The 48,592-nt window shown below is 69.0% G+C and carries 41 protein-coding genes; 22 read left to right on the forward strand and 19 right to left on the reverse strand.

The window, feature by feature from the left end; all coding sequences use genetic code 11:
• The 3 genes from Pth03_RS10700 to Pth03_RS10710 all read left to right on the forward strand — a co-directional run.
• Positions 1-2,721: hybrid sensor histidine kinase/response regulator (locus Pth03_RS10700; protein ID WP_203944031.1), on the forward strand; the 2,721-nt coding region annotated here is incomplete at its 5' end.
• Between the two features lie 3 nt (positions 2,722-2,724).
• On the forward strand, positions 2,725-3,354 hold the full coding sequence (locus Pth03_RS10705; RefSeq protein ID WP_203944032.1) for a response regulator: 630 nt from the start codon (positions 2,725-2,727) through the stop codon (positions 3,352-3,354).
• A 72-nt stretch (positions 3,355-3,426) separates the two neighbouring features.
• Positions 3,427-4,167, forward strand: a complete 741-nt coding sequence (locus tag Pth03_RS10710) for an SAM-dependent methyltransferase (RefSeq protein ID WP_203944033.1) — start codon at positions 3,427-3,429, stop codon at positions 4,165-4,167.
• A gap of 200 nt (positions 4,168-4,367) precedes the next feature.
• Here Pth03_RS10710 and Pth03_RS10715 read toward each other — a convergent pair whose 3' ends face one another.
• Both Pth03_RS10715 and Pth03_RS10720 read right to left on the reverse strand, forming a co-directional pair.
• A complete protein-coding gene (locus tag Pth03_RS10715) occupies positions 4,368-5,753 on the reverse strand; it encodes an NYN domain-containing protein (RefSeq protein WP_203944034.1) in 1,386 nt (461 codons plus the stop codon).
• Between the two features lie 180 nt (positions 5,754-5,933).
• On the reverse strand, positions 5,934-8,285 hold the full coding sequence (locus Pth03_RS10720) for a sigma-70 family RNA polymerase sigma factor (RefSeq protein WP_203944035.1): 2,352 nt from the start codon (positions 8,283-8,285) through the stop codon (positions 5,934-5,936).
• 165 nt (positions 8,286-8,450) lie between these two features.
• Between Pth03_RS10720 and pyrE the strand changes: the two genes are divergently transcribed.
• Positions 8,451-8,987, forward strand: coding sequence for an orotate phosphoribosyltransferase (gene pyrE, locus Pth03_RS10725; protein ID WP_203944036.1), 537 nt, complete (start codon positions 8,451-8,453; stop codon positions 8,985-8,987).
• On the opposite strand, the gene Pth03_RS10730 is transcribed toward pyrE, so the two are convergent.
• Both Pth03_RS10730 and Pth03_RS10735 read right to left on the reverse strand, forming a co-directional pair.
• Positions 8,965-9,408, reverse strand: coding sequence for a hypothetical protein (locus tag Pth03_RS10730; protein WP_203944037.1), 444 nt, complete (start codon positions 9,406-9,408; stop codon positions 8,965-8,967). The two genes, pyrE and Pth03_RS10730, sit on opposite strands and share 23 nt — an antisense overlap.
• 86 nt (positions 9,409-9,494) lie before the next feature.
• The gene (locus Pth03_RS10735) at positions 9,495-10,175 is read right to left on the reverse strand and encodes a DedA family protein (RefSeq protein WP_239118923.1); all 681 of its coding nucleotides are present in this window, start codon (positions 10,173-10,175) and stop codon (positions 9,495-9,497) included.
• Between the two features lie 158 nt (positions 10,176-10,333).
• On the opposite strand from Pth03_RS10735, the gene fbaA reads away from it, so the two are divergent.
• The 4 genes from fbaA to Pth03_RS10755 all read left to right on the forward strand — a co-directional run bounded on the left by fbaA (position 10,334) and on the right by Pth03_RS10755 (position 14,391).
• Positions 10,334-11,356 (forward strand): class II fructose-bisphosphate aldolase, encoded by a 1,023-nt coding sequence (gene fbaA / locus Pth03_RS10740; RefSeq protein ID WP_203944038.1) that lies wholly within the window; start codon positions 10,334-10,336, stop codon positions 11,354-11,356.
• Between the two features lie 101 nt (positions 11,357-11,457).
• On the forward strand, positions 11,458-11,874 hold the full coding sequence (locus tag Pth03_RS10745) for a DUF3151 domain-containing protein (RefSeq protein ID WP_203944039.1): 417 nt from the start codon (positions 11,458-11,460) through the stop codon (positions 11,872-11,874).
• A gap of 204 nt (positions 11,875-12,078) precedes the next feature.
• A complete protein-coding gene (locus tag Pth03_RS10750) occupies positions 12,079-13,362 on the forward strand; it encodes an adenylosuccinate synthase (protein ID WP_203944040.1) in 1,284 nt (427 codons plus the stop codon).
• A 102-nt stretch (positions 13,363-13,464) separates the two neighbouring features.
• The gene (locus tag Pth03_RS10755; protein ID WP_203944041.1) at positions 13,465-14,391 is read left to right on the forward strand and encodes a glycerophosphodiester phosphodiesterase family protein; all 927 of its coding nucleotides are present in this window, start codon (positions 13,465-13,467) and stop codon (positions 14,389-14,391) included.
• 41 nt (positions 14,392-14,432) lie between these two features.
• On the opposite strand, the gene Pth03_RS10760 is transcribed toward Pth03_RS10755, so the two are convergent.
• Positions 14,433-14,627 (reverse strand): ferredoxin, encoded by a 195-nt coding sequence (locus Pth03_RS10760; RefSeq protein WP_203944042.1) that lies wholly within the window; start codon positions 14,625-14,627, stop codon positions 14,433-14,435.
• A gap of 26 nt (positions 14,628-14,653) precedes the next feature.
• Positions 14,654-15,853, reverse strand: a complete 1,200-nt coding sequence (locus tag Pth03_RS10765) for a cytochrome P450 (RefSeq protein WP_203944043.1) — start codon at positions 15,851-15,853, stop codon at positions 14,654-14,656.
• Positions 15,854-15,957: 104 nt separating this feature from the next.
• On the opposite strand from Pth03_RS10765, the gene Pth03_RS10770 reads away from it, so the two are divergent.
• Entirely contained in the window at positions 15,958-16,569 is a 612-nt protein-coding gene (locus Pth03_RS10770; RefSeq protein WP_203944044.1) for a TetR/AcrR family transcriptional regulator, read from the forward strand.
• Between the two features lie 8 nt (positions 16,570-16,577).
• On the opposite strand, the gene corA is transcribed toward Pth03_RS10770, so the two are convergent.
• Positions 16,578-17,630 carry a magnesium/cobalt transporter CorA gene (corA, locus tag Pth03_RS10775; protein WP_239118924.1) on the reverse strand — a complete coding sequence of 351 codons (1,053 nt, stop codon included), beginning with the start codon at positions 17,628-17,630 and terminating at the stop codon, positions 16,578-16,580.
• A 747-nt stretch (positions 17,631-18,377) separates the two neighbouring features.
• Here corA and purD point away from each other — a divergent pair.
• The 5 genes from purD (at position 18,378) to Pth03_RS10800 (ending at position 24,463) form a co-directional block, all read left to right on the forward strand.
• The gene (purD, locus tag Pth03_RS10780) at positions 18,378-19,610 is read left to right on the forward strand and encodes a phosphoribosylamine--glycine ligase (protein ID WP_203944046.1); all 1,233 of its coding nucleotides are present in this window, start codon (positions 18,378-18,380) and stop codon (positions 19,608-19,610) included.
• 74 nt (positions 19,611-19,684) lie between these two features.
• On the forward strand, positions 19,685-20,557 hold the full coding sequence (locus tag Pth03_RS10785; RefSeq protein ID WP_203944047.1) for a phosphoribosylaminoimidazolesuccinocarboxamide synthase: 873 nt from the start codon (positions 19,685-19,687) through the stop codon (positions 20,555-20,557).
• Positions 20,558-20,686: 129 nt separating this feature from the next.
• A complete protein-coding gene (gene murA / locus Pth03_RS10790) occupies positions 20,687-21,964 on the forward strand; it encodes a UDP-N-acetylglucosamine 1-carboxyvinyltransferase (RefSeq protein WP_203944048.1) in 1,278 nt (425 codons plus the stop codon).
• A 276-nt stretch (positions 21,965-22,240) separates the two neighbouring features.
• Positions 22,241-23,470: a transcriptional regulator gene (locus Pth03_RS10795; RefSeq protein WP_203944070.1), complete on the forward strand. Its 1,230-nt coding sequence runs from the start codon at positions 22,241-22,243 to the stop codon at positions 23,468-23,470.
• A gap of 60 nt (positions 23,471-23,530) precedes the next feature.
• Positions 23,531-24,463: an EamA family transporter gene (locus Pth03_RS10800; protein WP_203944049.1), complete on the forward strand. Its 933-nt coding sequence runs from the start codon at positions 23,531-23,533 to the stop codon at positions 24,461-24,463.
• On the opposite strand, the gene hisC is transcribed toward Pth03_RS10800, so the two are convergent.
• The 6 genes from hisC to Pth03_RS10830 all read right to left on the reverse strand — a co-directional run bounded on the left by hisC (position 24,453) and on the right by Pth03_RS10830 (position 32,417).
• Positions 24,453-25,511, reverse strand: a complete 1,059-nt coding sequence (gene hisC, locus Pth03_RS10805; RefSeq protein ID WP_203944050.1) for a histidinol-phosphate transaminase — start codon at positions 25,509-25,511, stop codon at positions 24,453-24,455. The genes Pth03_RS10800 and hisC overlap by 11 nt on opposite strands.
• A gap of 354 nt (positions 25,512-25,865) precedes the next feature.
• Positions 25,866-26,522: an NUDIX hydrolase gene (locus Pth03_RS10810; protein WP_203944051.1), complete on the reverse strand. Its 657-nt coding sequence runs from the start codon at positions 26,520-26,522 to the stop codon at positions 25,866-25,868.
• Between the two features lie 10 nt (positions 26,523-26,532).
• Positions 26,533-28,314 (reverse strand): DUF4434 domain-containing protein, encoded by a 1,782-nt coding sequence (locus Pth03_RS10815; protein ID WP_203944052.1) that lies wholly within the window; start codon positions 28,312-28,314, stop codon positions 26,533-26,535.
• Between the two features lie 52 nt (positions 28,315-28,366).
• Positions 28,367-29,455 carry a glycosyltransferase gene (locus Pth03_RS10820; RefSeq protein WP_203944053.1) on the reverse strand — a complete coding sequence of 363 codons (1,089 nt, stop codon included), beginning with the start codon at positions 29,453-29,455 and terminating at the stop codon, positions 28,367-28,369.
• Between the two features lie 19 nt (positions 29,456-29,474).
• Positions 29,475-30,737, reverse strand: a complete 1,263-nt coding sequence (locus Pth03_RS10825) for a nucleotide sugar dehydrogenase (protein WP_203944054.1) — start codon at positions 30,735-30,737, stop codon at positions 29,475-29,477.
• A 96-nt stretch (positions 30,738-30,833) separates the two neighbouring features.
• Positions 30,834-32,417 (reverse strand): glycosyltransferase family 4 protein, encoded by a 1,584-nt coding sequence (locus tag Pth03_RS10830; protein WP_239118925.1) that lies wholly within the window; start codon positions 32,415-32,417, stop codon positions 30,834-30,836.
• A gap of 136 nt (positions 32,418-32,553) precedes the next feature.
• Between Pth03_RS10830 and wecB the strand changes: the two genes are divergently transcribed.
• On the forward strand, positions 32,554-33,681 hold the full coding sequence (wecB, locus tag Pth03_RS10835; RefSeq protein ID WP_239118926.1) for a non-hydrolyzing UDP-N-acetylglucosamine 2-epimerase: 1,128 nt from the start codon (positions 32,554-32,556) through the stop codon (positions 33,679-33,681).
• Positions 33,682-33,712: 31 nt separating this feature from the next.
• The gene (locus Pth03_RS10840; protein ID WP_203944057.1) at positions 33,713-35,782 is read left to right on the forward strand and encodes a glycosyltransferase family protein; all 2,070 of its coding nucleotides are present in this window, start codon (positions 33,713-33,715) and stop codon (positions 35,780-35,782) included.
• Between the two features lie 251 nt (positions 35,783-36,033).
• On the opposite strand, the gene Pth03_RS10845 is transcribed toward Pth03_RS10840, so the two are convergent.
• Together Pth03_RS10845 and Pth03_RS10850 are read right to left on the reverse strand one after the other, a co-directional pair.
• Entirely contained in the window at positions 36,034-37,149 is a 1,116-nt protein-coding gene (locus tag Pth03_RS10845) for an acyltransferase family protein (protein ID WP_239118927.1), read from the reverse strand.
• Between the two features lie 424 nt (positions 37,150-37,573).
• A complete protein-coding gene (locus Pth03_RS10850; protein WP_203944058.1) occupies positions 37,574-38,389 on the reverse strand; it encodes an SDR family NAD(P)-dependent oxidoreductase in 816 nt (271 codons plus the stop codon).
• 111 nt (positions 38,390-38,500) lie between these two features.
• Here Pth03_RS10850 and Pth03_RS10855 point away from each other — a divergent pair, with 111 nt between their 5' ends.
• From Pth03_RS10855 to Pth03_RS10870, 4 genes are read left to right on the forward strand one after another with little or no spacing between them, the layout of a single operon-like run.
• The gene (locus Pth03_RS10855; RefSeq protein ID WP_203944059.1) at positions 38,501-41,107 is read left to right on the forward strand and encodes a sensor histidine kinase; all 2,607 of its coding nucleotides are present in this window, start codon (positions 38,501-38,503) and stop codon (positions 41,105-41,107) included.
• Positions 41,104-41,511 (forward strand): roadblock/LC7 domain-containing protein, encoded by a 408-nt coding sequence (locus Pth03_RS10860; protein WP_203944060.1) that lies wholly within the window; start codon positions 41,104-41,106, stop codon positions 41,509-41,511. The genes Pth03_RS10855 and Pth03_RS10860 overlap by 4 nt, the downstream gene beginning before the upstream one ends.
• Before the next feature lie 13 nt (positions 41,512-41,524).
• Positions 41,525-41,893: a DUF742 domain-containing protein gene (locus Pth03_RS10865; RefSeq protein WP_203944061.1), complete on the forward strand. Its 369-nt coding sequence runs from the start codon at positions 41,525-41,527 to the stop codon at positions 41,891-41,893.
• Positions 41,874-42,449 (forward strand): GTP-binding protein, encoded by a 576-nt coding sequence (locus Pth03_RS10870; RefSeq protein ID WP_203944062.1) that lies wholly within the window; start codon positions 41,874-41,876, stop codon positions 42,447-42,449. The genes Pth03_RS10865 and Pth03_RS10870 overlap by 20 nt, the downstream gene beginning before the upstream one ends.
• A gap of 97 nt (positions 42,450-42,546) precedes the next feature.
• Here Pth03_RS10870 and Pth03_RS10875 read toward each other — a convergent pair whose 3' ends face one another.
• From Pth03_RS10875 to xylA, 3 genes are all read right to left on the reverse strand, one after another.
• Positions 42,547-43,182, reverse strand: coding sequence for a DUF998 domain-containing protein (locus Pth03_RS10875; RefSeq protein ID WP_203944063.1), 636 nt, complete (start codon positions 43,180-43,182; stop codon positions 42,547-42,549).
• An 81-nt stretch (positions 43,183-43,263) separates the two neighbouring features.
• Positions 43,264-44,628, reverse strand: a complete 1,365-nt coding sequence (gene xylB, locus Pth03_RS10880; RefSeq protein WP_203944064.1) for a xylulokinase — start codon at positions 44,626-44,628, stop codon at positions 43,264-43,266.
• Positions 44,625-45,770, reverse strand: coding sequence for a xylose isomerase (xylA, locus tag Pth03_RS10885; protein WP_203944065.1), 1,146 nt, complete (start codon positions 45,768-45,770; stop codon positions 44,625-44,627). Before xylA ends, xylB begins: the two co-directional genes overlap by 4 nt.
• Before the next feature lie 107 nt (positions 45,771-45,877).
• Between xylA and Pth03_RS10890 the strand changes: the two genes are divergently transcribed.
• Positions 45,878-47,050, forward strand: coding sequence for an ROK family transcriptional regulator (locus tag Pth03_RS10890; protein ID WP_203944066.1), 1,173 nt, complete (start codon positions 45,878-45,880; stop codon positions 47,048-47,050).
• A gap of 36 nt (positions 47,051-47,086) precedes the next feature.
• On the opposite strand, the gene Pth03_RS10895 is transcribed toward Pth03_RS10890, so the two are convergent.
• Complete coding sequence (locus Pth03_RS10895) at positions 47,087-47,299, reverse strand: hypothetical protein (protein ID WP_203944067.1); 213 nt, start codon at positions 47,297-47,299, stop codon at positions 47,087-47,089.
• A gap of 115 nt (positions 47,300-47,414) precedes the next feature.
• On the opposite strand from Pth03_RS10895, the gene Pth03_RS10900 reads away from it, so the two are divergent.
• On the forward strand, positions 47,415-47,918 hold the full coding sequence (locus Pth03_RS10900; RefSeq protein ID WP_203944068.1) for a VOC family protein: 504 nt from the start codon (positions 47,415-47,417) through the stop codon (positions 47,916-47,918).
• The last annotated feature ends 674 nt before the right edge of the window (positions 47,919-48,592 follow it).

Genomic DNA, 48,592 nt, shown 5'->3' on the forward strand with positions numbered 1-48,592 from the left:
ACGCGCAAGATCACCGTCGTCGCCCAGGGCGAGATCCTGCAGCTCAAGGACACCATGAACACGATGGTGGACCAGCTGTCCGCCTTCGCCGACGAGGTCACCCGTGTCGCCCGCGAGGTCGGCACGGAAGGACGCCTCGGCGGCCAGGCCCGCGTGCAGGGCGTCTCCGGGGTCTGGAAGGACCTCACGGAGAACGTCAACTCGATGGCGAACAACCTGACCTACCAGGTGCGTGACATCGCCGTCGTCACCACGGCGGTCGCCAAGGGCGACCTGACCCGCAAGATCGACGTGGACGCCCAGGGTGAGATCCTCGCCCTGAAGACCACCATCAACAGGATGGTCGACCAGCTGTCGTCCTTCGCCTCCGAGGTCACCCGCGTCGCGCAGGAGGTCGGCTCGGAGGGCCGCCTGGGCGGCCAGGCACGCGTCGAGGGCGTCGAGGGCATCTGGAAGGGCCTCACCGAGAGCGTCAACGAACTCGCCGGCCGCCTCACCACGCAGGTGCGCGCCATCGCCGCCGTGACCAGCGCCGTCGCCCGCGGCGACCTCACCCAGTCGATCACCGCCGACGCCGAGGGCGAGCTCGCCGACCTCAAGGACAACATCAACACGATGGTGTCCAACCTCCGGGCCACGACGAAGGCCAACGAGGAGCAGGACTGGCTGAAGTCCAACCTCGCCAGGATCTCCCGCCTCATGCAGGGCCACCGCGACCTCATCGAGGTCTCCCGGCTGATCATGAGCGAGCTGACGCCACTCGTCACGGCCAGCCACGGCGCCTGCTACCTGGTCGTCAACGGCGAGCTGAGCCTCATCTCCGGGTACGGCATCCAGCCCGGGTCGGGGCCGCGCAGGCGTTTCGCGCTCGGCGAGGGAATCGTCGGCCAGGCCGCGCTCGAGGCCCGGCAGATCATGCTGGAGAACGTCCCCGCTGAAGGCATCACGATCGAGACCGGTCTGAGCAGCTCCGGCCCGGCGCAGATCGTCGTCGTGCCGATCCTGTTCGAGAACCAGGTGCTCGGCGTCCTGGAGATGGCTTCGTTCAACCAGTTCAGCGAGGTCCACCTCGCGTTCCTGACCCAGCTCGTGGAGACGATCGGCGTCACGATCAACACGATCATCGCCAACTCCCGTACGGAGGACCTGCTCAAGGAGTCGCAGCGCCTGGCGACCGAGCTGCAGGAGCGCTCGGACGAGCTCCAGCGCCAGCAGGAGGAGCTGCGCAGGTCCAACGCCGAGCTGGAGGACAAGGCGGCGCTGCTCGCCAAGCAGAACCGCGCGATCGAGATCCAGAACTTCCAGATCGAGCAGGCCCGCCGCACCTTGGAGGAGCGGGCCGAGCAGCTGGCGGTGTCGTCGCGCTACAAGTCCGAGTTCCTCGCCAACATGTCCCACGAGCTGCGCACGCCGCTGAACAGCCTGCTCGTGCTGGCCAAGCTGCTGACCGAGAACACCGAGGGCAACCTGACCCCGCAGCAGGTCGAGTTCGCCAGGACGATCCACGGCGCCGGATCGGCGCTGCTGCAGCTCATCAACGACATCCTCGACCTGTCCAAGGTCGAGGCCGGCCGGATGGACATCCACCCGCAGCAGCTGTCGCTGTCACGGCTCGTGGACTACATGGAGGCGACCTTCGCGCCGCTCGCGCAGGACAAGGGACTCGCCTTCAGCGTCGAGATCGACCCGACCATGCCCAACGAGCTGCGCACCGACGAGCAGCGCATGCAGCAGGTGCTGCGCAACCTGCTGTCCAACGCCGTCAAGTTCACCCCGAAGGGGGAAGTGCGGCTCCAGGTCACCCACGCCTCACCCGACGTGCCCTTCGTCGACGAGACGCTGAAGTTCTCCGACAACATCCTCGCCTTCAAGGTCGTGGACACCGGCATCGGCATCGCGCCGGACAAGCTGGAGGTCATCTTCGAGGCCTTCCGCCAGGCCGACGGCACGACCAGCCGCAAGTACGGCGGCACCGGCCTGGGGTTGTCGATCTGCCGCGAGATCGCCCGTCTGCTCGGCGGCGAGATCCACGTGGACAGCACGCCCGGCCACGGCAGCACGTTCGTCCTCTACCTGCCGATGGCCTACTCGGGGCCGCTCGCGGCACGCGACGGCGGCGCGATCACGTCCACGACCGGAACGCCGGAACGCAACCCACGGGTGGCCGTCCTCGACCACGAGGACACCATGCCGGAGATCCCGCTGCCCACCGACCTGCCGATGCCGCAGCTGGAGCCGCTCCTCGAAGGCCAGAACTGGCAGGGCGACGATCCGCTCACCGGGGCCAAGATCCTCATCGTCGACGACGACATCCGTAACGTCTTCGCGCTGACCAGCGTGCTCGAACGGCACGGCTCCGTCGTCGTCTACGCCGAGAACGGCCGCGAGGGCATCGAACAGCTCGAACGCAACGAAGACGTCGCGCTCGTCCTGATGGACATCATGATGCCGGAGATGGACGGCTGGGCCACCACGTCGGCGATCAGGAAGATGCCGCAGTTCGCCGATCTCCCGATCATCGCGCTGACCGCCAAGGTCATGCGCGGAGACCGGGAGAAGAGCATCGCCTCCGGCGCCTCCGACTACGTGCCCAAGCCCGTCGACGTCGACCGGCTGCTCGAACGACTGCGCGGCTGGCTCATCCGCGGCCGCGTCGTGACCACGGAATCCTCGGAGCCCGTGTTCGGCTCCGAACTCCCCGACTCCCACGAAGGGCCGTGATCGATGCCTGACCGTGCCAAGGTCCTCCTGGTGGACGACCGGGAGGAGAACCTGATCGCGCTGGAGGCGATCCTCAGCTCGCTCGACCTGGCTCCCGTCCGGGCCCGATCAGGCGAGGAGGCGCTGAAAGCCCTACTCTCCACCGAGTTCGCGCTCATCCTCCTCGACGTGCGCATGCCCGGCATGGACGGCTTCGAGACGGCCGCCCACATCAAGCGGAGAGAGCGCACCCGCAACATCCCGATCATCTTCCTGACCGTGGTCGACAGCGCCCCGGACTACGCCTTCCGCGGGTACGCCGCCGGAGCGGTCGACTACCTCACCAAACCCTTCGACCCGTGGGTGCTGCGGGCCAAGGTCGCCGTGTTCGTCGAGCTGTACAAGATGAACCGGCGGCTCGCCGAACAGTCGGCGCTGCTGCGCGAACGCCTGTCGGCCGAACTGCCCGGCGGCTTGGGCGACCAGGCGGCCGTGCTGCCCGAACTCGCCCGCCGCATCACCGCCGTCGAGGAGGAACTCGCCCGCGTGCGCGACCTCAGCAGCAAGACCGGCGACCCCACACTGGACGGTCCGCTGTCCGACCTGGCCGACCGCGTCGCCCACCTCCGCGCCGGGTTCGACGCCGTCACCTGACCGGGCCCGCCCCCTTAATCAGTGGGCCCTTAATCAGTGGAACGCACGCGCGCCATCCGCGAAGGTGGCCCGATGGACCGCCAGACCATCAGCGCCCTCGCACACGCCGACCACCCCATCGCCGCCCCCATCAGCCCCGCGCACGTCGAACGCCTCCTCGCCCGGACGAAACTCAAAACAGGCGCGCGCATCCTCGACCTCGGCTGCGGAGAGGCCGCCTGGACATTGCGTGCGCTCGAACTCTTCCCCGAAACGAGCGCCGACGGCGTCGACATCTCCCCCGGCGGGCTGGCCGCCGCCGCGAAGGACGCGCAGGCGCGCGGGCTCGCCGGCCGCATCCGGCTCCACGAGACGTCCGCGGCCGGCTTCACGGCTGCCGAGCCGTACGACCTGGTGCTGTGCGTCGGGGCCACGCACGCCTTCGGCGGTCTCGCCCCGACCCTGGAGGCCGTACGTTCCTTCGTGAAGCCCGGCGGTCTCGCCCTGATCGGGGAGGGCTTCTGGGAGCAGAACCCGTCGCCCGCCCTGCTCACCAGGCTCGGCGCCACCCCCGACGAATACGCCGACCTCGCCGGAACCGTGGCCCGCATGGAAGAACCCGGCTTCCGCGTCGTCCACGGGCACACCAGCGAACGCGGCGAATGGGACGAGTACGAATGGTCGTGGACCGGCTCCCTCATCCGCTGGGCCGCCGCCCACCCCGGGCCCGACGGGGACACGGCGCTGGCCGCCGCCCTCGACCACCGTGACATGTGGCTGAACGGCTACCGCGGCGTGCTCGGCTTCGTCACGCTCCTACTCCTGCGCACCTGACCGAAGTCCAGCTCAGTGCCCACAGGACCGGCTTCCCTCCTCGCTCAGGGCTCGTCCCTCACCCCTCGCTCATCAGTCCAGCTCAGTGCCGCGCCCGTACCCCACACGGCCTCGCTCCGCTCGGCAGAACGGGCGCCCACAGGCACCGGCTTCCCTCCTCACTCAGGGCTCGCCCCTCACCCCTCGCTCGTCAGTCCAGCTCAGTGCCGCGCCCGTTCGAGGGCGTCCCAGAAGCCGCGGCGCAGGGCGTGACGGACCTCGTCGTGAAGAAGGAAGTCGATGGGCAGTGACGAGCCCTGCAGCAGGCGCGCCTCCAAGTCGGAGGGCATGCGCGGCTTGCGGGCGAGCACCGCCTCCAGCCACAGCGCCGGAGCGTCACGTGCGACCGAGTCGCCGAAGTCGTGGCCCTCCTTGTGCGCGGCCTTCACCGCCTCGGCCAGCGTCGTGGTGCCCGAGTTCTGCACAGGCACGGGGGCCGGCTGCGGCCCGGTGTACGGCCCGAGCGGCGCCGAATAGCTCCCCGTCGTCGACGAGTACGCGTTCGCACCGGACGAATAACCACCCGTGTCCTGCGAACTCCCCGGATAGCTACCCGCGGTGCCCGTGCCCGCCGGGTAGCTCCCGGTGACGCCCGTGTTGCCCGCGTTCCCCACGTTGGGCGTGTAAGGGTTCGGCGCCGGAGCGGGAGCGGGCGGAGGGGCCTGAACCACGGGCGGCGGAGGAGCGGGAGCCGGAGGAGGAGGCGGCGGCACCGGCTGGGGCGCAGGCTGCGGCTCCGGGGTGTATCCCGAATACGCCGGCAGGGACGGTTGCGCCGGAAGCGCGGGCGGGTTGACCTGCGGCGGACGCGCGTGCGAGGACGAGCGCCCACCGGGCTGTGAACCGTTGGCCGGGACGATGCCGGCGCCGGGTGAGCCGTTCACCAGCGGCACCACCGAACCGCCGGGCTGTGAGCCGTTGGCGAGAGGCACCACGCCGTTGCCGTGCGACTGCCCGTTGGACGAAGGCTGGTGATGCTGCCCGTTGCCCGATGCGGGCCCGGGGTCCGAGCCCGCGGTCAGCGTGACGAACTGCCGCAACTCGCTGGAGCCGATCTCGACGAAGTCGTCGCTCTCCTGGCGGAGCGTGCGGGAGACCGCCCAGCTTCCGTCGGCGGAGATGTGCACCACGGTCACCCGGATGCCGAGGTCCTGCGCGTCGCTGACCACTTGGGCGAGGTCTTCGTCGCCGCTCACCACGACGGCGTCGCAGACGGCGTTGTTGCGCGCCAGCGTCATCAGGTCACGGTGCACCTGTGCGTCGACGCCTTCACGCCGGCCCGGCCGGATGCGTCCGAGGCGAAGCTTGAGACCGGGAATGTCGGCCAGCACGTCGTGTTCCGGGGTCCTGCGGCCTTCGACCGTCGCCTCGTACCAGTAGCACCGCAGCAGCGGAAGACCGGTGCGTTCACGCGACAGACTGGTCAGGAGTTGCAGAAGCCCGGGGAAGTCCCAGGAGACGGCCTCGCGATGGCGGGTCCCGTGCACGGCCATCGCGCCGTCAGCCAGCAAGTAGCCGGCGTCAACGAACAGCGCACACCGATCCACGCGACACCGCCCTTCCTCCGTGGCTTTCCCAGGGTAATGAAGCGGGTGATCGTCCGAGGGAGAATCCTTGCGATTCAGCCCGCGCTCACACGATGGGGATCTTGTGGGCCCGCACCCTGGGGAAGGAGTGTTCACGGAGACCGTACCAGTTTGTCCTACTCTTGCCTCCCCTCCGAACGGTCAGGACCATGAGCGAGCGCTGACCGCCACAACCCCGAAAAGCAGGCTTTCGTCCCTGGTCGCGAGGTTGAGTACGGCATGCCGTCCGAGCACGGTGTGCATGGTCCCCACGATCACCCCGCCGAGCCCTCTCTTGGCCGGGCCCCCGGCACCCGCCTTGGCGGCGTGATCGCTCAGGGCCACCAGTCCGTCGGTGCCGTCGTCCCCGTTCCAGACCACGAGATCGATCCTCGCGGGGGTTGCGGCGGGAGCCAGCCCGGCGAGCGGCACCCTCAGACCGCCCTTCCCCCCGACCACGGCCGCGGTGTCCAGCACGGCCGCCCGGCTGTACGGCCGGCTGTCGTCGGTGGCCATCACGACCAGGCTCCATCCCGCGTGTTGCGACGCGCCCCATCGCATCGAGGGGTCGGCGACCCACCACCGCCCGCTTCCCGCCCCGCGGACCAGCGACGTGACGTCGGCGAACGCCTGATAGCCGTGCCTGATGGGCAGGTCGCTGCCGGCGACCTCGGTGGCGCGCACGGTCACATACCGGCTCGATCCCGGAGCCTTCACCCTGACCAGTCCGACGGGCGCCGAACTCCGGCCGGTGGCCGACCAGTACAGCCCCGCCCAGAGCACCCGGCCCCCGGCCGGCAGTTCGAGAAGCCCGCAGCTCGAGCTCCGGGTCGACGCGTCGCCGTCGTGATCGACGGGCACGGCGATCCGGGGGCCGGTTCCCGGGCGGATCCTCTTCGTCTCGCAGCCGGCCGGCGCGGGCGAGGAGCTGAGCAGGGTGTTGCCGATGGCCCGGGTGGTGACCCGCCCGTCGGCGGCGTAGCGGGCCGTGGCCCCCGAGGACCGCACGCCCAGGGTCGAGTGCGTGGACACGACCTGCCCGCCCGACGTCACCCGCAGCCCGAGACCACCGCCCACGGGCGCGTCGGCGGCGACGAGAACCCTGAGGAAGACGGTGGTCGCCTCCCCGGGAGCCAGGGCGCCGTGGCTGCACGTCACGACCTGCCGCGCCGTACGGCAGGCCCAGCCGTCCAACGTGCCCACCGACGGCGCGGTGCCCCTGCCTTTCGCGGCTCCGCCCGCCATGAGGGCGACGCCGGAGGGAAGGGTCACGGCGGCCTTCACGTCTCGGGTTAGCGCCTCGCCCGTGTTGCGGAGCCGTACGCCGACGATGCCGGACCTCGCACGGACCAGGGCGCCGAGCGGGTCGATGGTCGCGGCCAGCGAGGCGTGCTCCGGCGTCGCGGCGTGACCGCCGGTCGTGTGCCTGCCGGACTGGTGCCTGCCGGTGGGGGCCGCCGCGTGCGACGGCCCGCCCGGCTGCGGCGGCGCGACGTCCTGTGTGCGGTCCGGCTTTTCCGGGGTGGCGGATCGGGCGCTCGGAGAGGGGGTGGGCCCCGAGGGGGTGCCTGCCGTACCCGGCGAACGGGGGCCCCTGGCCGCGGGCCAGCCGCCCGGCCCGCCGTCGGAGAGCGGCTCGGCGATCAGTATGAACGCGACCGTGGCCGCCGTCGCCGCGGCGCCCGCGACGAGAGCCCGGTGCGGCGCGGGCATCCGTCGGATGGCGGCGGCGACCCCGCGCGGCGGAGAGCCCGCCGCCTCACGCTCCCTGGCGAGGTCGGCGAGATAGCCGTCGATGTGCGGCCCCACCACCAACTGGCCGACGATGACCCGCAGGCCCTGGGCGAGGTCGGCCAGCTCGAGAAAGGCCGCCCGGCAGTCGATGCACTCGGCGACGTGCTCGTCCACCGTCTGGCCTTCGCGCTTGGGCAGCCGGCCCTCGACGTGCTGAGGGATCTTCGCCAGGATCGGGCCGCATTCGTCCCGGGGCCCGCCCTCCCGGTGCAGCTGGAGGTAGGCCTGTCGCAGCCCGTCGCGGGCCCGGTCGGCCAGGGCCCCGACGCCGCCGACCGACATCCCGAGCAGGTGGGAGATCTCCGCCGGCCGGGCGTTCTCGACGTCCATGTGCCACAGGACCATGCGCCACCGCTCGGGCAGCGAGAAGAACGCCCGCGCGAGCACCGCGCGCTCCAGGCCGGTGAGCTCGGGGTCGACGTATATCCCGTCCGGGTCGGTCAGGTCGACGGCGCCGATGGCCACATAGCGGCGCACGGCCATCAGAAGGTAGGGGCGGAAGGCGAAGAACGGCCCCTCGCCCGCCCTGACCACGTCGAGCACGCCGGCGAAGGTCTCGACCAGGATGTCCTCGACCGCCTCGTCGCCCTGGAGGAACTGCCGGGCGAGCGACCGGGCCGCGACCGCGTGGCGCTGGTAGAGCATGCCGTACGCCGAGGCGTTGCCTCCTCTGACGGCTTCCAGCAGTTCCACGTCCGTTTGCCGGTCTTTTCTACTCATTGCGACCTCACGATTACGTTGAGTTGCACCGCCATTAATTCCGCAACGGATGTCATTGCTAAACCGCGCAGACGGCTTTACCTCTTCGACCTGCGTGTTTCACGTTCTGCGGGGCAGGCCGGGGCAGGCGGAACCGTCGAGGGCGGCGGCCCTACGCTGTGCACCATGAGTGACCGCGAAAAGCTGCTGGACGAGATCAAGAACAAGGGCGTCGTGCACGGCCGGGTGGTGCTGTCCTCAGGACGGGAGGCCGACTGGTACGTGGACCTGCGCAGGATCACCCTGGACGGCGTGGCGGCCCCGCTCGTGGGACGGGTGATGCTCGACCTGACCGAGGACCTCGGTTACGAGGCGGTGGGCGGGCTCACGCTGGGTGCCGACCCCGTGGCCACGGCGATGCTGCACGCCGCCGCCGCGCGCGGGCGCACGCTCGACGCATTCGTGGTGCGAAAGGAAGGCAAGGCGCACGGCCTGCAGCGGAGGATCGAGGGCCCGGACGTCGCCGGGAGGCGAGTGCTCGCGGTCGAGGACACGACCACGACGGGCGCGTCGGTGCTGACCGCCGTCGAGGCGCTGCGCGAGGCGGGCGCCGAGGTCGTGGGCATCGCCACGATCGTGCACAGGGGAGGCGACGAGAACCTGGCCGCCAGCGGCCTGCCGTACCGCTCGGCTTTCAGCCTCAGCGACCTTGGTCTCGCTTGACCATGAATTCCTGGCGCTCGCCCTGGGCCCCCTGCTCGCGCGGGGTTCCGTTCTCGTACACCCGCACCGTGCCGGCGTCGTCGAGCACGACGTCGAGCTCGGGGTTGGAGTAGGACGCCTGCTCTCCGCGGGTCATGTCCCTGTCGATGAGGACGTCGCCCCCGGGCACGCGGACGAACACGGGGCAAAGGTCGGCCTGGCAGACCAGTTGCACGGTGGGCACCTTCTCAGGCGGAGTGGCCGGCTCCGATGAGGGGCTCGCGGGAGCGCTCGGCGTGTCAGGGACGGGGGCGCTGCTCGAATCCAAGGAGGAGAACAGCGCCCTCGCACCCACGCCGATCAGTGCGAGCAGCACGATGACCGCCAGGCCGGCTAAGGCGAGCCTGGCGATGCCCAGCGGGTCAGACCTGTGGCGTCCCACACTTGGAGACTAACCGGTGCGCGGCCTCCGGGAAGGGGCCATGACGGGGCGTTGATATGGACGGCGCATCCGCGCCGACCTGCGGCTCAGCGCCCGGCGTGGTGGCGGCCCTTGGGCTCGGGGACGACCGTCCTGCGGCTCTTGATGACCTCGCGGACGATGGGGATGATCGACAGGAGGATGATCACGAAGACGCCCGGGAGGATGTACTTGTCGATGTTCTCGACCTTGGCGCCCAGGAAGTAGCCGAGCAGCAGCAGCGCCTCCACCCAGACGACGCCGCCCAGGGCGTTCCAGACGAAGAACCGGCGCGCGTCCATCTCGAGGACGCCGGCGACCGGGTTCATGAACGTACGGACGATCGGCATGAAACGTGCGGCCACGACGGCCCTGGCGGGGCCGAATTTCTCGAAGTAAAACTCGGCCTTCTCGACGTGTTCCTTCTTGAACAGCCGCGAATCAGGCTTCTCGAAGAGCTTCCGCCCGAATCTGCCCCCGAGAAAATGCCCGAACTGTGCACCCGCTATCGCGGCGAGGGGCGCGAAAACAAGCAGCGTGGGCAGCGAGAGGGGAGCGATCCCCAGCCCCTGGGCCGCGGCGGCGGTGCTGAAGATCCCCGCAGCGACGAGGAGGGAGTCGCCCGGCAGGAAGAATCCGACGAGCAGTCCTGTTTCGGCAAATATGATGGCGATAACGCCGATTGTGGCTACGGGGCCGAGCATGCCCAGCCACCACTTCGGGTCAAGAAGGTCCAAGAGCACGTCCACGGGGTGAGCCTACCCGTCCCATATGAGATGGGGCTGAGAAGCTGGAGGCCCATTCCCGAGCGAGGGCGGCGAATGGCGGACGCTTCGATGCTTCCCTGACCGGCATGGCCTTGGGGATACTGGCCACCGCCGGAACCGTCCAGAAGGAGATGACTTCGATGCCTATCGCCACTCCAGAGGTCTACGCCGAGATGTTCGACCGCGCCAAAGCGGGCGGCTTCGCCTATCCGGCCATCAACGTGACGTCGTCGCAGACCCTGCATGCTGCGCTCCGCGGCTTCGCGGAGGCGGAGAGCGACGGGATCATCCAGGTTTCAACCGGCGGCGCCGAGTTCCTGTCCGGCACGACGGTGAAGGACATGGTGACCGGGGCGGTCGCCTTCGCGGAGTTCGCCAAGGTGGCCGCCGCCAAGTATCCGGTCACGGTGGGCCTGCACACCGACCACTGCCCCAAGGACAAGCTGGACTCGTTCGTGCGGCCGCTGCTCGACATCTCCCGCGAGCGGGTCGCCCGCGGCGAGGAGCCGCTCTACCAGTCCCACATGTGGGACGGCTCGGCCGTACCGCTGGAGGAGAACATCCAGATCGCCTCCGAGCTGATCGACAAGACCCGGGACGCGCACGTGATCCTCGAGGTCGAGATCGGCGTCGTCGGCGGCGAGGAGGACGGCGTCGTCGGAGAGATCAACGAGAAGCTGTACAGCACGCCCGAGGACGGGCTCGCCCTCGCCGAGGCGCTCGGCCTGGGTGAGCGCGGCCGCTACATCGTGGCCGCGACCTTCGGCAACGTCCACGGCGTCTACAAGCCGGGCCACGTCAAGCTGCGCCCGAGCGTGCTCAAGGAGATCCAGGACGCCGTCGGCGCGAAGTACGGCAAGGACAAGCCCTTCTCCCTGGTCTTCCACGGCGGCTCGGGCTCGTCGACCGAGGAGATCCAGGAGGCCATCTCCTACGGCGTCGTGAAGATGAACATCGACACCGACACCCAGTACGCCTTCACCCGGCCCATCGCCGACCACATGTTGAGGAACTACGACGGCGTTCTCAAGGTCGACGGCGAGGTCGGCAACAAGAAGGCCTACGACCCCCGCTCGTACGGCAAGGCTGCCGAGACCGGCATGGCCGCGCGCGTCACCGAGGCCTGCCGTCAGCTCAAGTCGGCGGGCACGAAGCTCAAGTAAGCCCAGATCGGAGGGAAACGGGAGATCGGCTGCGTACCGATCTCCCGTTTCCCTGTCCCCGATCGTTACGGTTTGCGTCTCCTACAGGTAAGACTGTGCTCATGGAAACGCACGAAAACCTCCTCGCCGGTCCGCCGCCGACCCTGCTGCCGGACAATGCCGAGGCGCGAGACATGCTCCTGGCAGGCGCCATGGCGGCCGACGTGGCCGCGCGCTTCCCCGCCTATTCCGCCGCCTGGGCCGCGCTGGCCGACGACTACTTCGCGGCCGGGCACGCCGTCACGTCGTACGCGTTCGCCAGGACCGGATATCACCGGGGCCTGGACCAGTTGCGCCGCGCCGGATGGAAGGGGCACGGCCCCATCCCCTGGGAGCACGAGCCCAACCAGGGGTTCCTGCGTTGCCTGAACGCGCTGGCCAGGGCCGCTCAGGCGATCGGCGAGAAGGACGAGGCCGAGCGGTGCTTCCAGTTCCTCCGCGACAGCAGCCCTGCCGCCGTCGAGGAGCTGTCGCGCTGACCTGACGGCCGTCACCGGTACGGCCGGGCCGTACCGGTGACGCGGGCGCAGGAGGCGATCTCATGGGACTCGTGGTAATCGCCGCTGGGACTCTCCCGGGACCGGGAGATCCCACTGGGCCGAATGCTCAGGTAGTCTCAGTTTGCAAGAGGCCCCTGTCGCGCTTGCGCCAGGGGTTTTCGTTTTGTGCGCGGGAGTAAGACCATGCCGGCTGTCGTTCTCGTGGGTGCCCAATGGGGCGATGAGGGCAAAGGAAAGGCCACCGACCTGCTCGGCGGAGACGTCGACTACGTGGTCCGCTACCAGGGTGGCAACAACGCGGGCCACACCGTGGTGATCGGGGACCAGAAGTACGCGCTGCATCTGCTGCCCACGGGGGTGCTATCCCCTGACGTCGTGCCGGTGATCGGCAACGGCGTCGTCATCGACCCCGGCGTGCTGCTGAGCGAGATCGACGGGCTGGCGGCGCGGGGGATCGACAGCGACCGCCTGCTGATCTCGGCCAACGCGCACCTGATCATGCCCCACCACAAGGCGATCGACAAGGTCAGCGAGCGGTTCCTGGGCAAGGCCAAGATCGGTACGACGGGCCGGGGCATCGGTCCCGCCTACGGCGACAAGATCTACCGCGTCGGCATCCGCGTGCAGGACCTCCTCGACCCCGGCATCCTCGGCCAGAAGATCGAGGCGGCGCTTGCGGAGAAGAACCAGATCCTCACCAAGATCTACAACCGCCGCGGCCTCGAGGCGGCCAAGGTCCTCGACGAGTACCTCGGTTACGCCGAGCGGCTGCGCCCGCACATCACCGACACCTCGCTGGTGCTGAGCAAGGCGCTGGACGAGGGCAAGGTCGTGCTCCTCGAAGGCGGCCAGGGCACGCTGCTCGACATCGACCACGGCACCTACCCGTTCGTGACGTCGAGCTCCCCGACCTCGGGCGGCGCGTGCGCCGGGTCGGGCATCCCGCCGAACCGCCTCACCCGGGTCATCGGCATCCTCAAGGCGTACACGACCCGCGTGGGATCCGGCCCGTTCCCCACCGAACTGCTCGACGAGCAGGGCGAGTGGCTGCGCCAGACCGGAGGCGAGTACGGCGTGACCACCGGTCGCAACCGCCGCTGCGGCTGGTTCGACGCGGTCATCGCGCGGTACGCCACCCGGATCAACGGGGTCACCGACTTCTTCCTGACCAAGCTCGACGTGCTGTCCGGCCTCGAGCGCATCCCGGTGTGCGTCGCCTACGACGTGGACGGGACTCGGCACGAGGAGATCCCGATGACGCAGACCGAGTTCCACCACGCCACGCCGATCTACGAGGAACTGCCCGGCTGGCAGGAGGACATCTCCAGCGCCAAGACCTTCGACGACCTGCCGCCCAACGCGCAGTCGTACGTCAAGGCCCTGGAAAAGATGAGCGGCGCCCCGATCTCCGCCATCGGCGTCGGCCCCGGCCGTACGCAGACCCTGCAGATCCGGTCTCTCCTGTGATTTCCGGGGCGGCATGTGCCGTACGGGATGATTTGCGGGCATGCACGCCGGTGACCGGGAGATGCCCGGGGATGAGCGGCCGAGACAGTAAGGTACGCCGTTGTGCACGGATACGTTGAGCTACACGGTCACCGGGGGGCGCGCGGCCTGAGGCCGGAGAACACGCTTCCCGGTCTCGCATTCGCCCTGGAGCTCGGGGTCGACGCCCTGGAGTTCGACGTGGCCATGTCTGCCGACGGGCAGCTCGTGCTCACCCACGACCTGCTCGTCTCCCCGGTGACCAGCGCGGACACCGGAATGGCCACGCCGGACGACGAGATGTTCCCCTACGTGGGCAAGCCGATCAACTCGCTTACGCTCGCGCAGTTGCGCAAGCTGGACGTCGGCGTACGGCTCCCGCAACGCCCGGACGACCCCTTCGCGCTCACGCAGGTGCCGCTCCCCGACACCCGGATGCCCACGCTCGGCGCCGTGCTCGGCCTGATCGGCGCTCTCGGCGCGGACCGTGTCCGGCTCAACGTCGAGCTGAAGTCGAACCCCACCCGCCCCGACCTGTCCGGCGACCCCGTCGCGTTCACCGAGCTGGTGGTCAAGGAGCTCGACAAGCACGACAAGCTCGCCCGGGCGTCGATCCTCAGCTTCGACTGGCATGTCCTGCAGGCCGCCGAGCATCTGGTCGACCGGCGGTTCGCGTTGATCGAGCGGGTCAGCATGAAGCCGGAGTGGATGTCCGGGCTCGACCTGGCCGACTTCGACGGCGACATCCCCGCCGCCGCGGCGGCCGTCGGTGCCACGACGCTCTCCCCTGACCGCGAACTGGTCGACGAGGCACTCATGGCGAGCGCGTCCCTGCGCGGCATGCCCGTCGCCGTGTGGACGGTCAACGACCCGGAGGAGGCGTCCCGGCTGATCGACATGGGCGCCTCGGCGATCGTCACCGACTATCCCGACCGCATGCGCCGCCTGTGGAAGGACCGCGGTCTCCCCCTGCCAGAACCGGTTCGGCCGCTCCGGCACGTCGACGCCTGACCTCGGTCTCCCGTACGGCCAGGCCGTACGGGAGAGGCGGGTCACTCCTCGAGGGACAGCGCTCCGGACGGGCAGAGCTGGACCGCCCGGCGCGCCGCGGCCTCGCGCGACGCGGGCGGCTCGGGCTGGAGCAGCACGACGGTGCCGTCCTCCTCACTCTGGTCGAAGACCTCGGGGGCGGTGAGCGCGCACATGCCCGCGCCCACACAGACCCCGGTGTCAGCCTTGATCTTCATTGTGTTTCCTCCCCCCGACAGTGCGCTCACCAGGTGACCGGCAGCCGGTGCACCCCGTAGATGGACATGTCCGAGCGCATCGGGACGTCCTGCGGTGGTACGGCCAGGCGCAGACCGGGGAAGCGCCGCAGGAGCGCCGGGTAGGCGATGCGCATCTCGGTCCTGGCGAGCTGCTGGCCCAGGCACTGGTGCACACCGTGGCCGAACGTGAGATGACCGTGCGCGGATCGGGTGACGTCGAGGGTCTCGGAGTCGCCGAACTTCTCCGGGTCGCGGTTGGCCACGGCGGCCGCGATGGTCACCACCTCGCCCGCCCTGATCAGGTGGCCGTCCAGGTCGACGTCTTCCAGCGCGGTCCGCATCGGCCCGATGTGGATGATGGTCAGGTAGCGCAGCAGCTCCTCGACCGCGTTCTCCACCACCGCCGGGTCGTCGCGCACAGCCGCGAGCTGCCGGGGGTTCGTCAGCAGCGCGAACGTGCCGAGGCCCAGCATGTTGGCGGTCGTCTCATGGCCGGCGACGAGCAGCAGCAGCCCTACCCCGGCCAGCTCCTCGTCGTCTAGCTCGCCGCCTTCGACCAGGCCGCCGAGCAGATCGTCGGTCGGTTCGGCGCGCTTGCGCTTGATGAGGGCACGCAGGTAGTCGAGGAGGTCGTCGATCGCGGCCCGGATCTGCTCGGGCGTCGACTGGAGGTTCAGCATCACGGCGGAGTCGGCGTGGAACCTCTCCCTGTCGTCGTACGGCACACCGAGCAGTTCGCAGATCACGAGCGAGGGGATGGGCAGGGCGAAGGACTGCACGAGATCGAGCGGGCCGCCCTCACGCTCCATGGCGTCCAGCCGGTCCTCGGTGATCTGCGCGATCCGGGGTTCGAGCTGCTTCATCCGGCGCACGGTGAACTGGCCCGTCAGCAGCCGCCGGAACCTGGTGTGTTCCGGCGGGTCCATGCGGAGGAAGAATCCGGGCTGCTTCCGGATCTCCTGAAGATTGATCAGCCGCTGCTGGATCGGCGGGTGGAGGAGCTCCGGACGGGTGCTGAACGAGGGGTGGGCGAGCACGGCACGGGCCAGAGCCCACCCGGTGATCAGCCAGCCCTCATGACCGTCCGCGTAGATCATCCGGTGGATGGGCAGCTCCTCGCGGGCCCGGGTCAGCTCGTCGGGCGGGTCGAAGGGGCGCTCACGAGCAGTCGTGTACGTCATCAGGCCCGGTGTCGCCTCTGTCATGACTCGCTCCTTGTCTGCTTGTCAGGCTCCTTCCACACATAACATCATTCGGTGCAAATTTGCAATGGATGAAAAAATGATTTGAATGTCGTAAAGTTCGAGCTATGAGCGATGTGCTGGGCTTACGCGAGCGCAAGAAGCTCCGCACCAGGCGAGCGCTGATCGAGGCCGCCCTTCGCCTGTTCCAGGAGAAGGGATACGAGGAGTCGACGATCGCCGAGATCGCCGCGGCCGCGGACGTCTCGACCAGGACGTTCTTCAGCTACTTCGCCGGCAAGGAGGACGTCGTCTTCTTCGACGGCCAGGCGAGGGTCGACGCCGCGCTCAAGATGATCGCCGAACGCAGAGCCGGGGAGAGCGTCGTCGACCTGCTGCTGCGGGTCACCAGCCACAGCCTCGACACCGTCTCCGATGCCGACCTGACGGTCGAGCTGACCCCCGCCCGCCGCCATCTGATGATGACGGTGCCCGCTCTCCGTGCGCGCGGCCTGCACCTGCTGTATGAGACGCAGCGGAGGCTGGCCGAGGCCCTGCACCTGGCCTACGCGGACGAACTCGACCCGATCGAGGCCGCCGCCGCGATCGGCTCCGTCATGGGCGCCGCCCACCTCGCCACGATGATCTGCACCGACAGGGGCGAGACCCCCGAGCAGGTGTGGGCCGCGGGCAGGCGCGCCATGGAGATCGCGATCCGCGGCCTCGGCTCGATCGGCTGACTCTCCGGTCAGAGCCAGCCGTTGCGGCGGAACGCGCGGTGCAGCAGCGTGCACGCGACGACCATGACGCCGATGACCACGGGATAGCCGTAGACGGCCCTCAGCTCGGGCATGTGATCGAAGTTCATCCCGTAAATGCCGGCGATCATCGTCGGCACCGAGATGATCGCGACCCAGGACGAGATCTTGCGCATGTCCTCGTTGGCCAGGGCGTTCGAGCGGGCGAGCGCCGCCTGGAGGATGGAGTCGGACAGCTCGTTCGACGCCTGCACCTGCTCGCACACCCGGGACAGGTGGTCGCCGACGTCGCGGAAGTACTCCCGCATCTCCGACGGGATCATGCGGCGCTGGGGCAGCGCGTTGAACGGGGTCTGCAAGGGGGCGACGGCCCGCTTGAGCTCGAGCATCTCGCGCTTGAGCTGGTAGATGCGGTTGATGTCGCGCGAGCTCACCTCGGCGAAGACGGCGGCCTCGACCTCTTCCAGCTCAGCCTGCATGAGGTCAGCGACCTGGAGGTATTTGTCGACGACGTGGTCGGCGATCGCGTGGAGCACGCCCGTGGGACCCCGGCCCAGCAGCTTGGGCTTGTCCTCGAGCTTCTCCCTGACGTCGGAGAGCGCGCCGTGCCTGCCGTGCCGTACGGTCACGACGAAGTCGGGGCCAACGAAGATCATGATCTCGCCGGTGCCGATGATCTCGCTGGTCGCGGTCAGGGCCTCATGGTCGAGGAAGGCCACGGTCTTGAGCACGACGAACAGGGAGTCTCCGTAGCGCTCCACCTTCGGGCGCTGGTGGGCCTTGATCGCGTCTTCGACCGCAAGGGGGTGCAGGCCGAAGGTCTCGGCGAGCCACTCGACCTCGGGGGCGGCGGGCTCGTGCAGGCCGACCCAGACGTACGCGTCGGACACGGGGCTGCCGGTGTTGTGCTCGCGGACGAGGGAGATGGCCTCGGCGATGCCGGGAGCCTCGACCTTCTTGCCGCTGATGTACGCGCCGAACTCGACGAGGGACTTGCTCGGGGGTACGCAGGAGGTCGTCAACGCGTCAGGCTTAGTGATCACGGACGTGTCGATACGAGTTGGGACAACACGGCCGTTTCGGGTGATGCGGGGGAAAATCGCTGAAGAGCGCATGGCGGTCCCTTCCCGCCCGAGTCAGCACGCTCTCCGCGCGACGTAATGTCACCCCTTTATCAAGGCGTGAGCTGCCCCTCGGGCTCAGTTGTGAAGTGGTCGGGAGTGCGCACGTCGCACGTGCGCGAGCACGTACTAACGGGATCACCAGAATTCATCCCGAACCACCTCCAATCACCACGAGAGGGGACGAAGCCTACCTAAGCTACCACAAACGGAGTTGCCCGGCCTTTTGAGAGTACCCCACCCATCCGCGTGATCATGCAGAAGTTCGAGGAGATACCAGACGAGCTGCCCCACCCCTGGGGGTGATCATGCAGAAGTTCGCAAGCCTGCCGTACGAGCTGGGGAAACTCGTTTCGTGATCATGCAGAAGTTCGAGAATCCATGGGCCGACCTGCGCTTACGTCATTCGTGATCATGCACTTAAGCAGAAGTGCATGATCACGAACCTGAACCACCCAGGTCAGACGGCATGTCATCGAACTTCTGCATGATCACGACTTCTGTTTCCGCAGGCCACGGTCATGTTCTACGAACTTCTGCATGATCACCTCCAGAGTTGGGGGAGGTCAGGGCCCTGCCCACGAACTTCTGCATGATCACGCCCAAGGTTGAGGTCCTTGGGGTGAGGGGAGGGGGCGTGCGGGGACGAGGCACGGGACAATGGGACGCGTGCGCGTTCTTGTCATCGGATCCGGGGGTCGTGAGCACGCCATTTGCCGTGCCCTGCGACGCGACCCCGCCGTCTCTGAGCTCCACTGTGCTCCCGGCAACGCCGGCATCGCGGAAGTGGCGACCCTCCACCCCGTGACGCCCACGGACGGCGCGGCCGTCTCGGCTCTGGCCGTACGGCTGGGCGTCGACCTTGTGGTCGTCGGACCGGAGGCTCCTCTGGTCGTCGGCGTCGCCGACGCCGTCAGGGAGGCCGGCATCGCCTGCTTCGGGCCGTCGAAGGAACCCGCCGCGATCGAGGGCTCCAAGGCGTTCGCCAAGGACGTCATGCTGGCGGCGGGAGTCCCCACCGCCCGGGCGTTCACCTGCGAGACCGAAGACGAGTTCGCCGCCGCGCTCGACGCGTTCGGCCCTCCGTACGTCGTGAAGGACGACGGCCTGGCCGCCGGGAAGGGCGTCGTCGTCACGAGCGACAGGGACGCGGCGCTGGCGCACGCCCGGGCGTGTGAGCGGGTCGTCGTCGAGGAGTTCCTCGACGGCCCGGAGGTGTCGCTGTTCGCCCTGTGCGACGGCGAGACGGCCGTGGCGCTGCAGCCGGCGCAGGACTTCAAGCGCGCCTACGACGGCGACCAGGGCCCGAACACGGGCGGCATGGGCGCCTACACGCCTCTCCCCTGGGCTCCGGCCGACCTCACCGAGCAGGTCATGGCCGAGATCGTCCGGCCGACGGTCGCGGAGCTCGCCCGGCGCGGCATGCCGTACGCGGGGGTGCTCTACGCCGGGCTGGCCCTCACGAAGACGGGCCCGCGGGTCATCGAGTTCAACGCCCGGTTCGGCGATCCGGAGACGCAGGTCGTGCTCGACCGCCTGGAGACGCCGCTGGCGGGTCTGCTGTTCGCCTGCGCGACGGGTGCGCTGGCGGCCCACGAGCCGCTGCGCTGGCGCGGCGGCGCGGCGGTCACCGTGGTGATCGCGGCCGAGAACTACCCCGGCGACCCCGTCAAGGGCGACCCGATCGAGGGGATTCCCGCCGGCACCGACGAGGCGTACGTCTTGCACGCGGGCACGGCGCGCGACGGCGAGCACCTGGTGTCGAACGGCGGCCGCGTGCTCAACGTGGTCGGCACGGGGGAGGACGTCGCGGCGGCGCGTGCGGCGGCCTACGCGGCGCTCCAGAAGATCTCGCTGCGCGGCTCGCACCACCGGTCCGACATCGCGGTCCTGCCTGGCTGACAGCACCGACGACCGGGCCGGAACGGCTGACCCGTACGGCCGGGGCCGTCGCGGGCGTGAATAAACTCGGCACGGTGAAACACCTCCACTCCGGCAAGGTCCGCGACCTGTACGAGACCGACGACGGGCTGCTGCTGATGGTGGCCTCCGACCGGATGTCGGCCTACGACTATGTGCTCGAGCCCGGCATCCCCGACAAGGGCGAGATACTGACGCGGCTGTCGTTGTGGTGGTTCGACCAGCTCAAGGACGTCGTGCCCAACCACGTCGTCTCGGCGGACGTTCCCGCCGAGTTCGCGGGCCGTGGCATCCTGTGCCGCAGGCTCGACATGGTGCCGGTCGAGTGCGTCGCCCGCGGTTACCTGACGGGCGGCGGGCTCGCCGAGTACCGCAGCGACGGCGCCGTCTCGGGCGTGAAGCTCCCGCCCGGCCTGGAGGACGGGTCGCGGCTCCCCGAGCCGATCTTCACCCCGTCGACGAAGGCCCCGATCGGCGAGCACGACGAGCCGATGACGTTCGACCAGGTCGTCGAGAAGTCGGGTGCGGAGGTCGCCGAGCAGCTCAGGCGGATCACGCTCGACGTCTACACCCGAGGGGCCGAGATCGCCCTCGAACGCGGCATCATCCTGGCCGACACCAAGATCGAGCTCGGATGGGACGCCGACGGCGTCCTGACCCTGGGCGACGAGGTGCTGACGCCGGACTCGTCCCGGTTCTGGCCGCGCGACCTGTGGGAGCCGGGCCGAACGCAGCCGTCGTTCGACAAGCAGTTCGTCAGAGACTGGCTCACGTCCGAGTCGGGCTGGGATCGCAACTCGGGCGAGGCACCCCCGCCGCTCTCCGACAAGATCGTCGAACGCACGCGACAGCGGTACATTGAGGCGTTCGAACGCCTGACCGGATCCGCGTTCCGCAGCGTGTCACTCCCGTCACATCGGCATCAGTGATTCACAGCCAACCGGGCCTTTCCGGGAGTAGTTCCCCCGCGAAACGCCCGGGTTAGGGGCTACTCTGGGCCGACGTGGCCGCCGCCGACCGCGGGTCCCCCACCTTCCCCCGACCGAGGAGTCTCATCCATGGTTCGTTACCGCGTGCGCGGTGGCAACGTACTGCGTGGAACCGCCTTCATTCAGGGTGCGAAGAACGCCGTACTGCCCATGATCGGTGCGGCGCTGCTCGCCTCCGAGGGCCGCACCGTGCTCCGCAACGTCCCCGTGATCGAGGACGTGCGCAGAGCCGTCGAACTCGCCCAGGCCGTCGGCGCCAAGGTGGAGTTCCACGAGACCGAGCGGACCCTGGTGATCGACGCCTCCCGGCTCACCAGCCCGGTACTGCCCGCCCACATCGCGCGGCGTTTCCGCGGGTCGGTCCTGTTCGTCCCCGCGCTCCTGCACCGTCTCGGCGAAGCCGTCATCGAGGGCATCGGCGGCTGCAACCTCGGCAGCCGCAACCTCGACTTCCACTACCTCGGCTACAAGCGCCTCGGCGCAGTGGTGGACGAGGGCGAGAGCGTCATCCACATCAAGGCGGCCGGCCTCGTCGGCGCCCCGCTGTACCTCGACACCCCGTCCCACACGGGTACGGAGAACCTCATCATGGCGGCTTCCCTCGCCAAGGGAACGACCGTCATCGAGAACGCCGCACTCGAGCCCGAGGTGCTCGACGTGATCGGGATGTTGTCCCGCATGGGCGCCCGGATCACCGGCGGCGGCACCGGCTTCATCACGGTCGAGGGCGTCGACGAGCTGACCGCCGTCGAACACACCGTCATGCCGGACCGGCTCGACGCCGGCGTCTTCGCCATGGCCGCGGCGATCACGGGCGGCGAGGTCAACCTCGTCGGCGCATCGCTGGAGCACCTCGGCGTCGTGCGCTGGAAGCTGGAGCAGATGGGCGTGGAGTTCGAGACCGACGGGGCGGTCCTCCACGTGCGGCGGGACAGGGAGCTGCGGCCGATCAACGTGATCACCGACACCTACCCCGGCTTCGCGACCGACCTGCAGTCACCGCTGATGACGGTGGCCTGTCTCGCGGACGGCTCCAGCTACATCCACGAGCGAATCTTCGACGGACGTTTCGCGCTCGCGGGAGAACTTAACAAAATGGGCGCCCGAATCGAGGTCGACGGCAGCCGTGCGGTCGTTCACGGACCCACGCCGCTGCACGGAACCGAGGTCACGGCGCACGATCTTCGCTCCGGAATTGCGCTCGTTCTGGCCGGACTGGCCGCCGAGGGAGAGACGACGATCGACTCCGGATATCTTATCGACCGCGGCCATGCCGCTCTCGCGCAGCGTATGCAGGCCCTCGGCGCAGATGTGGAACGGGAAATTTCCCCATTGAGCGAGGCCTGAGTCCGGAAACCCATTTATCGGCCGCGACCTGCGCAAACATTACATTGTCGTGAAGCGCCGAGCCCTACTCGAATGGTATTCCGGAAAATCCGGGCGTGACATTACGGCCGTAGCAAGCGATCGTTCCAAAGAGAAGCCACAACAACGAGGGCATGTGGGATGGGACGAACATTGGTCGAGCGCACGGAAGAGACTCCGCGCGGGTCGCGGCTGAGCGCGGGGACGCCGGACCTCACCATCGGCGTGGTGGGGTCACACGACCTCGTCGAGCGGGTGATGCTCATGGGGCACGCGGCGGCTCCGGTGCCATGCCGGCTGGTCGCGGCCGCATACCGAGACGAGCAGGAAGCAGCCGACAAAGTGACCCGGCTCGGCCCCGGCGTGGACGCGTGCCTCTTCGCCAGCCCGGTGCCGTTCGAACTCGCCCGGCGGGCGGGGGTGCTGACCGTACCGGCGACGCACGTTCAGCTCGGCGGCGCCGCGCTGGTGTCGGCGATCGCGCGCGCCACGCTGGACGACCGCATCGATCCGCGGCGGGTGAGCATCGACGTGCTCGGTCGCTCGGAGATCGACGAGGCGTATTCGGATCTCAACCTCCCGTCGGGCGACGTGCACAGCCGTGACGAGCCCGGGGCGACGGGCACCATCACGGCCTTCCACGAACGCCTGCTCCGTCAGGGCGTCACGACGGGAGTGCTGACCTGCGTCCAAGGGGTGGCCGACCGGCTTACCGCCGCCGGGATGCCGGCCATCACCATCAAACCGACCTCGGCCGCGATCCGGTCGGCGCTGCACACGGCGGGGCTGCTCGGCGCCCGGCACCGCCTGGAGGAGTCGCAGCTCACCGTCATCCTGGTCGAGGTGCCGACGCTGCGCGAGCCCGTACGGCGGGCCTCCCCGCGGTATTGGCGCGACGAGCTGCGGCTGTCCCTGCACCGCCTGCTCGTCCAGGAGGCCAACCGGATCAACGCGAGCGTGTGGCCGATCGACGACCACAGCTACCTGGTGGTGGCCACCAAGGGGTCGATCGCCGCCGCGACCGACGGTTTCCGCGTGCTGCCGTTCGCGTCGCGGATCCGGGAAGAGCTCGGGCTGGCGGTCGAGGTGGGCGTGGGCATGGGCCGTACGACCCATGACGCCGAGACGCACGCGCGCGGCGCGCTGACGCGCAGCCAGGGCGGGAAGCAGGCGCAGGGGTTCGCGGTGGACCGCGAGGGCAGGGCCCTGGTGCCGCCGCCCCGGATGCCTCCCCAGTCGGGAGGGCCGGCCAAACCCCGGGGCATCGAGGTGCTCTCCCGCCTGGCCGCCAAGCTCGAGGGCGGGGACACCGTCGTGGACGCGGAGGGGGCCGGCCGCATGCTCGGCGTCACTCCCCGCACGGCTCGGAGGTTGCTGCGCACGCTGGTTGACGAGGGACTCGCGTGGCCGCTTCCGCCGAACCGTACGCCCCAGCCCGGCCGGCCCCGGCAGCTCTACCGGCTGATCGTGGAGAAGCTGAGCCGCTGACGCGGAACGGCCTCCCCCCGGGGCCGATCGGTCCGGATTCGCGGGCTATTGTCATGCGCCATGAGCACAAACGGTCGTGACATCCGGATCTGGCTGGCGCTCGCCGCGGTCTACATCGTCTGGGGTTCGACATACCTCGCGATCAAGATCGCCACCGAGAGCATCCCCCCGCTGCTCAGCGGGGGGATCCGGTTCGTCGTGGCCTCCGCGGTGCTGGGCACCGCGGTGCTCGTGCGCAAGGGGCGGCAGCCGTACAGGATCAGCCGGCGGGAGCTGGGCGGCGCCGCGCTGGTCGGGCTGCTTCTGCTGACTCTGGGCAACGGCATGGTGGCCCTGGCCGAGCAGTACATCTCCAGCGGACTGGCGGCGCTGCTCGTCGCGTCGGTGCCGCTCTGGCTGATCCTGCTCAGGGCGGCCTTCCGCGACCGGCCGCATGTGCTCACGATGGCCGGCGTGCTCGTGGGCTTCGCCGGGGTGGCCGGGCTGTCGCTGGGAGGCGGGACGTCGGCGAAGGCCGTCGGGATCGTCGTGATCCTGCTGGGCTCGGTGGCGTGGTCGGTGGGGTCGTTCCTGTCGCCGCGGATTCCCATGCCGAAGGACCCGTTCGTGGCGAGCACCGTCGAGATGATCGCCGGAGGGCTCGGGCTCCTGCTGCTGGGCGGCGCCTCCGGCGAGCGCCTGCACATCGACGAGATCACCGGGAGCTCGCTGCTGGCCTTGGCCTACCTGGTCGCCTTCGGCTCTCTCCTCGCGTTCACGTCGTACGTGTGGCTGCTCGGCAATGCGCCCATCTCGCTCGTTTCGACCTACGCGTACGTCAATCCCGTGGTGGCCGTGGGCCTCGGCGTGCTCGTCCTGGACGAGCAGGTGACCCGGGGCATGCTGGTGGCCGGCGTGCTGATCGTCGCCGGAGTCGCCCTCGTGGTGTCCACTGAGCGCCGCAAGCGCGTGGCCGAGCCCGAAGGCGCCGCCCTGCGCCGCGTCAGCTCCTGAACGCCTCGGCGGCTTCGAGGAAGGCGTCGTTGGCCTCGGGGTCGCCGATCGAAACGCGGGCGCCCTCACCGGCGAACGGGCGTACGGCCACGCCCCACAGAGCGCAGTGGTCGGCGAACTCCATGGTGCGCTCGCCGAGCCGCAGCCACACGAAGTTGGCCTCGGTGGGCGGCACCGTCCAGCCCTGCGCGATCAGTCCCTCGGCGACCCGGGTGCGCTCCTTGACGACCGTCTCGACGCGGTCGAGCAGCTCTTCCTCCGCCTCGAGCGACGCCAGTGCGGCCGCCTGGGCCAGATGGTTCACCGCGAACGGCAGCAGCGTCTTCCTGACCGCCGACGACACCGGCGTGTGCCCGATCAGGTAGCCCACCCGCAGCCCGGCCAGGCCGTACGCCTTGGAGAACGTCCGCATGACGGCGACGTTGGGCCGGTCACGGTAGAAGGTGAGGCCGTCGGGTACGTCGGCGTCCCTGACGTATTCGCGGTAGGCCTCGTCGAGCACCACCAGGACGTTCTCCGGCACGCGGTCGAGGAAACGACGCAGCTCGGCCGTACGGTTGACCGTCCCGGTCGGGTTGTTCGGGTTGCACACGAAGATCAGGCGCGTGTTCGCCGTGACCGCCTCGGCCATCGCGTCGAGGTCGTGCGTCTCGTCTTTGAGCGGCACCCGGATCGACGTCGCCCCCGACAGCGCGGCGAGCGTCGGGTAGGCCTCGAACGAGCGCCACGCGTACACGACGTCCGTGCCCGGCTCGCCGACGGCTTCCAGGAGCTGCTGTGCGACGGCCACCGAACCTCCGCCGAGGGCGACGTGCTCCACCGGCACGCCGTGCCGGGCGGCGAGCGCCTCGGTGAGCCTCACAGACGCGGGATCGGGATAGCGGTTGACCCCGGCCGCCGCCCTGGCGATCGCCTCGACGACCGAAGGCAGCGGGTCGTAGGGGCTCTCGTTGGACGAGAGCTTGTACGACCGGCCCTCGGGGGAGACCACCGATTTGCCCGGCTTGTAGGCCGGCATGGTGTCGAGGATCATGCGGAAACGCGGCATGTCATTACCTTAGGAGATAGACCGGACAAGCTCACATCCCCCTTGTTGGGGTGATCATGCAGAAGTTCGGGGGAACGCGTGGTGAGGTGCGCAAACCCGCATCGTGATCATGCAGATCTTCGATCGTTTGGCGGACGAGCTGGGGAAATGCAATTTGTGATCATGCACATGGCCGAGAAGTGCATGATCACGAACGACGAACCCGCACGTCACGGCGTCCGGCGCCGAACTTCTGCATGATCACGTTCGATATGAGCCCAGGTCAACCCGCCTGCCGGCGAACTTCTGCATGATCACGCCCAAGGGGTTTGCGCGAGGGGGTTTTGCGCGGGGTTTTCGCGCGGGGGTTGGGGGTCAGATGCGGAGCATGGGGGGGTGGAGGAGGACGGCGGGGCCGCGGCGGTGGAGCATGGCGGGGCGGCCTCCGTCGCGCGTCGTGGTGCGGCCGGTGGCCATGAGGAAACCGTCGGTCTTGGTGACCTTGCGGTGGAAGTTCCTCGGGTCCAGGGGACGGCCCCACACGATCTCGTAGACACGGCGCAGCTCGGCGACGGTGAACTCGGGTGGGCAGAAGGCGGCGCCCAGCGACGTGTACTCGAGCTTGGCCCGTGCCCGCTCCACCCCGTCGAGCATGATCCGGCGGTGGTCGAAGGCCATCTCCGTCAGCGACGAGACCGGCTGCCAGCTCATATGCGCCTCGGTGGAGGCGGGCAGGTCGGGGGCCAAGCCCAAATAGGCCACGCTGACGACGCGCTGACGCGGGTCGCGGTCGGGATATCCGTAGGTCTGGAGCTGCTCCAGGTGCACCGGCGCGCCCGCGAGGCCGCAACGTTCGGCGAGCAGGCGGGCGGCCGCGGCGGGCAGATCCTCGTCGAGCTGGATGAACCCTCCGCCCAGCGACCAGCGCCCCTCGTACGGCGGCTGGTCTCGCCGCCACACGAGCGCGCACAGCTCCTGGCCCCTGACGGTGAGGACGACCAGATCCACGCTGACGGGTATTCGCGGGATCACGGAAGGCACGCTACACGCTGTGGTGGTAGTACACCGATTCCGTAGCCTTGCGGCCGTCTTCGGCGGTCACCTGGACCCGCACCAAGACGCCCTTCGGCACGGTGGCCCAGTCGACCGGGATCCAGGTTCGCTCCACGGCGGCGGGCACGTCCGGGATCGGGTCCGGATCGCGCCACCCGACCTTCGAGGAGTCGACGACCCGGGGTGTGTCGAGCCCGTCCCACGACAGGGTGACCTTGGCGTCCTCGACGTTGTAGCCGAGGATCTCCAGGCCGTCCTGGATCCGGTGCTTCGCGTGGTCGGCCTCGATCACGATCGGCCGGTTCCAGTCCTGGTCGATCTGCTTGGCGAGCGAGGGCGATCCGCAAGTGAAGAAGTCCGTCCACATGAAGGAGATCAGCTTGGAGACGTACGGCCCGGCCAGCGTCACCTGCGTGTCGAGCCGGGGTTTGTCGGTGTCGCCGCGGGTGCTCCCGCTCCTGCAGGGCGTGGTCCCGGTCGGCTCGAATCCCTCCAGATTCGCCCACAACTGCGCGTGAACACCCTGAGCGGCGAGCTCGTCGCGCGCGTCGGCCATCGCGCGGTAGTAGTCGCGGGTCCCCGCGTAGTAGGCCGTGGCGTAGGTGCTCTCGCCGACCACGGGTTTGAGGCGGTCGTCCACGGGCTGGTTCTTCTCCTCCGGCCAGAAGAGGCCCACCTTGCCGGTGCCCCTGCCGTCCTGGGGTGCGATGATCTCGACGCCCGTCGACGCCAGGATCTCGAAGGCCTTGGCGACCTGGGCCGGAGTGGCGGAATAGGCCACCTGGCGGCGGGCGTCGATGTACGGGCTGATCATGATCGGCTTCCCGGGAAGCTCCTGTTCGGCGATCGTATGTTGCTCGGAATAGAGCTGGAGGGTCGGCACCTTCGAGGTGTCGGACCAGTCACGCATCTGCACCTCGAACGCCTGGTAGAAACCGCCGAGCGACTTCCTCTTTCTGAAACGGTCCTTGTAGTCCTGCAGGACGCGCCGGGTCAGTGCGGTCAGCGTGCTCAGGTGCCGCACGTCCGCCTGGGCCATCGCGGCCGGGTCGCGGGGGGCGACCGGCAGCGTCGGGAAGACCTGGATGCCGAGGCGATCGCCGAGGTCGAGCAGTTCCGCGAGGCTGTCGCGGTCGCCCGCGGCCACGATGATGAGGTGATAACCGCGCGGGGCCGATGTGAAGTCGCATGAGGCGGAGCCGTCGTCGGGGACGAGCAGGCGGTAGAACGTCGCGGGCCCGTCGACGATCTTGTGCTCCATGGGGGTGCAGGCCAGGAGCCCCGGGCCGAACACCTCGTCGGTCCGGTACACGTAGGTCCCTGTGATCCGGTTCCCCGGGTTGGCCTTCTGCAGGTCCTTCTCGGCCGCCCGCACGCAGGTGAGCCCGTGTTCCGAGCACATCTCGAACTGCTTGTCAGGCCCGGGGCTCTGTTCCTCCAGGATCCTGCCCTGCCCGTCGACACCGCGGGGGGACAGGGCGAAGCCGAGCCGGATCACCGTGTCTCCGCCGACCTGGTGGATCTCCTGCAGTTGGCGGGACAGGGTGCAGGGGTCGTCCTCCGGGTTCAGCCAGTAACCCGTCACCGCGTACGGCGTGGGAGATGCGGCCTTCTTCACCGCAGGGCAGTTACGCGTCCCGGCCGCGGACCCGGATGAGGAGGCGCCCCGTCCCGTGTCCACGGTGTGCAGCGGTCCATCACGCAACGCGATCACAACAGTGGCGACGCACAGGAGGGCCGCCACCCCGAGGGTCACAGTGATCCACCGCACGATCAGGACCCTACCGCCCGACGAGTCGAGAAATGACGGACGAAATCAGGGCTTATGGCTTTACGCCGACCCAGGTCTCCAGCTGCGCGACGAACCGGCGCGCGGAGTTGGGCCAGTGGTGGTTGGCCCGCGCGGAGGCGTGCCCTCTGAAGGCCGCGGCCCTGCGCTCTTCCGCGTCGTCCCTGAGGCGGAGCACGGCGTCGACGATGGCCTGCGTGTCCCGCCAGGGAACCACGATCCCCGATCTGTACCGCTCCACAAGCTCGACGGCCCGCGGCGAGGGCGTCGTGATCACCGGCACTCCATGCGCCATATATTCGATGATCTTGGTGGGCAGGGAGTGGCGGTAGTTGGGCTCGTCGTGGAGCAGCGAGAGCCCCGCCAGTGCCCCCTCGAGCCGCTCCAGCGCCTCGTCGTTCGGCAGGAAGTCGCGCCATTCGAGGAACCCCTGGGCGACCGCCTCGTTGAGGACCGCCCGGCTGCTCGGATCGGCGTACCCGATCAGCTCGACCGCCACCTTGTGCGGCTGCAGCAGGCGGGCGGCCTCGACGGCCTCGTAAACGCCCCGCGCCTCCGACAGCCACCCGAGGTAGACCACCCGCTCGTGCCCCGGCCGGCTGACGGTCTCGGGTACCCACGTGTCGTTCGGGACGATCAGGTGCTCCCGCCTGAACCGGCCCTGGTAGGCGGTCTCCGCCAGCAGCAGGTGCAGATGCCGCTCCGCAATGCCCTCGAGCACCCGGGCGAACACGCGCACCGGCGGCCGGAGGAAGGCGGGCAACCAGGGCTTCAACGACATCGTGGCCGGGGTGTCCTCGTGCACGTCCCACACGACCGGCGGGCGCCTCCGGACCCCGACAACGGCCAGCAACAACTCGATGTCGTGAACGATCACAAGGTCGACCTGGCCGCGCAGCCTCTTGAGGAGCTTGCGCGCCGCCCGTACGGCCGTGAGCCTCCGTCGCTCGGCGGCGCGCGGCAGATCGACGCCCGTCACCCAGGGACGCGGGGCGACACCGCGCGCGGCGAACGGCGCGGCGTACGTGACCTCATGACCGGCGTCGACAAGCGCCCGGATCTCACGGTGCAGGATCCGGGCGTCCTCGGGGTGGTGGACCACCGTCATGACGAGCACGTGCACGGGGGGGTGCGTGTCCTTCCTAGAGCCGTTCGACGCGGTCGCCGGCGGTCAGCACACCCCGCGTGTCGAGGACGAGCACGGACTGCTCCTCCACGACGTGGAGATCGAACTTCCCGTGCTGCTGGAGCAGGACGACGAGGTCGGCCTTCGCCACCGCCTCGGCGAGATCCGTCTCACGGGGGACCGGGACGCCGCCCGCCGACCACTCCTCGACGTACGGGTCGCAGTAGACGAGCTCGGCGCCCAGCTCGAGCAGCCCCTCGGCGACCGGCACCGCGGGCGTCTCCCGTTCGTCCGCGATATCCGGCTTGTACGTCACACCGAGCAGGAGCACGCGGGAGCCGTTCACCGGCTTGCGCGCCCGGTTGAGCAGGCGTTGCACGCGGGTCACCACGTACGACGGCATGCGCTCGTTGATCTCCTGGGCCAGCTCGACGAACCGGAACGGGTAGCCGAGCTTGCGCACGGTGTAGGACAGGTACGACGGGTCGACGGGAATGCAGTGCCCCCCGACACCGGGTCCGGGCAGGAACTTCTGGAACCCGAAGGGCTTCGTCGAGGCCGCTTCGATGCTCTCCCACAGGTTCACGCCGAGCTCGTCGCAGAAGATGGCCATCTCGTTGACCAGAGCGATGTTGACGTGTCTGTAGGTGTTCTCAAGCAGCTTGGCCATCTCCGCCTCGCGCGTCCCGCTGACGGGGACCACCCGGTCGACGAGCCGGCTGTAGAAGTCGGCTCCCCGGTCCCGGCAGGCGTCGGTGAATCCGCCAACGACCTTGGGGGTGTTACGCAGCCCGAACTTCGGGTTGCCGGGGTCAATCCGCTCGGGCGAGAACGCGAGGAAGAAGTCGGCCCCGGCGACCAGGCCGGACCGCTCCAAAATGGGCCGGACCACCTCGTCGGTAGTGCCGGGCCACGTGGTGGACTCCAGGACGACCAGCGTCCCGGGGCTCAGGTGCTCGGCGACCGTCCTGGTCGCACCTTCGACGGCGGACAGGTCCGGGCGGTGGTCGTCGTCGAGCGGCGTGGGCACGCAGATGACGATGGTCTGCGACTTCGCCAGCACCGTCGCGTCGAGTGTCGCCGTGAAACCGGCGGACAACATGGCGTCGAGCTCGGCGTCGGACAGGTCGTCGATGTACGAGTGCCCGGCGTTGAGCGCCTCGACCTTGCGGGGGTCGACGTCCAGGCCCACCACGCGGAGCCCCGCAGCCGTGGCTTCCTTGGCCAGCGGCATGCCGACGTATCCAAGTCCGATGATCGTGAGATCGAAGCTGGTCATGACGCGACCTTTATCACACAACACTTCATGGCTGGAAAGGTTAGCTCAAGTTAACGTCAACAACCCCTAAACGCGCACTTCGCCATATCAGCAAATTTATGATCTTGCCAATTCATCATATATTTCGCGATAGGTGCGGGCCAGGCTGCTCCACGTACGCTTGGCTGCGACTTCGGCCTTGCCCGCCTCCCCCATGACGCGGCGGCGCTGCGGGTCGTCGCGCAGCCCCGCCACAGCGTCGGCGAGTGCGGCCGGGTCGCCGGGCGGCACCAGGAGACCGGCCTCCCCGGCTCCGAGGAGCTCCGCCAGCGCAGGAAGGTCGCTCAGGACCACCGGCTTGCCGAGGGCCATCGCCTCGACCGGCTTCAGCGGAGTCACCAGGCGGCAGACTCGCAGGTCCTCGCGGGGGCAGGCGAATACGTCGATCGCCGCCTGTGCCTGAAGGGCCTCCTCGGGGCCCACCCTTCCCGGCAGGATCGCGAGCTCCCCCAGACGCAGTTTCTCGGCCTGCTCGAGCAGGGCCGGCCGCTCGGCGCCGTCGCCGACCAGCAGCACCCTGACCGGCGTGCCCGCGTCCCTGAGCAGCGCCGCGGCGCTCAGAAGTGTGGCGAATCCCTCGTAGCCCACGATGCTCGACACCGACCCGACGACGATCTCGTCAGGGGCGATGCCGTACTGCTCGCGGAGCGCCGAACCGTCGTAGTCCGCCGTGAGCAGCGAGTCGTCCACGGCGTTGGGCGCCAGCCGGATGCGCTCCCGCGGGACACCGCGGTCGACGATCTCGGCGGCCATCGTCTCGGCGAGCGTGACCACCACGTCGGCCTCGCGCATGATGTACGCCTCGCGTTCGCGCTGCATGAGGTGACGCTCGCTGCCGATCCTCTGCGGATCACGCGACGTCCACGTCTCCTCAAGGAATCCGCGCACCTCGTAGACGAACGGCGTGCCCGTACGCTCGCGGACCGACAGCGCGACCGAGCCGTTGCGGTGGTCGGTCGCTGCGTGCAGGACCTGCGGCCTGAGTGTCCTGACCAGCTCGGACACGTCGGCGGCGCCGCGGATCATCCGGCCTCTGGTCTCGAAGGGCACGTCGCCCTTCGGCAGCAGCCGGTAGTACGGCACCCCGTCGATCTCCTCGTACGGCCCGGCCTCGGCGTGGCCCTGCAGCATCGGCCAGCCCCAGCTCGTCACGACGTGGGGGTCGAGCCCCGCGGCCCGCTGCGCGGTGACGATGCGGTGCGTGCGGACGGTGTACCCGGCCTGCGTGTACGGCAGGGCGTTGGTCACCATGTGCAGCACCCGGTCCGGCACCCGCTCGCCCATGATGACCCGCGGCTTGGGCGGGATGGGCCCGGCGGACAGGGCCGCACGCTCGCCCTCATAGAACGCGATCCTGCGGCTGACGAAACGCCAGCGGTTGTGGGCGCGCAGGCCGTCGATCGCCTCGGTCATGCGCCCGGCCTCCCAGCGGGCCTTCGCCGTCTCCAGCTGGCTGTGCACCACCCGCAACACGATCTTGCGGCTCACGATCTTGGCCAAACGCGCGACAGGCCAGGCGACCCGGCCGACGACGGGGCGCATGCGGGGCGGCATCGCCTCCGCGGCGGCCTGCGCCACTCGGACGGGGTCGGACTTGACCTTGCTTGCGACAACCCGGGAGACCACCACGGGATTACGCACGAATCCGCGGAAAAAGCCGCGAAAACCGGCCTTCGCCGACCTGGCTGACACCTTTGTAGGTGGGATGGCCTCGGATTCCACGGCGTGACCGTACCATAGGCACCGCATTGCCCATGTTTATAAGAAAGGCATGGTAATGAGGGACAACCCCCTCGTCTTGCACGTGCTGGGTGCTCGACCCAATTTCGTCAAGGCGGCCCCGGTCGTCAACGCACTGGCCGATCGTGGAGTGCGGCAGGGCATTGTTCACACTGGTCAGCACTACGACGCACTGATGTCGGACGTGTTTTTCTCCGACCTGGGGCTGCCCGAACCCATCGCCAACCTGGGCGTCGGGTCCGGGACGCATGCCAGGCAGACCGCGGCCCTGCTGACCGGCCTCGAAGACGTGATGCTCGAGCACGCCCCCACGCTCGTCGTCGTCTACGGCGACGTGAACTCCACGCTGGCGGCGATCCTGGTCTGCGCCAAGCTCCGCATCCCGACGGCGCACGTGGAGGCCGGGCTGCGCTCGTTCGACCGGGAGATGCCCGAGGAGGTCAACCGGGTCGTCACCGACGCCCTGTCCGACCTGCTCTTCGCCACGTCGCCGGAGGCGTTGTCTCACCTCGCCTCCGAAGGGGCCGACCCGGCGAAGGTGCATCTCGTCGGCAACCCGATGATCGACAGCCTCTTCTCCGTGCTGCCCTCGCTCGACCCCGCGCCCGTCCAGGAGCGCCTCGGCGTCTCCGGCCGCTACGCGGTCGCCACGCTGCACCGCCCGGCCAACGTGGACGACCCCGCGTCGGCGCGCGAACTCGTGGACGCCGTGCTCAAGGTCGCCGCGCAGGTCCCGGTCGTCGTGCCTCTGCATCCCCGCGGCCGGCAACGGCTGGCCGACGCCGGACTCGTCGACGGGCCGACCATGAAGATCGTCGAGCCCCTCGGCTATGTGGACTTCCTCTCGCTCGTACGGGGATCGGCCCTGGTCGTGACCGACTCGGGCGGCGTTCAGGAGGAGACGACCATGCTCGGCATCCCCTGCCTGACCATCCGCCCCAACACCGAGCGGCCCATCACCGTCACCCACGGCACCAACCGGCTCGTCACACCGGCCTCCCTGCCCGCCGCGGCCTCCAAGGCCCTCGCGGACGGCGCGGCCACCCCCAGCGGCGAGTTGCCTCCTCTGTGGGACGGCAAGGCCGGGCCGAGGATCGCCGGCGTCATCGCGGCCTGGTTGCGCGGCGACAACCTGTCCCCCGCCGCCCGTGGAACGGTCTCGTAGCTACGATCGCTCTTCGCGACGAGGGAGAAGCATGGCGGAAGCGGATGGCGCCCGCGGTAAGCCGCGTTTCCGGCGCCTGGGACCGGCGAGCTGGCTGCCCGAGGAGCGCAAGGCGGTCGAGCGCTACGAGCAGCGCATCCGCGAACTCGAAAAGCTCCTGGCCGTACAGGAGGCGCGGGCCGACTACGCCGCGTGGAAGCTGGAGGCGACGCAGAGCCGGCGGCACTACCGCGTCGGCCAGGCCCTGTCCGACGCGCGGAAGCCGGTCCGGTTTGTACGGCTTCCGCGCGACCTGACCAAGGCCATCCTGGACAAGCGAACACCTCCGCAGGCTCCGCCACAGCCCGGCGAGGTGGCGAGGCTGGCGGCCGCCCTGCCCCCGAAGGCCGACATCCCCGCCGTGAAGTGGCCGGACGGCCCGGTCGTACGGCCCGGCATGCGAGTGGCCGTGATCCTCGACGACTTCTCCCGGATGGCGTTCCGGTACGAGTGGGACCAGATCGAGTTCGGCCTGACGGACTGGCGGGAGATCTTCGCCGAGAAGCGGCCGGAGATGTTGTTCTGCGAGTCGGCCTGGCACGGCAACGAGGGTCGCTGGCGCTACCAGATGACCGGGACGAACTCCCCGAAGAAGGAACTGCGCGAGCTGATCGCGTGGTGCAAGGAAGAGGGCATCCCGACGGTCTTCTGGAACAAGGAGGACCCGCCCAACTTCGACTTCTTCATCGAGACGGCGAAGCTCTTCGACCGCGTGTACACGTGCGACGGCGACATGCTCCCCCGTTATCGCGAAATTTTGGGACACGACAGGGTCGGTGTGTTGCAGTTCGCCGCCCAGCCGCGGATCCACAACCCCGTCCAGACCGCCGAAGGCCGGCCGTACGACATCGTGTTCGGCGGAATGTACTTCCGCGACAAGCACCCCGAACGGCGCGAGCAGATGGAGACCGTGCTCGCACCCGTCCGCGACCTCGGGCTGCACATCTTCGCGCGCAACGCGACGGTCGACGACAAATACGCCTGGCCGGAGGAGTACCGGCCGCACATCGTGGGCGAGCTGCCGTACGAGCAGATGCTGGCGGCCTACCGGATGTACAAGGTCTTCCTGAACGTGAACTCGGTGATCGACTCACCCACCATGTGCGCGCGTCGCGTCTTCGAGCTGTCGGCCTGCGCGACGACCGTGCTGTCGGGCTGGTCGCGGGCCATCGAGGAGACCTTCGGGCAGCTCATCCCCGTGGCGCGCACGCAGGAGGAGGCCCGCAACCTGGCGCTGTACCTGCTCAACAGCCCCGAACTGCGCGCCCGCCAGGCGCACCTCGCCATGCGCGAGGTGTTCGACCGGCACCTGTTCTCCCACCGCGTCGACCAGATCCTCCACGACCTGGGCCACGCCGTACCGTCGCGGTCGCACGCCGTCTCCGTCGTGCTGCCCACCAACCGGGCCGGGCAACTCGAACACGCCATCAGCCAGGTCGCGCGGCAACGGCACCGCGAGCTGGAACTGGTCCTCGTGCTGCACGGGCTCTCCGAGGACCCCACGGTGGTCAGGGACAAGGCGCTGGCGGCCGAAGTGCCCGCCGTGAAGGTGCTGAAAGCCCCCGCGTCGTGGACGCTCGGCGAGGTGCTCAACCACGGTGTCGCCCACGCGGACGGCGCTCTGATCGCCAAGATGGACGACGACAACATCTACGGCGAGCACTACCTGTCCGACCTGGTGCGCGCCTTCGACTACACGGACGCCGACCTGGTGGGCAAGGGAGCCCATTACACGTACTTCGCGGACGACGACACGACCGTGTTGCGCAGGCCGGGGGCCGAGCACCAGTACACCCATCTGGTGCAGGGCGCCACGATGGTGGCCACGGCCGACCTGCTGCGGTCGATGCCGTTCGAGCCGGTGAACGTGGGCGAGGACACCGGGCTGGCGCGTCGTTGCGTCGAAGCCGGCGTGCGGATCTATTCGGCCGACCGGTTCAACTTCGTGTACATGCGGAGCCGGGGAAGCGGGTCGCATACGTGGCAGGCTTCTGATCACGTGCTGACCCGCAACGCCCAGTTCGCCTTCGCCGGCCGCCCCGACCCCCACGTCCTGATCTGATCAACCGCGGGGAGACCCCTGGAGGACACCTTGGGCGTGATCATGCAGAAGTTCGGGGGTATGCAGCCTGAGCTGCACATACCTACAGCGTGATCATGCAGAAGTTCGTCGCCACGTGCCGCTACCAGGCGTTTTCCATTTCGTGATCATGCAGTCCAGAAATTTCCGGACTGCATGATCACGAACGAGAAAGAGGCCAGGTCAGCGCGCACGAACTTCCGCATGATCACGCGCGATTCCGGGACGCCTGGTCATCCATGGACGGCCGACTGGCGCACACGCCCGCTTTCCTCATCGCTCACGGGAGGGGCCGGGGGCGACACGACGCCCTTGGTCTGCGAATTCGGCCGCCTGAGTGTGGTGAACGCCCAGGAGACATTGGGCTCGATCGCCCACTTAGTTAGTTTTCGTACGGGCGATGTGCAGAGCACGGTCGCGAGAACCGCGCCGAAGACCATCAGCAGCGCGACCCCGAGCGGAGTGTCGATTCGGTGGTAGTACGACTGCAGTACCTTGACGGCAAAACCGTGCAGCAGGTACGCGTAGATCGTCGCGGCACCGAGGCTGCTGAACCAAACTCGGCGCCTCGGCGTAATCGCGATGAACGACGCGACCAGCAGCGCTCCTACCGCCAGTAGGGCGAGTCGGATCAGGCTGCCCTTCAGATCGCCCACCCCGATCGAGTGGTTCGAGTGACGCCAGCGGATCCACTCGGTCGGCACATGCTTGTACACGGCGAACGTGACACCGAGTGCCACGATCAGCACGACCGCTCCGGCGATCTTCACCCAGCGCCGCTGCAGCATGTCGAGATGCTCCGGCTTCATCATGAGGCCGAGAACATAGAACGGCAGCATGCCGAACGTGCGGTTCATCGAAAGCTCGTCGGGCAACGCACTCGTTCCCGACAGCAGCGAAAGGCCCACCGCGACGACGAGCGGCCAACGCAATTGCTGCCACACCGGCGTGGAAAGCCGCCACAGGAACAGCGACATCAGGAACCACGTCAGGAAGTACGGGTCGAGCAGGCTGATCTCAAACTTGCCGTACAGGAACAGGCGGGGCAGCGAATAGAGCGTTTCGAAAATGACGTACGGCACAGCTAGACCGCTGATGAGCTTCCTGGCCTTACCCGCCGAGAAACTGAAATTTCGGGATAAATAGCCGCTGATGAAGATAAAGAGCGGCATGTGGAACAGGTAGATGTAAAAGTAGACGCCGTGGAGGGCGGGAACGCTTTTCAGGCCTTCCATCAGGTGCCCGCATACCACCAGGATGATCGCCAGGTACTTGGCGTTGTCCAGCAGAGGGTCGCGGGTGGACGCCCTACCAGGCGTCACAGAGGTGGCGGGAAGAGATGCGGTCACGGTGCCGGACCCTATCGACTGCGCGTATGTCCGGACAGGCAACGGCAAACAAATTTTGCCGGAATCCTCGTGGACAACCTCGCCACATGATCATCATCGGAGTTTTCGCAGGTCAGCGGCCATTCATAGCGATCGTGCATGATCACGGCCGACAAACGTGCAGGTCAACGGGCACATCTTCGAACTTTTGCATGATCACGAAACGTATCTGCCCAGGTGAGCGCACATCTCGCCGAACTTCTGCATGATCACCACCTGTGTCGGCCCAGGTCGCACCATCCGCGACCGAACTTCTGCATGATCACCACAAGGGCTGTCGACATCACCCCACGGGTGCCAGATCACCCCAAGGGTGCCAGATCACCACAAGAGCGCCGACATCACCCCACAGGTGCTGACATCACCCCGGCACCCTCCGGGGCCCTCAGTTGGAGGGGAGGCCGGTGGCGGTCAGGGTGGCTTGCCACAGGGTCTCGGCCAACTCCGGATCGCTCATCGTCTTCGGCACGCGCGCCGGAACGTTCTTGGAGAAGAACCGGCCCGGGTGATCCACTCCGTCGGCCTCGCAGACCAGATGGGCGATCCGGCTCGCCCCCGCCTCCGGCGGCTCGGTCAGGCCCGGCACGACGGTCAGGAACTTCATGTAGAGGGTGCCGGCCGCGAAGCCGGTCTTGAGCACTCCCGGGTGGAGGGAAGTGGCGGCCAGCCCGCGCCGGGCCAGCCCGACCGTGAAGAGCGCGTTGGCCTGTTTGGTGTCCCCGTACTGCAGCCAGCCGCTCCAGCGGCGCCGGTCCCGCGAGAGGTCGTCCGGGTCGAGGCGGCCCGTCCTGGCGGCCCGCGACGAGGTCGTCACGACCCGGGCGGAGGAGTCCTTGAGGCGGTCGAGCAACAAATTCGTCAGCAGGAAGGGCGCAAGGTGATTGACCTGGATCATGAGCTCGTGACCGTCGGGCGTACGCTCACGCCGTGGTGTCATGACGCCCGCGTTGTTGACCAATGCGTCGATGCGCTCGTAGCGGTCGAGGAGTTCACCCGCCAGCCTCCGGACGTCGTTCAACATCGCGAAATCGGCATGGACGGTGTCGGGCGCACGTCCGGTCACGTCCGCGACACCCTGGGCGACCGCGGCCAGCCTTTCGGGTGAGCGCCCCACTAGCACGAGTTGGCGTCCCCGCTTGGCGAGATCAAGGGCGACAGCTGCACCGATTCCGGCACTGGCCCCAGTGAGCACAGTAATCATCACAACCTCCACTGCGCCAGAACAGTATCGGTGCTAGTCTCCTGTGCGATCTTCCGGAGGTGCATTTCCCCATAAATGCGGCGCGAGCCTCCACGCACTGCAGGAGTGGCTATGGGTTCCAGAAACCGGTCGATTCGGTTCAAGATCTTCTTGTTGCTGCTCCTCCCGCTTGTCATGTTGAGCGCAATGTGGGGATTTGTCCTTAATCTCACGGTCGGCGACGGCCTCGCGCTCATGCGGGCCAAGGCGATGTACGACTCCCTCGGCACGACGTCCGCCGACCTCGGTCTCCAGATCCAGGCGGAGCGAGGGCTCACCGTCCGCCAGCTCAGCGCGGGCCAGACGAGCTCGTCCGCACTCACGGCCCAGCAGGCCAAGACGAGCAGCGCGGTCGACACCTTCGCCAAGGCCGCCCACGAGCAGGAGGACGCGGGTTCGGTCAACTCCGACCTCAAGGCGCCCCTCGAGGCCCTGCTGAGCACGCTCGACCGCCTGCCGTCCATCCGCGAGTCCGTGACGCTCGGGAAGTTCACCCGCCTGGAGGCGATGAACGCCTACAACGCGGTCATGGACCAGCTGTTCGGCCTCTACGACACCCTCGTCTCCATGCCCGATCTCGGCGCCTTCCAGCAGGCGAACGCGATGCAGGCGATGGGCAACGCCTACGAGATGATCGCCCGCGAAGACGCCCTCATCCGCGGCGCGAGCGCCAACAACGGCAGGCTGACCCGGGCGGAGCGCGACGCGTTCAGCGAGTGGGTCGCCGACCGGCGGTTCATCTACCAGAAGTACCGGCCCATCCTCAAAGGCGGCATTCGCCAGCCGTACGAGGAGGTGCTGAGCTCCCCGCTGTTCGACAGGTTCACGGCCCTCGAGAACATCGTCACCTCGCAGAGCCCCGGGGCGGTCCTCACCGTCGGCCGCGGCAATTGGGCCGGCGCGATCGACCAGCTCAACTCGCGACTGGACGCGGCCCGGGTCAAGGCCACTGACGCGCTCACCACCGAGACCACGTCCGTCGCCATGGGCATCATCACCCGCATCGCGGTGGCGGGCGGCCTCGGTCTTCTCGCGATCCTCGCCACGATCCTCTTCTCGGTCCGCTTCGGCCGCCGCCTCGCCGGAGACCTCGCCGGACTCCGCGAGGCCGCCGTCGACCTCGCGGACGTGCGGCTTCCCGACGTCGTCGACAAGCTCCGCCGGGGCGAGGACGTGGACGTCGACGCCGCGGCTCCGCCGATCACGGCGACCGGATCCAGCGAGGTCGAAGACCTCGCCAAGGCGTTCGGCTCGGTACGGCGCACCGCCGTCGAGGCGGCCGTCGGCCAGGCCAACCTGCGGCGCGGCGTCAGCCAGATGTTCCTCAACCTGGCCCGGCGCAAGCAGAGCCTGCTCCACCGCCAGCTGACCCTCCTCGACTCCATGCAGCGCCGGTCGGCCGACCCGGAGAGCCTGGAGGACCTCTTCCGGCTCGACCACCTGACGACCCGCATGCGGCGCCACGCCGAGGGCCTGATCATCCTGTCCGGCGCCGCCCCTGGCCGGTCGTGGCGCAAGCCGGTGCCCGTCATGGACGTGGTCCGCGCGGCGATCTCCGAGGTCGAGGACTTCACCCGGATCTCGCTGCCGGTGATGCCCAACGCGTCGCTGACCGGCTCGGTCGTGGCCGACGTCGTCCACCTTCTGGCCGAACTGCTGGAGAACGCGACCATCTTCTCGCCGCCGCAGACCAAGGTGCTGGTGCGCGGTGAGGTCGTCGCCAACGGACTCGTCGTCGAAATCGAGGACCGCGGCCTCGGCCTCGCGCCCGAGGAGTACGACGCGATCAACGAGAACCTGGCGAACCCGCCGGAGTTCGACCTCGCCGACAGCGACAGGCTCGGGCTCTTCGTGGTCGGCCAGCTCGCCGCCCGATACGGCATCAGCGTCATGCTGCGCAGCTCGCCGTACGGTGGAACCACCGCGATCGTGCTCATGCCGCGCCCCCTGCTGGCCGACGACGGCACACAGGCGGTCGGTGGCCCCTCCACCCTCGCCGTCCGCGGCGGGGCGCACGCACGCGGCATCGCCGCCCCGCCCAGGGACGAGGAGCCCGCCGGTCAAGCCTTTGCCGGCAAGCCGCTCGGGCCGTTCGACCGCACGTTCGACGGGCCATTCGACGGGGCATCTGACGGGGCGTCCGACGACGAGAAGGCGGGCCCGGACACGTCGCCGTTCTTCACGCCGGCCGCGCTGCGCACCGAGGCCGTGCCGTCCGCCGCGCGCGACGACGTGCCCGACCTCAGGGTGGTGCCGGAAAACGACCGCCCCGGGCGCGGCCTGCCCGTCCGCCAGCGCACCACCGCGCGCCGCGAGCCCGCCCGGCAGGAAGCCGCCGTGCCGGCGGCCCCCTCGCCGGCCTCTGCGCCGTCCCCTGTGCCGTCCCTGGCGGCCGACAGCGCGCCGCCCGCGTTGTCGACCACGAACGGCACGCACGCGGGATTGCCACGGCGTGTACGGCAGGCCAACATTGCTCCTCAACTCCGCGAGGGAGGGCAGCCGTTGGCGGCGCCCACGCCCACGCCCGAGCCGGAAGAGCGGTCGCCGGAAGCCGCCCGGGCCATGTTCTCCGCGTTCCAGGCGGGCGCGCGACGTGGCCGCGAGGACAACGGTGAACCTGCGGCTGACGACTCCAACCGCTTCGCAAACAACACGCATGGCGAGAAGGGTGACGAATGACCGGCAAAGCGACGTCGACCGGCGAGCTCAACTGGCTGCTCGACGACCTCATCAGCAGGGTCGCCGCCGTCCGCCAAGCGGTGATCCTCTCCACCGACGGCCTGGTGGTCGGTGCGTCCCAGGGGCTGAGCCGGGAGGACGCGGAGCACCTGTCCGCCGTCGCCGCCGGTTTCCAGAGCCTGGCGCGCGGGGCGGGCCGGCACTTCGGCGGAGGCGAGGTGCGCCAGACCATCGTGGAGATGGAGTCGGCGTTCCTGTTCGTGACGGCCGCCGGGCAGGGCACCTGCCTGGCCGTGCTGGCGGCGTCCGACGCCGACGTGGGCCACATCGCCTACGAGATGGCCATGCTCGTCAAGCGGGTGGGCCAGCACATCTCCACGAACCCGCGACGGTCGTCGCCATGAACTGGGGCGCCTGATGACGAGACCACGGTGGACGGATGAGGATGCCGGCCCCGTCGTCCGGCCTTTCGCGCTGACGGGGGGCCGGGCACGGTCCTCCGGCGACAATCTCGACCTCATCACGATGGTGAGGTCTACGGGAGAGCCGCCCACCGACGCGGGCAACATCGGTCCCGAGCAGCGGCGAATCCTGGAGATCACGCGCACCGGCGCGTCGGTGGCGGACATCGCGTCCGACATCGACCTGCCGCTCGGCGTGGTCCGCGTCCTGATCGGAGATCTGCACGACCAAGGGCTGATCGTCGTACGGCCTCCGGTCCAGGTCGCGCCGCAGCCCAGCGAGCGCATTCTCAAGGAAGTGATCAATGGCCTTCGCGCCCTCTGACGAGCCGGTCGCTCTCAAGATCCTCGTCGCCGGCGGATTCGGCGTCGGCAAGACCACGCTGGTCGGCGCGATCAGCGAGATTCGCCCCCTCCGCACCGAAGAGGTGCTGTCCGACCGCGGCGTCGGCGTCGACGACACCGACGGCGTCGAGGGGAAGACCACCACCACCGTGGCCATGGACTTCGGCCGGATCACGATCAGGGAAGGCCTCGTGGTCTACCTGTTCGGAACCCCCGGGCAGGAGCGTTTCTGGTTCATGTGGGACGAGCTGTCCTACGGCGCCCTGGGGGCGGTCGTCCTGGCCGACACCCGCCGCCTGACGGACTGCTTCCCGTCCATCGACTACTTCGAGCAGCGGGGCACGCCGTTCATCGTCGCCGTCAACTGCTTCGACGGAGCGGAGCGGCATGAGCCCGACGACGTGCGGGTCGCGCTCGATCTCGACCCCGAAGTCCCGGTGCTGCTCTGCGACGTCCGCAGGCGCGCCTCGGCCAAGGTCGTGCTCGTCACGCTGGTCGAGCACGCGCTGAAGACCCTCACCGCCGCCCAGCGCTGACGAACCACAGGCCCGGCTCCCCGATCTCGGGAAGCCGGGCCTGCGTATTTCACGATGCCTTTCACGGTGTCTTTCACCGTGTCTGTCACCGCGGCATTCACCGCAGGGCCGCGACGTGGCGCTCCTGGGCGGGCATCTCGCGCGGCACGGCGGCCCACGTGAGCCGCAGCAGCCGTACGGCGAGGACGAACAGGATGCTCACCTCGGCGGTCAGGAGCAGCCGCTCCACAAGTCCGATCATCACGCCGTGGCCGGGGAGCGCCACATAGGTGATGGCCGCCAGGGCGATGCCCGCGACCAGAGCGAGCCACTCCACCACCCGGCCGGTCGCGCTCCATCGCGCATCCGCACCCAGCCGCCCGGCCAATTGCACGGCCGCGACCGGGATGCTCACGAAGGCCGGCACCGACAGCGCGAGATGCGCGCCCGCCGCCGACCCGGGGACGATCGCCGCGGCGACAAGCGAGCCGCTCCACACCGTCATCAGCGCGGCCGGCCAGCCGTCGATCGGAGCCCGTACCGCACGCAGCCCGGCCACGAGCGCGAGGGACGAAAGCCCGAGGACCGCCATGGCCGTCTCGATCATGAATCCGTCGTAACGGGAGGCGAACTCGCTGATGGTCATCGTGACGGGGTCGAGCGTGGGACCCGCGTTCACCTGGGCGGCGACCACCGAGATCACCGCGAACAGGATGCCGGCGCAGGCGATCACCGGATAGAGCCTCTTGACCATAGGTCGAGGATCTCCCGGATGGGTGCGTCCGGGCATCCGGGTAAACGCCCAAGATGTCCCGGACACACCCTCAGGGTCGCCTCAGGGGCCGGTCACTTCCCTGTAGCGGTCGCGCAGGCCCTCGGTGGGGGCGGCCTCGTAGAGCTCGGTGTCGGCCGCGTCCCAGACCGGAGGCTCGTCTCCTCCGGAAAGCAGCCATGCCGCCTGCCGGGCCGCGCCGTCGGCGACGTACTCCCCCGGGCTCGGCACGAGCACCGGCGTGCCGAAAACGGTCGGGGCGATGCGCCTGACCGCCTCGGAACGTGCGCCGCCGCCGATGAGCAGCACCCTGTTCGGCGTGATGTTCAGCGCGTCCAGGGCGTCGGCCAGGCCGCAGAGCATGCCCTCCACAGCCGCGCGGGCCAGGTGCGCGGGTGTCGCCGTCGCCAGGCGCAGCCCGTGCAGCGAGCCCGTCGCGTCCGGCCGGTTCGGCGTACGCTCCCCTTCCAGGTACGGCACCAGCACCAGGCCGCCGGCCCCGGGAGGTGCCTCCAGAGCCAGGTCGCTGAGCTGCTCCTGGGTGATTCCCAGCATGCGGGCCGCCGCCTGCAGCACACGGGCCGCGTTCAGCGTGGCCACCAGCGGCAGGAACCGGCCGGTGGCGTCGGCGAACCCGGCGACCGCTCCGGACGGGTCGTTCGACGCCGACTCCGTGACGGCGAAGGCCGTGCCCGACGTGCCGATGGAGACGACGACGTCGCCGGGGCCGATTCCGACCCCCAGTGCCGCCGCCATGTTGTCGCCCGTGCCCGGAGCCAGCCGTACGGCACCGGCCGTGCCGGCCTGCTCCGCCGGGCCGAGCACGCGGGGCAGCGCAGGGGAGGCGCCCATGGCCAGCTGGAGGAGATCGGTCCGGTAGGAGCCCGTCGCGGGGGACCAGTAGCCCGTGCCTGAGGCGTCGCCCCGGTCGGTGGTGATCTCGGCCGGCTCCCCGCCGAGCTTCCACGTCAGCCAGTCGTGGGGAAGACAGACTGAGCGCACACGGGCGGCCAGCTCCGGCTCACGCTCGGCCAGCCACCGCAGCTTGGTCACGGTGAACGACGCCACCGGGACGCTGCCGACGGCGGCGGCCCACTTCTCCGGGCCGCCGAGCTCGGTGATCAGGTCGGTGGCCGCCTGCGCGGAACGGGTGTCGTTCCAGAGCAGAGCCGGCCGTACGACCTCACCATCCTCGTCGAGGCACACCATCCCGTGCTGCTGGGCGGCGACGCTGAGCGCCGCGACGTCGTCCAGGCCGCCGGCCTGCTCGATCGCGGTCTGCAGCGCCGCCCACCAGGCGTCGGGGTGCACCTCGGTGCCGTCCGGATGGGTCGCGCGGCCTTCCCGCACGAGCGTCCCGGTCTCGGCCTCGCGAATCACCACCTTGCAGCTTTGGGTCGACGAGTCGACCCCAGCCACGAGCGTCATCCGCGCACACCGAAGAGGTGCTCGAGGGCGAGCTGGTTCAGGTGGGTGAAGTGGAAGCCGCGGGCGGCGGCGGCGTCGAGGTCGAAGTCGTCGTTGAGGAGGTCCGCGTAGGTCTCGCCCTCGGCCAGGGTGGGGACGGAGAGCTCGGGCACCCGGCTGGCGGCGAGCGCCTCCTGCACCTCGGGGTCGGCCCGGAACGCCTTCGACTTCTCCTTGAGGATGAGGTACGTCCGCATGTTGGCGGCGGCGGAGACCCAGACGTCCGCGCTGTCGTCGGTGCGCAGCGGCTTGTAGTCGAAGTGCCGGGGGCCCTCGTAGCCGCCGTTCTCCAGCAGGTCGACCAGGAAGAACGCGTTCTTCACGTCGCCGTGGCCGAAGATCAGGTCCTGGTCGTAGCGCGGGCCGTGCTGCCCGTTCAGGTCGAGGTGGAAGAGCTTGCCGTGCCACAGCGCCTGCGCGACGCCGTGCACGTAGTTGAGGCCCGCCATCTGCTCGTGGCCGACCTCGGGGTTGAGGCCCACCATCTCAGGGTGCTCGAGCTCGCTGATGAGGCCCAGGGCGTGCCCGATCGTCGGCAGCAGGATGTCGCCGCGCGGCTCGTTCGGCTTGGGCTCGAGCGCGAAGCGGATGTCATAACCCTTGTCGATCACGTACTGGCACAGGATGTCGAGGCTCTCCTTGTACCTGTCCAGAGCGGCCCTGACGTCCTTGGCCGCATCCGACTCGGCACCCTCGCGGCCGCCCCAGCAGACGTACGTCGTGGCGCCGAGCTCCGCGGCGAGGTCGACGTTGCGGATGACCTTGCGGATGGCGTAACGGCGGACGTCCCGGTCGTTGCTGGTGAAACCGCCGTCCTTGAACACCGGGTGGGTGAACAGGTTCGTGGTCGCCATCGGCACCTTGAGCCCCGTCTCGGCCAGAGCCTTCTTGAAGCTCTCGATGGCCTTGGCGCGGTCGGGCTCCACCGCGAGGAGGTCGTCGTCGTGGAAGGTCACGCCGTACGCACCGAGCTCGGCCAGCCGGTGGACGGTCTCGACCGGGTCCAGCGGCGCCCGGGTCGCGTCACCGAACGGGTCACGCGCCTGCCAGCCGACCGTCCACAGCCCGAACGTGAACTTGTCCTCGGGAGTGGGGGTGTACATGAGTTGCCTCCGAATTAGTCTATGTTGTGGACTAAATATTGGGACGCCGCCCGCGACAGGTCAAGGGGGCATGTCTACGATTTCAACTCCAGGCTCCGGAGGGTGTGATGGCACAGGCCGTACGGCATGACGCGATGCGCGCGCGGAACCTGGCTCTCGTTCTCGGAGAGCTGAACTCCAGTGGCCCCCTCACTCGCGCCGCGCTGTCCGAGATCACCGGGCTGACCAAGACCACCGTGTCCAAACTCGTGGCCGACCTGATCGAGGCCGGGCTCGTGGTCGAGACCGGAGCGGTGCGTGACGGCGAGCGCGGCAGGCCCGGCATGGTGGTCCAGATCAGCGGCGCCCATATCGCCGCCGTCGGGCTGGAGATCAACGTCGACTACCTCGCCGTGCGCGTCGTCGACCTTTCCCGCACTGTACGGCTTCGCCGTACACAGGCTGTGGACAACAGGCGTGCACAACCTGGGGATGTCGTCGGCCTTCTTCGCGATCTGGCCCTCAGGGCTGTGGATGAAGCTGTGGAGATGGGCCTGAGCGTCGTCGGCGGTGTACTCGCCGTACCCGGCCCGGTCGACCTCGTGCGCGGGGCCGTACACAACGCCCCCAACCTCGGATGGCGTGACGTGCCCGTGGCGGCGCTGCTCGAACTGCCCTTCCCCGTGCAGGTCGAGAACGAGGCCAACCTGGCGGCCCTCGGCGAGTTGTGGTTCGGATGCGGGCTGTCCGACTTCCTGCACGTCTCCGGAGAGATCGGCATCGGCGCCGGCCTGGTCGTACGGGGCCGCCTGTTCCAGGGCTCGCACGGTTTCGCGGGCGAACTCGGCCACGTGGTCGTCTCCCCGGAAGGCCCCGCCTGCCGATGCGGCGGCAAGGGCTGCCTTGAGCAGTACGCGAGCCAGGATGCGCTCGTGTCCGCCGCGGGCGGGACCCTGACCTCCGCGGGAGACATCTCCTGGATCCTGTCCCGGCTGGAGGCCGGAGACACGGCCGCGGTCGCCGCGTGCGAACGCGCCGGATGGGCGCTCGGGGTCGCCCTCTCCTCCGCCATCAACCTGGTCGACCCCGACACCATCGTGCTCGGCGGAATCTACGGCCCCCTCTTCCCGTGGATCGGAGACGCGGTCGCCGCCACGCTCACCTCGCGCCTGGGTCAGATGCGCGACGTCGTCCCGCCGGTCGTGGTCTCACGACTCGGCACCGAGGCCGCGGCCCTCGGAGCGGCCGGCCAGGTCATCCAGCGCGTCATCGCCGACCCGGCCGCCCTGCTCCAGAACTGAGGGTTGATCCGGCGGGCCGGGACTTTCCCCGGCGGGTCACAGCCCGGACGGATCCCGGCCGACACTGATCTCCTCCGCGATCCTGCGAAGCTCTGCCCCATCGAGGCGGGGCGTGCCCGGAAGCTCGCTCGCAAGAGCCGAGACCACCAGGTGGAAAGGGTCTCCGGCATGGCGTTGAGCCACATTGTGAACGGCCCGGAACAACACCAGATTGGCCTCGTGCTCTCGCGTGACCCTGTCGGCGGCCATGAGATCCCCCTCTGTCGACTCCCGTCCGCAGGTCACCGTACGGCCTGCCCCCGACAGTTTCGGGGAGCGCCGCACGCGGTAGAATACTTGAGCGTTCAATAATCTAGGAGGGGTCATGCCGGTCCAGCGGCTCAATCACGCGGTGCTCTACGTCCGTGACGTGTCGCGAAGTGTCGCCTTTTATGAGGAGGCCCTCGGCTTCCGCGTCGTCAACTCCTTCCCCGGGGCCGCCTTCCTGCAGGCGGAAGGATCGAACAACGACCACGACCTCGGGCTCTTCCAGATCGGCGCCCAGGCGGGGCCCTCTGCCGCAGGACGCTCCACCGTCGGGCTCTACCACCTCGCGTGGGAGGTGGACACCCTCGCCGAGCTCGAACGCGTCGCCGTGAAGCTCTCCGAGATGGGCTCACTCGTCGGCGCCTCCGACCACTCCACCACGAAGGCCCTCTACGCCAAGGACCCCGACGGCATCGAGTTCGAAGTCTCCTGGCTGCTGCCCGCCGACCTGATCGACGAGGAGGCCCTTGCGGGCCGCTCCCGCATCAAGCCGCTCGACATCGCCAAGGAACTCGCCCGGTACGGCGCGGAGACCCGCGGCGGCGTGGGCGTCTCCTTCTGAGGAGCCCTTGGACTCGTTGCCATCGGCGGAGTTGCCGGGTCAGTGAGCCCTCTGGCGCCGGCGCGCTGTCGGAACTGAGCTTTCGGCGGTTAGCGCTTCTCCTTTGGCGGCTGGTTTTGCGGACCGCGGGTTTCGTAACCGCACCTTGTTGGGTGCGCTCCAGGGACTGCGCCTTGGCTACGGTTTCGGGGCGCACCCCTTGTTGGCTGCGCTCCAGGGGCTGCGCGCTGGTGGCCGCGCGTTCCGGGCTCCGGTTTCGGAGGCAGCTTGCTCGACGTCTGCTTTCCACCGTGTTCCCTCCGCCGCCCTCCGCCCTGTCCTCGGTCCAGACGCTCTGCGGTCGGCAGGCCATGACCTCAACCAGCACGTCGCGACTCCACAAGAACGCCGAGGCGTCAGGCATGCCGGAAGCAGCAGGTATGCAGCAACCGCGGACGGCAACCACGCGCACCTCGCCCTCTCCTCTCCCCCGTGTCCCGAGGCTCCTTCGTGTCCCGAGGCTCCTTCGTGTCCCGAGGCGCACACATGTCGAAAGGCGTCCTTGAATCACCAGCGCACCCTCTCCTCAGGATTGATCTCCAGAGGGAGTGTTCTCCGCTCGCTGTCTCAGGGTGGGTCTCCGCTGTGGGGCGGTCCGGTGGTGGTCGTTCCGGTGGTGGGTGTTCGGCGGGGTC

Source organism: Planotetraspora thailandica (genome assembly GCF_016863335.1).
GTDB lineage: Bacteria > Actinomycetota > Actinomycetes > Streptosporangiales > Streptosporangiaceae > Planotetraspora > Planotetraspora thailandica.

Bases quoted from the DNA above. Each gene is read 5' to 3' on its own strand.
- Pth03_RS10705 (WP_203944032.1), top strand. From the start codon at position 2,725: ATGCCTGACCGTGCCAAGGTCCTCCTGGTGGACGACCGGGAGGAGAAC.
- Pth03_RS10710 (WP_203944033.1), top strand. From the start codon at position 3,427: ATGGACCGCCAGACCATCAGCGCCCTCGCACACGCCGACCACCCCATC.
- Pth03_RS10720 (WP_203944035.1), bottom strand. From the start codon at position 8,285: ATGAGTAGAAAAGACCGGCAAACGGACGTGGAACTGCTGGAAGCCGTC.
- pyrE (WP_203944036.1), top strand. From the start codon at position 8,451: ATGAGTGACCGCGAAAAGCTGCTGGACGAGATCAAGAACAAGGGCGTC.
- fbaA (WP_203944038.1), top strand. From the start codon at position 10,334: ATGCCTATCGCCACTCCAGAGGTCTACGCCGAGATGTTCGACCGCGCC.
- Pth03_RS10745 (WP_203944039.1), top strand. From the start codon at position 11,458: ATGGAAACGCACGAAAACCTCCTCGCCGGTCCGCCGCCGACCCTGCTG.
- Pth03_RS10750 (WP_203944040.1), top strand. From the start codon at position 12,079: ATGCCGGCTGTCGTTCTCGTGGGTGCCCAATGGGGCGATGAGGGCAAA.
- Pth03_RS10760 (WP_203944042.1), bottom strand. From the start codon at position 14,627: ATGAAGATCAAGGCTGACACCGGGGTCTGTGTGGGCGCGGGCATGTGC.
- Pth03_RS10765 (WP_203944043.1), bottom strand. From the start codon at position 15,853: ATGACAGAGGCGACACCGGGCCTGATGACGTACACGACTGCTCGTGAG.
- Pth03_RS10770 (WP_203944044.1), top strand. From the start codon at position 15,958: ATGAGCGATGTGCTGGGCTTACGCGAGCGCAAGAAGCTCCGCACCAGG.
- murA (WP_203944048.1), top strand. From the start codon at position 20,687: ATGGTTCGTTACCGCGTGCGCGGTGGCAACGTACTGCGTGGAACCGCC.
- Pth03_RS10795 (WP_203944070.1), top strand. From the start codon at position 22,241: ATGCTCATGGGGCACGCGGCGGCTCCGGTGCCATGCCGGCTGGTCGCG.
- Pth03_RS10800 (WP_203944049.1), top strand. From the start codon at position 23,531: ATGAGCACAAACGGTCGTGACATCCGGATCTGGCTGGCGCTCGCCGCG.
- hisC (WP_203944050.1), bottom strand. From the start codon at position 25,511: ATGCCGCGTTTCCGCATGATCCTCGACACCATGCCGGCCTACAAGCCG.
- Pth03_RS10825 (WP_203944054.1), bottom strand. From the start codon at position 30,737: ATGACCAGCTTCGATCTCACGATCATCGGACTTGGATACGTCGGCATG.
- wecB (WP_239118926.1), top strand. From the start codon at position 32,554: ATGAGGGACAACCCCCTCGTCTTGCACGTGCTGGGTGCTCGACCCAAT.
- Pth03_RS10840 (WP_203944057.1), top strand. From the start codon at position 33,713: ATGGCGGAAGCGGATGGCGCCCGCGGTAAGCCGCGTTTCCGGCGCCTG.
- Pth03_RS10850 (WP_203944058.1), bottom strand. From the start codon at position 38,389: ATGATTACTGTGCTCACTGGGGCCAGTGCCGGAATCGGTGCAGCTGTC.
- Pth03_RS10855 (WP_203944059.1), top strand. From the start codon at position 38,501: ATGGGTTCCAGAAACCGGTCGATTCGGTTCAAGATCTTCTTGTTGCTG.
- Pth03_RS10860 (WP_203944060.1), top strand. From the start codon at position 41,104: ATGACCGGCAAAGCGACGTCGACCGGCGAGCTCAACTGGCTGCTCGAC.
- Pth03_RS10865 (WP_203944061.1), top strand. From the start codon at position 41,525: ATGACGAGACCACGGTGGACGGATGAGGATGCCGGCCCCGTCGTCCGG.
- Pth03_RS10870 (WP_203944062.1), top strand. From the start codon at position 41,874: ATGGCCTTCGCGCCCTCTGACGAGCCGGTCGCTCTCAAGATCCTCGTC.
- Pth03_RS10875 (WP_203944063.1), bottom strand. From the start codon at position 43,182: ATGGTCAAGAGGCTCTATCCGGTGATCGCCTGCGCCGGCATCCTGTTC.
- xylB (WP_203944064.1), bottom strand. From the start codon at position 44,628: ATGACGCTCGTGGCTGGGGTCGACTCGTCGACCCAAAGCTGCAAGGTG.
- xylA (WP_203944065.1), bottom strand. From the start codon at position 45,770: ATGTACACCCCCACTCCCGAGGACAAGTTCACGTTCGGGCTGTGGACG.
- Pth03_RS10890 (WP_203944066.1), top strand. From the start codon at position 45,878: ATGGCACAGGCCGTACGGCATGACGCGATGCGCGCGCGGAACCTGGCT.
- Pth03_RS10895 (WP_203944067.1), bottom strand. From the start codon at position 47,299: ATGGCCGCCGACAGGGTCACGCGAGAGCACGAGGCCAATCTGGTGTTG.
- Pth03_RS10900 (WP_203944068.1), top strand. From the start codon at position 47,415: ATGCCGGTCCAGCGGCTCAATCACGCGGTGCTCTACGTCCGTGACGTG.